Raw genomic sequence first — 43,284 nt, 5'->3', positions numbered from 1 at the left:
CGAAGCCTGCGATCGCTGTATTGCTGCTCGCACGGCGTGCGTGGTCGTGGCGCTCCCATGACGTATCTGTCCCATAAGGCGTCCTTCCACTCGCGTGAAAATAATACCCCATCAAATCCCGGGACTAAACACGAAATCGAAGCCGTCATCCCGGCCAAAAGCAACCGCCGCACTCCCGTCCCTCACGATAGAACCAAATACTGCTGGCGCAATCTCGTCGAGCGCCTGTTCAATAAACTCAAGAACTGGCGACGCATCGCCACCCGATATGACAAAACCAAGGAATCATATCCTGGCTTCGTCAGTCTCGTGTCAGCACTCCAGTGGATACCATTTGTCCACGAAACCTAATTTGAGGACAGCCTGACGGGCCAGTTCGGAAGTTAACGTATCTGAACTATGCCCGGTCCAGACCTCCCGGACGCCATTGTAGAAATTATCAGTGCCATTCAGGGCAAGAAGCGTGCCTCCTGCCTTGGTTATCATCGTCGGCTCGGGCGCGGCATATAATCCTCCGGCACCGAAAAACTCCAGCGCCCCACCGATGACTTCAATGACGCCAATGCCGCGCGTCATCAGTCTGCCTGTAAATGTCTCATGCTCGGTAATTGTTTTATCCTGCATGACGGCGGCAAACTGTACCGGCGACATGACGATATCCACCGGTCCGGTTGTGTAATCTTCGGACATATCCCGCCCCTTTAATCCCGGCTCAGGATGAGAACTGCTCCGCGATGATCCGTTCCGACAGCGTCTGCCCCGGATCGAACAGCAGCGTGGCCGTCAGATCCCGGTTCTCCCGGACCGTCACGGACACGACATTGCGGACCTCAATGGCATCCGCCACGGCGGCAACAGGGCGCTTATCCGCCTCATGCACCGTAAAACGCACCTCGGATGTGTGGGGCAGGAGCGCGCCATGCCAGCGGCGCGGACGGAACGGGCTGATGGGCGTGAGGGGGAACAGATTGCCCGACAGCGGAACGATCGGTCCCTGGACCGAGAGATTATAGGCCGTGGAGCCGGCAGGCGTGGCAAGGATCACGCCGTCACTGATCAGTTCGGGAAGCCGCACCCGTCCGTCCACATCGATACGGATCTTGGCTGCCTGGTGCGTCTGGCGGAAGAGATAGACATCGTTCAGCGCATCCGCCTCCCAGATCACCCCGTCCGCATCGGTAGCCTTCATGTGCAGCGGATGCAGCGCAGCACTCTGCGCCCGGCTGATCCGGGCCGGAAGATCGTCCTCATCCGGCGCATTCATCATAAAGCCCACGGAGCCGCAGTTCATGCCATAGACAGGCACGTTCAGATGCATCACGGTGCGCAGCGTCTGCAGCATGAAGCCGTCTCCGCCCAGACAGACGATCACATCCGCCTCCTCAGGCCGGATATTGCCGTACCGCCGCGTCAGACGGGCAAATTCCTTCTGCGCCTTGTCCTTACGCATCGCCAGAAAGGCAATTCTGCCGGGAGCCGGACGAACGACGGGTGAGTCTTCCTGGGGCGGCGTGGTCATGATCCGATCCATCTTCGGTAGCATCTGATCCCCGGCTTTAACAGAACTCCGGGGCCCGTATGAAGGGGGCAGGAGGCGAAAACCCTTTCTTAAGGGTTGACTCATATCCGGGCGGCAGCTATGGCCCCGCCTTCCTACGGAACGCGGGAGGCTGCGCGATTCTGCCTGTGTGCAGAGTCGGAAGGCCGATATCACCGCGGTCCGGGCACAATATGAGGAGTCCCGGATATGGCCAAAAAAATCGTTGGCTACATCAAGCTGCAGATTCCGGCAGGTAAGGCGAACCCGTCTCCGCCGGTCGGTCCCGCTCTCGGTCAGCGCGGCCTGAACATCATGGAATTCTGCAAGGCGTTCAACGCCAAGACCCAGTCCCTTGAGCCTGGCATGCCGATTCCGGTGGTGATCACCGCCTATGCGGACCGCACGTTCAGCTTCATCACCAAGACCCCGCCGAACACCTACTTCCTGCTCAAGGCAGCGAAGATTTCCAAGGGCAGCCAGACGGTCGGCAAGTCCGCCGCGGTCGGCAAGGTGACGAAAGCCCAGCTGCGCGAGATCGCCGAGCAGAAGCATCAGGATATGAACGCCAACGATCTGGACGCTGCCGTCCGCATGCTCGAAGGCTCCGCCCGCTCAATGGGCCTGCAGGTTGTGGAGGGCTGAGATCATGGCAAAAGACAAACGTCTGACGGCGGCCCGCGCATCTGTTGACGGCACGAAGCTGTACGGACTGGACGAGGCCGTGGCGCTGGTGAAGACCAACGCAAAGGCAAAATTTGACGAGACAGTTGAGGTCTCCCTCAACCTCGGCATCGATCCGCGCCATGCTGATCAGATGGTCCGCGGCCTGATCTCCCTGCCGAACGGCACGGGCAAGACCCTGCGCGTCGGCGTGTTCGCCCGCGGCCCCAAGGCCGAGGAAGCGAAGGCAGCCGGAGCCGAGGTTGTTGGCGCTGAAGACCTGATGGAAAAGGTGCAGGCCGGAGAGATCGAGTTCGACCGCTGCATCGCGACCCCGGACATGATGGCTCTGGTCGGTCGTCTCGGTAAGGTGCTCGGCCCGCGCGGCCTGATGCCGAACCCGAAGCTCGGCACCGTCACCATGGACGTCAAGGGTGCCGTCACGGCTGCAAAATCCGGTCAGGTTGAGTATCGCGCCGAGAAGGCCGGTATCATCCACGCCGGAGTCGGTAAGGCGTCTTTCGAGGCTGGCAAGCTGTCCGAGAACATCCGTGCGCTGATCGACGCCGTGCAGAAAGCACGTCCGACCGGCGCAAAGGGCACCTACCTTAAGAAGGTGGCTCTGTCCTCCACGATGGGCCCCGGCGTCAGCGTGGATGTTTCCGATTTCGCGGTCTGATCCGCGAAAGACGATTCTGAAGAACGTTGCCGTTCCGTCCGCGGAGCGGCATCCAGGAGATTGCCCCTCGGGGTGATGTTCCGATCCTGTCCGAGACCGGACGTGGCGAAAGCCTTAAGGCTCCTCCGGGAGCGCGCCCGGGAGATATGGATGCCGGTGAGCGGTCCGCTGCTCTGTCCGGCCTTTCCGTGGAAGAGGACAGGCGAACCGGATTTTCCGTCTCTGCGGAGGCGGGAGGTTCAAGGGAAACCCGATCCGGCGGCTCTGGCCGCCTGATCATGACGGAGACGGGATTTGGACCGTACGGAGAAGCGCGAATTTGTCGCCTCGCTCGCTGCCGTGTTCGCCGGGACGTCCATGGTGGTTGTCACCCGCAATGACGGGCTGACGGTCGCTGATGTGACGGACCTGCGCCGGAAGGTGCGCGCTGCGGGTGCGACCTATAAAGTCGCGAAGAACCGGCTGGCCACTCTCGCCCTCGACGGGACCCAGTTCGAAGGCATCAAGCCACTGCTGAAGGGACCGACCGCGCTTGCGTGGGCGGCCGACCCTGTGGCTGTGGCGAAGGTGATCGTCGAGTTCGCCAAGACCAACGAGAAGCTTGTTCTGCTCGGTGGCGCTCTGGGCACACAGACGCTGAATGCGGATGGTGTCAAGGCGCTGGCCGAGCTTCCGTCCCTGGATACGCTCCGGGCGCAGCTGGTGGGGCTCATCTCGACCCCCGCCACGCGCATCGCAGGCGTTCTCCAGGCGCCGGCAGGACAGCTCGCTCGGGTCACGGGCGCCTGGGCCAGGAAAGGCGAGGCGGCAGCCTGAAAAACTCCCCCGGCATGTGCCGGAGGGGTTCGAAACTTTGTCATGCGACCGCTGCGGCGGGTTGCGCATGGGTAACCGGTATCTATATTAGGAAGACCAGTCATGGCCGATCTGAACAAACTCGTTGACGAGCTGTCCGCTCTTACCGTTCTCGAAGCTGCCGAGCTGTCCAAGCTGCTCGAGGAGAAGTGGGGCGTTTCCGCCGCTGCTCCGGTGGCTGTTGCCGCTGCGGCTCCGGGTGGCGCTGCTGCCGCTCCGGCTGAAGAGCAGACGGAATTCACTGTCATCCTGGCCGGCGCCGGCGACAAGAAGATCAACGTCATTAAGGAAATCCGCGGCATCACGGGCCTGGGCCTGAAAGAAGCCAAGGATCTCGTTGAAGGCGCTCCGAAGACCGTCAAGGAAGGCGTCAACAAGGAAGAAGCCGAGAAGATCAAGAAGGTTCTCGAAGAGAACGGAGCAACCGTCGAGATTAAATAATCTCGCGGATCCGGTGATGTCCGGGGGTTTCCCTGGCGTCATCAGGACTTCTGATCTGGTTCGGGCGGAGGCCGTTTCGGTCTCCGCCTGCCTGTCTGTTGTGCAGGATGCCCGAGTTGTGGCAAAGCCAGGTGCGGTATCTGATAAATACACCGCCGGACTGTCCGGCCATCTGAATCGACGGACAGATGGCCTGATAGTCCGATGGCAGGGACGGAGCAGAATACGATGAATGCGATTTCTAAATCCTTTACCGGGCGCAAGCGTATCCGCAAGAGCTTCGGGCGTATCCCCGAAATCGCTCCGATGCCGAATCTGATCGACGTCCAGCGCGCCTCATATGAGGCGTTCCTGCAGGCGAACGTGTCTCCCGATGCCCGTGCGCAGGCCGGTCTGCAGGAAGTCTTCCGCTCGGTGTTCCCGATCAATGACTTCGCGGGCCGTGGCCGCCTCGAATTCGTCAATTACGAATTCGAAGAGCCGAAATACGACGTTGACGAGTGCATCCAGCGCGGCCTGACCTATGCCGCGCCGCTGAAGGTCATTCTCCGTCTGATCGTCTGGGATGTGGACGAGGATACAGGTTCCCGCTCCATCCGCGACATCAAGGAGCAGCCGGTCTATATGGGCGACATCCCGCTCATGACTGATAACGGCACGTTCATCATCAACGGCACCGAGCGCGTGATCGTCAGCCAGATGCATCGCAGCCCCGGCGTGTTCTTCGATCACGACAAGGGCAAGACGCATTCATCCGGCAAGTATCTCTTCACCGCACGTGTCATCCCCTATCGCGGCTCCTGGCTCGATTTCGAGTTCGACGCGAAAGATCTGATCTATGTCCGCATCGACCGCAAGCGGAAGCTGCCGGTCACGACGCTGCTCTACGCACTCGAGGGGCAGCATTCGGAGCAGGCCCGCACGGCGAAGGCCGAGGCCGGCGGCGATGTCGATTCCATGGAAATCCGCGGCATGGATGCCGACGAGATCCTTGGCTATTTCTACGGCACCGTGACCTTCTCCCGGACCGTCAAGGGCTGGGCGCGCCCGTTCGATGCCGAGTCGTTCCGTGGCCAGAAGCTGCTCGCTCCGCTGGTGGACGCGGAATCCGGAGAGATCGTGGCTGAGGCCGACGCCAAACTCACGGCTCGCACGGTCAAAAAGATTGCCGAGACGACAAAGGTCGTGCTCGCCACCGATGCGGATCTGCTCGGACGCTTCGTCGCCCATGATCTGGTGAACACCACGACGGGTGAGATCTATGCCGAGGCCGGCGAGGAGCTGACGGAAGCCCGTCTGCGCGCCCTTGAGGACGCCGGTCTGACGGATCTGCCGACCCTTGCCGTCGATTCCGTGAATGGTCCCTGGATCCGCAACACGCTGACCGTCGACAAGAACGGTTCACGTGACGAGGCGCTGATCGATATCTATCGCGTCATGCGCCCGGGCGAGCCGCCGACCGCAGAGACGGCCGAGGCGATGTTCCGCGGCCTGTTCTTCGATCCCGATCGCTACGACCTGTCCTCGGTCGGCCGCGTGAAGATGAACATGCGCCTTGGTCTGGACTGCCCGGATACAACCCGCGTCCTGCGCAAGGAAGACATCCTGCGGACCATCAAGGTCATGTGCGACCTGAAGGACGGTCGCGGTCAGATCGACGATATCGACAATCTCGGCAACCGCCGCGTGCGCTCCGTCGGCGAGCTGATGGAAAACCAGTATCGCGTCGGTCTCCTGCGTATGGAGCGGGCAATCCGCGAGCGCATGGGCTCCGTCGATATCGATACGGTCATGCCGCATGACCTCATCAACGCCAAACCCGCAGCCGCAGCCGTGCGCGAGTTCTTCGGCTCGTCACAGCTCAGCCAGTTCATGGACCAGACCAACCCGCTGTCGGAAGTGACGCATAAGCGCCGCCTCTCTGCACTGGGTCCGGGCGGTCTGACGCGTGAGCGCGCAGGCTTCGAGGTCCGTGACGTGCATCCGACGCATTACGGCCGTATCTGTCCGATCGAGACGCCGGAAGGCCCGAATATCGGTCTGATCAACTCGCTCGCGACCTACGCCAAAGTGAACAAATACGGCTTCATCGAGACGCCGTACCGCCTCGTGAAGGACGGTGTGCTGCAGGACGGCTGGAAATACCTCTCCGCAATGGAAGAGGACCGCCTCGTGGTGGCGCAGGCCGATGCCGAGCAGAACGAGAAGGGCGAGCTGACCGGGGAACTGGTCTCGGTTCGCAGAAGCGGAGACTTCCGTCAGGTTCCGCCGACCGAGGTCACGGCCTGTGACGTCTCCCCCAAGCAGCTCGTTTCCGTGGCGGCGGCGCTGATCCCGTTCCTTGAGAACGATGACGCGAACCGCGCGCTGATGGGCTCGAACATGCAGCGTCAGGCCGTACCTCTGGTGCGCTCCGACGCGCCGCTGGTCGGCACTGGCATGGAAGCGGCTGTCGCCCACGACTCCGGCGCGACGATCGTCGCCCGTCGCGAGGGTGTGGTCGATCAGATCGACGGCGCGCGTATCGTGGTGCGGGCAACGGACACGTCCGGCTCCACCCAGGGCGTCGATATCTATCGTCTGCGGAAATACTCCCGCTCCAACCAGTCCACCTGCATCAACCAGCGTCCGCTGGTTCGCGTGGGTGACAGGGTCGCGGCAGGTGACATTATCGCGGACGGTCCGTCCACGGAGCTGGGCGAACTGGCTCTGGGCCGTAACGTGCTCGTCGCGTTCATGCCCTGGAACGGCTACAACTTCGAGGACTCGATCCTTATCTCCGAGCGCATCGCCCGTGACGACGTCTTCACCTCGATCCATATCGAGGAATTCGAGGTCATGGCCCGCGATACGAAGCTGGGTCAGGAAGAGATCACCCGCGATATCCCGAATGTCGGAGAGGAAGCTCTCCGCAACCTCGACGAGGCGGGTATCGTCTATGTCGGCGCGGAAGTGAATCCGGGAGACATTCTGGTCGGTAAGGTGACGCCGAAGGGCGAAAGCCCGATGACGCCGGAAGAAAAGCTCCTCCGCGCCATCTTCGGAGAGAAAGCCTCCGATGTCCGCGATACCTCGCTGCGTCTGCCGCCCGGCACAACCGGGACGATTGTTGACGTTCGGGTCTTCTCCCGTCGCGGCGTCGACAAGGACGAGCGTGCGATGGCGATCGAGCGCGCGGAGATCGAGCGTCTGGCGAAAGACCGCGATGACGAGCGCGGTATCCAGGAGCGCTCGTTCTATAACCGTCTGCGCGAGCATCTGCTGAACCAGACGGCCGGAACCGGCTTTAAGGCCATCCGTTCCGGCACGGTCCTGACGGATGAGGTTCTGTCCGAGCACCCGCGCGGTGCATGGCGGAACATCACGGTCGAGTCCGATGCGGTCATGGCCGAGCTTGAGACGCTGCGCCGCGAGTTCGATGCCTCCGTGGCAAAGATCCAGGCCCGTTTCGACAACAAGGTCGAGAAGCTCCAGCGCGGTGACGAACTGCCGCCGGGCGTGATGAAGATGGTCAAGGTGTTCGTCGCGGTGAAGCGTAAGCTGCAGCCGGGCGACAAGATGGCCGGACGTCACGGAAACAAGGGTGTCGTCTCCCGCGTCGTTCCGGTCGAGGACATGCCGTTCCTTGAGGACGGCACCTCCGTCGATCTGGTGCTGAACCCGCTGGGCGTGCCGTCGCGCATGAACGTAGGACAGATTCTGGAGACGCATCTGGGCTGGGCCTGCGCCAAGATCGGTGCGGGGATCGGAGATCTGGTCGATGAATACCAGCGCACCGGCGAGAAGAAGCAGGAGCTGCTGGCCGAGCTGAAGGATGTCTATGGTGAGAAGGTCTATGAGACCTCCATCGCGGACATGAGCACGGGTGAGCTGACGGAGCTGGCGAACAACCTGCGCCGTGGCGTGCCGATCGCGACACCGGTTTTCGACGGTGCATCGATCCCCGATATCGAGGCGATGCTCGAGAAGGCAGGTGTCGATAAATCGGGCCAGTCCCAGCTGATCGACGGACGCACGGGCGAGCCGTTCGAGCGGAAGACGACGGTCGGCTACATCTACATGCTGAAGCTGCATCACCTTGTCGATGACAAGATCCATGCCCGTTCGATCGGTCCGTACTCCCTCGTCACGCAGCAGCCGCTGGGTGGTAAGGCGCAGTTCGGTGGTCAGCGCTTCGGAGAGATGGAGGTCTGGGCACTTGAGGCCTACGGTGCGGCCTACACGCTGCAGGAAATGCTGACGGTCAAGTCCGACGACGTGTCCGGACGTACCAAGGTCTATGAGGCCATCGTGCGCGAGCAGGATGACTTCGAGGCCGGTATTCCGGAGAGCTTCAACGTTCTCGTCAAGGAGCTCAAGTCGCTCGGCCTGAACGTCGATCTGGAAAACAGCGGCGAGTGATCAGCCGCGGGGCTCTGTCAGGCCCCGCTTTTTACCCGGTTCTCCCGAACCGGCAGGGACGTGGTTTTAACAGACCGGTATGCGCGGATGCGGGCGGTGTCCGCAGCGTTCCGGTCGTGGAGGTTTCCGGCGCATGAATGAACTCATGAAGATCCTTGGCCAGACAGGTCAGGCCGCGACCTTCGATCAGATCCGTATTCAGCTCGCGTCCAGTGAGCAGATGCGGTCCTGGTCGTTTGGTGAGATCAAAAAGCCCGAGACGATCAACTACCGGACATTCAAGCCGGAGCGCGATGGTCTGTTCTGCGCACGCATTTTCGGTCCGATCAAGGATTACGAATGCCTGTGCGGCAAATACAAGCGGATGAAATTCCGCGGAATCATCTGCGAGAAATGCGGCGTGGAAGTCACGCTGGCAAAGGTGCGCCGTGAGCGGATGGGTCACATCCAGCTTGCTAGCCCTGTCGCGCACATCTGGTTCCTGAAGTCCCTGCCGAGCCGTATCGGCCTGATGGTCGACCTGCCGCTGAAGGATCTGGAAAAGGTCCTGTATTTCGAGAGCTATATCGTTCTCGAGCCGGGCACCTCTCCGCTCAAGCAGTACAGCCTGCTGTCGGAAGACCAGTATCTCGACGTGCTGGACGAGCATGCCGAGGACGGAATCGAAGTCGGAATCGGTGCCGAAGCGATCAAGAAGATCCTTGAGCGCATCGAATGCGACGAAGAGAAGGTCAGGCTCCGTCAGGAGCTCAAGGAGACAACCTCCGAGGCCAAGCGCAAGAAGCTCGTCAAGCGCCTGAAGCTGATCGAGGCCTTTGCCGAAAGCGGCTGCCGCCCGGAATGGATGATCCTGGACCTGGTTCCGGTCATCCCGCCCGAGCTGCGTCCGCTCGTGCCGCTCGACGGCGGCCGGTTCGCGACCTCGGACCTCAACGATCTCTACCGCCGCGTCATCAACCGTAACAACCGTCTGAAACGGCTGATGGAGCTGCGTGCGCCGGACATCATCGTCCGCAACGAAAAGCGCATGCTGCAGGAAGCGGTCGATGCGCTGTTCGATAACGGCCGCCGCGGCCGTGCGATCACGGGCGCCAACAAGCGCCCTCTGAAGTCGCTGTCCGACATGCTCAAGGGCAAGCAGGGACGCTTCCGTCAGAACCTGCTCGGCAAGCGCGTGGACTATTCCGGACGTTCGGTCATCGTGGTCGGCCCCGAGCTGAAACTGCATCAGTGCGGCCTGCCGAAGAAGATGGCGCTGGAGCTGTTCAAGCCGTTCATCTATTCGAAGCTCGAGAAATACGGTCACGCCACCACCATCAAGGCCGCCAAGCGGATGGTGGAGAAAGAGCGTCCGGAAGTCTGGGATATCCTCGAAGAGGTCATCCGCGAACATCCGGTCATGCTCAACCGTGCACCGACCCTGCACCGTCTCGGTATCCAGGCCTTCGAGCCGATCCTCGTGGAAGGCAAGGCGATCCAGCTTCATCCGCTGGTCTGCACCGCCTTTAACGCAGATTTCGACGGAGACCAGATGGCCGTGCACGTGCCGCTCTCTCTGGAGGCGCAGCTCGAGGCCCGCGTGCTGATGATGTCGACCAACAACATCCTCAGCCCGGCAAACGGCAAGCCGATCATCGTGCCGTCCCAGGACATCGTTCTGGGTCTCTATTATCTCAGCCTGGAGACGCCGGAATTCACGGCAACTCCCGACACGGCAGAGATCGAGGAAGGCACCGGCCGCATCCTTCGCGCGGCACCGACTGCGTTCGCAGGCGCGGGCGAGATCGAATATGCCCTCTCCGCCGGCGCGCTGAAGCTGCACGACAAGATCCGCGCACGCTACGAAAGTGTCGAGCCGGACGGCAGCACCGTCACCCGGACCTACATCACCACTCCGGGCCGGATGCTCATCGCCCAGCTTCTGCCGAAGCACGGCTCCATCCCGTTCTCCCTGGTCAACCGTCAGCTGACCAAGAAGAACGTCTCGGACGTGATCGACGCGGTGTATCGTCACTGCGGTCAGAAAGAGGCCGTGATCTTCTGTGACCGCATGATGGGCCTCGGCTTCCGTCACGCGGCAAAGGCCGGCATCTCCTTCGGCAAGGATGACATGATCATCCCGAAAGAGAAGAAGGAGCTGGTCGATCGCACGTCCGCAGAGGTCAAGGAGTTCGAGCAGCAGTATCAGGAAGGTCTGATCACCGCGGGCGAACGCTACAACAAGGTGGTTGACGCCTGGTCGCGCTGCACGGACGAGGTCCAGGCCGCGATGACCAAGGAGATCTCCAGAGCCGAGATCGGCAAGCCGATCAACTCGGTCTGGATGATGAGCCACTCCGGGGCCCGAGGATCGCCGGCCCAGATGAAGCAGCTTGCAGGAATGCGCGGCCTGATGGCCAAGCCGTCCGGCGAGATCATCGAGCAGCCGATCATCGCCAACTTCAAGGAAGGCCTGTCGGTTCTCGACTACTTCACCTCGACCCACGGTGCCCGTAAGGGCCTCGCGGATACGGCTCTGAAGACGGCAAACTCGGGATACCTGACCCGCCGCCTCGTGGACGTGGCGCAGGACAGCATCATCATCGAGGAAGACTGCGGCACCGAACGCGGTCTGACGATCCGCGCCGTGATGGATGGCGGAGAGGTGATCGCATCCCTGTCCGAACGTATCCTCGGCCGTACCGCGGCTGCGGACATCGCCAGCCCGGCAACGGGTGAGGTGCTGGTCCGCCGCAACGAGCTGATCGAGGAAGCCGTCGCTGAGCAGATCGAGAAAGCCGGTGTCGAAAGCGTCCTGATCCGCTCCGTGCTGACCTGCGACAGCCGCGTCGGTGTCTGCGGACACTGCTACGGCCGTGACCTCGCACGCGGCACGCCGGTCAACATCGGAGAGGCCGTGGGCGTTATCGCGGCCCAGTCCATCGGAGAGCCCGGCACGCAGCTGACCATGCGCACCTTCCATATCGGCGGTGCGGCGCAGCGTGGTGCCGAGCAGTCGATGGTCGAGGCTTCGCGTGACGGCAAGGTGATGATCCGCAACCGCAACGTGGTTCAGAACAGCCAGAACGTGCCGGTCGTGATGTCGCGTAACTGCGAAATCGTGCTGCTGGACGAAAACGACGTCGAACGCGCGAAATACCGCGTGCCTTACGGCGCCCGTCTGCTGGTGGATGACGGTCAGTCCGTCGCCCGTAACCAGAAGATGGCCGAGTGGGATCCGTACACCCTGCCGATCATCACGGAGAAGGCAGGAACCGTGGAGTATCTCGACCTGATCGACTCCATCACGCTGGTCGAGCGTATGGACGAGGTGACGGGCCTGACCTCCAAGGTCGTCGTGGACTACAAGCAGGCGTCCAAAGGCGTGGATCTGCGCCCGAGGCTGCAGCTCAAGGACGCGAAGGGCGAGGTCATCAAGCTCGAGAACGGTAATGACGCCCGCTACTTCCTCTCCCCGGACAGCCTGCTGTCCGTCGAGAACGGAGCGCAGGTCCATGCCGGTGACGTGCTGGCCCGTATCCCGCGCGAAGGCTCCAAGACCCGCGACATTACCGGTGGTCTGCCGCGTGTGGCCGAGCTGTTCGAGGCCCGGCGTCCGAAGGATCACGCGATCATCGCGGAGAACGACGGTCGTGTGGAATTCGGCAAGGATTACAAGTCAAAGCGCCGCATCATCGTCAAGAATGACGAGACGGGCGAAGAGACCGAATATCTCGTGCCGAAGGGCAAGCATGTCTCCGTGCAGGAAGGCGACTTCGTCGAGCGCGGAGATCCGCTGGTCGACGGTCCGCGCGTGCCGCATGACATTCTCAAGGTCATGGGTGTCGAGGCTCTGTCCGACTACCTCGTCAACGAGATCCAGGACGTCTATCGCCTCCAGGGCGTGAAGATCAACGACAAGCACATCGAGGTGATCGTTCGCCAGATGCTGCAGAAGGTCGAGATCCTGGAGCCTGGCGACACGACATACCTGATCGGGGAGACGGTGGACCGGATCGAGTTCGAGACGGAAAACACGAAGCGCCTGAATGCAGGAGAGCGTCCGGCCTCGGCCATGCCGGTGCTGCAGGGTATCACCAAAGCCTCCCTGCAGACTCAGTCCTTCATCTCGGCGGCCTCCTTCCAGGAGACCACACGCGTCCTGACCGAGGCGGCAACAGCCGGCAAGGTCGATTCGCTGAACGGTCTGAAGGAAAACGTGATCGTCGGACGTCTGATCCCGGCGGGCACAGGCAGCGTGATGAACCGCCTGCGGACCATCGCCGCACGCCAGGATCGTCAGCGTCTGCAGGGGCCTCAGGCTGCGGAATAAACGCCGCAGACAGGTTGTAAGGATAAAAGGCCGGGGTCACTCCCGGCCTTTTGTTTTTTCCTGAGGGATTCCGGTCCGAATCTGCCTTTTTTCTCTGGTCAGCCGCGGAAATTCGCGCTATGACCCGCGCAATTCGATGTTCCGGGTGCGGGATGCGGTCCGTCTTGAGACTGCATGGCTGTTCAGCGGAAGCCGGATTTGCGAAGAGAATCGCAGTACGCTGCTTGACTTGCCGCTTTCCGCTCCGTAGGTTCCGCGCCCTCGGTTAACCCTTTCCGCCTGCATGCAGGAAAACGGAATAAAGGTTGCCATTGCAGCAGGCAGACATGCGGTACCGCCCTCCTCGTGACGGGCAGAGGCCGGATGTAAAGATAGGCCCGTCCCGGCGCTGTGTCGGGGAGGGTGTTTTGTTTGAACGAAAGTCGGCAGCCGGAAAAGGGCTGGCCGGCCGAACTGTGTAAGGATCGGGAAGGGCGCATGCCGACCATCAACCAGTTGATCGCCAAGGGTCGCGAACCCGCGGCCAAGCGCAACAAGGTGCCGGCCCTGCAGGGCTGCCCGCAGAAGCGTGGCGTCTGCACGCGTGTCTATACGACGACGCCGAAGAAGCCGAACTCCGCTCTGCGTAAGGTCGCCAAGGTGCGCCTCACGAATGGCTACGAAGTTGTGAGCTACATCCCCGGTGAGGGCCACAATCTTCAGGAGCACAGTGTCGTCCTGATCCGCGGTGGCCGAGTCAAGGATCTTCCGGGTGTGCGTTATCACATCCTGCGCGGCGTGCTCGATACGCAGGGTATCGCAAAGCGTCGTCAGCGTCGTTCGCTGTATGGCGCGAAGCGTCCGAAGTAAGGGGAATACCGAGGTATGAGTCGCCGTCACCGCGCTGTAAAGCGCGAGATCCTTCCTGATCCGAAATTCGGAGACGTCGTCATCACGCGCTTCATGAATGCGCTGATGTATGACGGTAAGAAATCCACCGCCGAAGGCATCGTCTACGGCGCTCTGGACTCGCTGGTCCGTCGAGGTGGCGCTGCCGCCGATCCGGTCGCGATGTTCCATGCGGCGCTGGACAACGTGAAGCCGGCTGTCGAGGTCCGCTCCCGCCGCGTCGGCGGTGCGACCTACCAGGTGCCGGTCGAGGTTCGTACGGATCGTCGTCAGGCTCTGGCGATCCGCTGGCTGATCGATGCCTCCCGCAAGCGCGGCGAGAACACGATGCGGGACCGCCTGTCCAACGAACTGCTGGACGCGGTGAACAATCGTGGCGCTGCCGTGAAGAAGCGCGAAGACACGCATCGCATGGCGGAAGCGAACAAGGCGTTCAGCCACTACCGCTGGTAAGGATGTCCTCCGGGTGCTGGTCAACAGCTTCCGGAGATGGTAACGCGCCCGACGCCCACAGCGTGGCGCACAGATTCTGGGTAACCGACTCCGGCGTCAGCCGGTAACGGAGAGAAACGATGGCAAAGGCTAAGTTTGAGCGGAATAAGCCGCACTGCAACATCGGCACGATCGGTCACGTCGATCACGGCAAGACCTCGCTGACTGCAGCAATCACCAAGACCCTTGCAAAGAAGGGCGGCGCTGAGTTCAAGGCGTATGATCAGATTGACGCGGCTCCTGAAGAGCGCGCCCGCGGCATTACGATCTCCACGGCTCACGTTGAGTACGAGACCGACAAGCGTCACTACGCTCACGTCGACTGCCCGGGTCACGCTGACTACGTGAAGAACATGATCACCGGTGCTGCCCAGATGGACGGCGCGATCCTGGTCGTGTCTGCTGCAGACGGCCCGATGCCGCAGACCCGTGAGCACATCCTGCTCGCCCGTCAGGTCGGCGTGCCGGCTCTGGTCGTGTTCCTGAACAAGGTTGATCAGGTTGACGATCCGGAACTGCTTGAGCTGGTCGAGATGGAAGTGCGTGAGCTTCTCTCCTCCTATCAGTTCCCGGGTGATGATATCCCCATCGTGAAGGGCTCCGCTCTCGTGACGCTGGAAGACGGCGACGCAGAGGTTGGTGAGAATCGCGTTCTCGAGCTGATGGATGCGGTTGATGCCTACATCCCGCAGCCGGAGCGTCCGATCGACCGTCCGTTCCTGATGCCGATCGAAGATGTGTTCTCGATTTCCGGCCGTGGCACCGTCGTGACGGGCCGTGTCGAGCGTGGCGCTGTCAACGTCGGTGACGAAGTTGAGATCGTCGGTCTGCGTGACACCGTGAAGACGACCGTGACAGGCGTTGAGATGTTCCGCAAGCTGCTCGACCGCGGAGAGGCAGGCGACAACATCGGTGCGCTTCTGCGTGGCACGAAGCGTGAGGACGTCGAGCGTGGCCAGGTTCTGGCCAAGCCGGGCTCCATCACGCCGCATAAGAAGTTCAAGGCTGAAGCCTACATCCTTACGAAGGAAGAGGGTGGGCGTCACACGCCGTTCTTCACGAACTACCGTCCGCAGTTCTACTTCCGCACGACGGACGTCACCGGTGTCGTTCACCTGCCGGAAGGCACGGAAATGGTCATGCCGGGCGACAACATCGCTATGGATGTCGAGCTGATCGCTCCGATCGCCATGGACGAAGGTCTGCGCTTTGCTATCCGCGAGGGTGGCCGCACGGTCGGCGCCGGCGTGGTTTCGAAGATCACTGAGTAATCTCAGGGACCAGACGGGCCCAGATCGGGTGAGGCCCCGGCCGGTTTTCCGGCCGGGGCCTTTTCCCAGGTGGCGGGCTTCCCGGACCAGATAACGGATTGAACAGAGACGATGGACAACCAGAACATCCGCATTCGCCTTAAGGCTTACGACCACCGGGTGCTGGATAACAGCACGAAGGAAATCGTGAACACGGCGAAGCGTACGGGTGCGCAGGTTCGGGGTCCTATCCCGCTGCCGACGCATATCGAACGGTTCACTGTAAACCGCTCACCCCACGTGGATAAGAAAAGCCGCGAGCAGTTCGAGATTCGGACTCACCGCAGGCTGCTCGACATTGTCGAGCCGACACCGCAGACCGTGGACGCCCTCATGAAACTCGACCTCGCCGCCGGCGTGGATGTCGAGATTAAACTCTAAGGTCCAGACGATGCGTACCGGATTGATCGCAAGAAAGCTGGGTATGACCCGGCTGTTCAGGGAAGACGGGACACATGTTCCCGTCACAGTGCTTCACCTCGATGACCTTGAGGTCGTCGATACCCGTACCGAGGAACGTGATGGCTACACAGCCGTCCAGCTCGGCCTGGGTAAAGCCAAGGTGAAGAATGTCTCGAAGCCTCTGCGTGGCCACTATGCCCGCGTGAAGGTCGAGCCGAAGCAGGCCGTGCGCGAATTCCGCGTCGCTGCCGATGCGCTTCTGGAGCCCGGCACCCGTCTGCTCGCCTCCCACTTCGTGGTAGGCCAGAAGGTTGACGTGACCGGAACCAGCAAGGGCAAGGGGTTCGCAGGCGCCATGAAGCGCTGGAACTTCGCTGGTCTCGAAGCCTCTCACGGCGTGTCCATCTCTCACCGTTCTCACGGTTCGACCGGTAACCGCCAGGATCCGGGCAAGACCTTCAAGAACAAGAAGATGGCAGGTCACTTGGGTGACGAGCGTATCACCACGCTGAACCTTGAGGTTGCTGCGGTCGATCCGGAAAAGAATCTGCTGATGATCCGCGGGTCCATTCCGGGTGCGAAAAACGGATTGGTTCTGGTCCGTGACGCAATTAAGAAGGCCCGTCATGCTGAGGCTCCGTATCCGGCAGCCGTCGCGACGGCGGAGGGCTGAGGGTTATGGAACTCGATATCAGAACACTCGATAACGGAAGCGCGGGCACCGCAACCCTTCCGGACGAGATCTTCGCAGCCGAGCCGCGCGCCGATATCATGGCCCGCGTGGTTCACTGGCAGCTCGCAAAGCGCCGTGCCGGCACCCACAAGGTGAAGGGTATGGGCGAGGTCTCGGGTACGACGAAAAAGCCGTATCGCCAGAAAGGCACCGGTTCAGCCCGTCAGGGCTCGCTCCGCGCACCGCAGTATCGCACCGGTGGCGCCGTTCATGGTCCGGTCGTGCGTGATCACGGATACGACCTGCCCAAGAAGGTGCGTCGTCTCGGTCTGATCTCCGCGCTGTCGCAGAAAGCGAAAGAAGGCAAGCTCATTGTTCTGGAGTCCGCCGAAGGCGTGACGAAGACGGCCGAGCTCGCAGTGAAGCTGAAGGCGCTGGGCTGGAATTCGGCCCTGATCGTCGACGGAACGGTGAATGAGGGCTTCCTGCGGGCGGTTCGCAATCTACCGAAGATCGATGTTCTTCCGACGGTCGGCGCCAATGTCTATGACATTCTCAACCACGATGTGCTCGTGATCACGCGCGCCGCGGTTGAGGGCCTGAAGGAGCGCCTGGCATGACCAACATTCTGGCAATCCGCCGGAAGGCGGAGACCATGTCGCGTGAGGCGATGTTCGACATCATCCGCGCGCCGCACATCACCGAGAAGTCCACTTCTCTTTCCGAGAGGAACCAGGTGGTGTTCAAGGTTGCTCTGACGGCCACAAAGCCGCAGATCAAGGTTGCAGTCGAGAAGCTGTTCAACGTGAAGGTTCTCGGAGTGAACACCCTTGTCCAGAAGGGCAAGGCGAAGCGCTTCAAGGGTCGTCCGGGTCAGCGCTCTGACGTTAAGAAGGCGTTCGTGCAGCTTGCTGAAGGTCAGTCGATCGATCTGACCGAAAAGCTGGCGTGACGCGGGGCAGAGACACATGGCACTGAAGCACTTTAATCCCGTCACGCCGAGCCTTCGCGGCACGGTTCTGATTGACCGCTCGGACCTCTGGAAAGGCAAGCCCGTCAAGGCCCTGACCGAAGGTAAGAACAAAACCGGCGGTCGTAACAACCACGGACGCACGACGTCGCGTTTCCGTGGCGGCGGACACAAGCAGTCCTACCGCTACGTGGATTTCAAGCGTCGCAAGTTCGATGTTCCGGGCACGGTCGAGCGTCTGGAATACGATCCGAACCGTACGGCGTTCATCGCGCTGATCAAATACGAGGACGGTGAACTGGCCTACATCCTGGCTCCGCAGCGTCTGAAGGCTGGTGACACGGTCATCGCCGGAAGCCGCGTGGACATCAAGCCGGGCAATGCAATGCCGCTGGCTGCCATCCCCGTCGGAACGATCGTGCACAATATCGAGTTGAAGCAGGGCGCAGGCGGCAAGATCGCCCGTTCTGCAGGCACATACGCACAGCTGGTCGGTAAGGATGCCGGTTACGCGCAGATCCGTCTGCAGTCCGGAGAGCTGCGTGTCGTTCGCGGTGAGTGCATGGCGACAGTCGGCGCCGTGTCCAACCCGGACAACATGAACCAGCACATCGGCAAGGCAGGCCGCGCACGCTGGCTGGGTCGTCGTCCGCATAACCGCGGCGTTGTCATGAACCCGGTTGACCATCCGCACGGTGGTGGTGAAGGCCGCACCTCGGGTGGCCGTCATCCGGTCACACCGTGGGGCAAGCCGACGAAGGGTTACAAGACCCGGACCAACAAGCGTACGGACAGTCTGATCATCCGTCGCCGGAAAACCGGTAAGTAAAGGGGCAGTAAGAGATGGCACGTTCCGTCTGGAAAGGCCCGTTTGTCGACGGGTATCTTCTGAAAAAAGCCGATGTTTCGCGCGCTTCGGGCCGTAACGAGGTGATCAAGATCTGGTCACGTCGTTCCACGATCCTGCCGCAGTTCGTCGGGCTGACTTTTGGTGTCTATAATGGTCACAAGTTCCTGCCGGTGCAGGTGACGGAGAACATGGTAGGCCACAAGTTCGGCGAGTTCTCACCCACGCGCACGTTCCACGGGCACGGCGCGGACAAGAAGTCGAAGCGAGGCTGAGAATGAGCAAGCCGAAGCACCCCCGCACGCTGGGCGAGACTGAGGCTCAGGCAATCACGCGGAACATCCGCGTGAGCCCGCGCAAGCTGAATCTCGTGGCCGGCCTGATCCGCAACAAGCCCGCTTCCCAGGCTGTCGCGACGCTGACGTTCTCCAAGCGCCGCATCGCACAGCAGGTGAAGAAGACGCTTGAGAGCGCGATCGCGAACGCTGAGAACAATCACCAGCTCGATGTCGATCAGCTGGTGGTCAAGACAGCAGAAGTAGGCAAGTCCATCGTCATGCGGCGCTTCCATGCCCGTGGCCGTGGCCGGTCTGCCCGCATCGAGAAATTCTTCAGTCACCTGAAGATCGTTGTCGCGGAGCGCGTCGAAGCGCCGGCGGCTGAGCCCACTGAGCAGAAGGCGGCCTGACGATGGGACATAAAGTCAATCCGGTCGGGCTGCGGCTCGGCATCAACCGCACCTGGGACAGCCGCTGGTACGCAGCCGGCGACTACTCCCGGCTGCTGCATGATGATCTGAAGTTGCGCGCTTTCCTGCGCCGCAAGCTCGCCGGTGCGGGTGTGTCCCGCGTCGTGATCGAGCGTCCGGCCAAAAAGCCCCGCATCACGATCTACGCCGCCCGTCCGGGCGTCGTAATCGGCAAGAAAGGCCAGGATATCGACGCACTGCGTCGTGAACTGACCCGTATGGCCGGTGTCGAGGTTGCGCTGAACATCGTCGAGATCCGTAAGCCGGAGATCGATGCGACTCTCGTGGCCGAGAACATCGCACAGCAGCTGGAGCGCCGCGTTGCATTCCGTCGCGCCATGAAGCGTGCGGTTCAGTCCGCAATGCGTCTGGGCGCCCAGGGCATCCGGATCAACTGCTCCGGTCGTCTGGGCGGTGCGGAAATCGCGCGAATCGAGTGGTATCGTGAGGGACGTGTTCCTCTGCATACGCTGCGCGCAGACATTGACTATGGTGTGGCCACCGCGAAGACGACCTATGGCACCTGCGGCGTGAAGGTCTGGATCTTCAAAGGTGAAATTCTTGCTCACGACCCGCTGGCACAGGACCGCCGGGCTGCTGAGCAGGCACCGCAGCGCTGAGGGATAAAAGACCATGTTGTCTCCGAAGCGGACTAAGTTCCGTAAGGCCCATAAGGGCCGCATTCATGGACTGGCGAAGGGCGGCACCGCGCTGAACTTCGGCACGTTCGGTCTGAAGGCTCTCGAGCCCGAGCGGATCACGGCGCGTCAGATCGAAGCGTCCCGTCGTGCGATCACCCGTGCGATGAAGCGTGCTGGTCGCGTGTGGATTCGTATTTTTCCGGACCTCCCGGTCTCGACAAAGCCCGCAGAAGTGCGTATGGGCTCGGGCAAGGGATCTCCGGAATACTGGGTGGCCCGTGTTAAGCCGGGTCGTATCCTGTTCGAGATCGAAGGCGTCCCGCCCGAAGTCGCGCGTGAAGCGCTGGCTCTCGGTGCGGCGAAACTGCCGATCAAGACCAAGTTCATCACCCGTATCGGTGAGGCATAAGAGATGAGCAAGGCACTGAAGCCGGCTGATCTGCGTGCGAAATCGTCGGATGAGCTGCAGTCGCTTCTGCTCGATCTGAAGCGCGAGCAGTTCAATCTGCGGTTCCAGCAGGCAACCGGACAGAATGAAGGGCTGGCGCGCATGCGAGTTGTGCGTCGTGACATCGCCCGGATCAAGACAATCGCGGCTCTGTCCGCGGTGAAGGCGTAAGGGAGTTCGCGATGCCGAAACGCATCCTCAGCGGGCGCGTGACGAGCGACAAGATGGACAAGACAATCACTGTCCTTGTTGATCGTCGCGTTATGCATCCGCTCTACAAGAAGTTTATCCGTCGCTCCAAGAAATATGCGGCGCATGATGAGCTGAACGAGTGCAAGGTCGGAGACACGGTGCGTATTGAAGAATGCGCTCCGATCTCCCGGCGGAAGACGTGGACTGTGATTTCGCGCAACGGTGAGACCGTTGGCGGGGCCGCGGCCGCAGTATCCGCATAATCAGGGGCTGAGAAATGATCCATCCCGAGACCAACCTTGAGGTCGCCGATAATTCCGGTGCCCGTCAGGTGCAGTGCATTAAGGTGCTGGGCGGTTCCAAGCGGAAATCCGCCTCGGTCGGCGACGTGATCGTGGTGTCCGTCAAGGAAGCGATTCCCCGTGGTAAGGTGAAGAAGGGTGATGTCCATCAGGCCGTCATCGTTCGGACATCCTACCCGGTGCGTCGCGCCGACGGCAGCGCGATCCGGTTCGACCGGAACGCGGCCGTGCTGATCAACAAGCAGCAGGAGCCGATCGGCACACGTATTTTTGGCCCGGTGGTCCGTGAACTGCGTGCGCGCAAGTTTATGAAGATCATCTCGCTGGCGCCGGAGGTGCTGTAATGGCCGCGCGCATTAAAAAAGGTGATACGGTCATCGTAACGACCGGATCTTCCCGTGGCGTTCAGGGCGAGGTTCTGTCGGTCAGCCCGGCAGAGAATCGTGCCGTCGTTCGCGGCGTTGCCATTGCGAAGCGCCATAAGAAGGCCGCCCGCATGGGTGAGGAGGGCGGAATCATCGCGCGTGAGGCGCCGGTTCACCTGTCCAACCTCAAGCTGGTCGATCCGAAAAGCGGCAAGCCGACGAAGGTCGGATTCCGCGCGCTGGAAGACGGCCGCAAGGTTCGCGTCGCGAAGGCGACCGGCGAAGTGATCGAAGGCTGAGGGGGTCGGGATGTCCGAAACACAGCACGCCCGTCCTGCTCCGCGTATGCAGCAGCGCTATCAGAGTGAACTGAAGGCGAAGCTGCGCGAGCAGTTCGGTTACAAGAACGAGATGCAGATTCCGCGTCTTGAGAAGATCGTTCTGAACATGGGTGTCGGTGAGGCTGCCGGCGATCAGAAGAAGCTCGACGCCGCAGTGGCCGAGATGACCCTGATCGCAGGTCAGAAGGCCGTCAAGACAGTCGCGAAAAAGGCTATTGCGGGCTTTAAAATCCGTGAAGGTCTGCCGATCGGCTGTAAGGTTACGCTGCGCCGCGTTCAGATGTATGAATTCCTTGATCGTCTGGTCACGATCGCGATGCCCCGCATCCGCGATTTCCGTGGTCTTCCGGCGAATAAAGGCTTTGACGGTCGCGGCAACTTTGCCATGGGTCTGAAAGAACAGATCGTGTTCCCGGAAATCGACTACGACAAGGTCGAGGATGTCCGTGGCATGGATATCATTTTCGTCACGACGGCGAAAACCGATGCCGAGGCAAAGGCGCTTCTCAAGGCTTTCGATCTGCCGTTCGCCGCCTGAGGTGGAGCGGTTTCGCAATATCCTGGACTTTCCGGTCTGGATATTATAAAGGCACCCCGGCCCCGTCGGGGTGTCACAGAGTTTTATTGGAAAACCGCCGGAATGGTCCGGCAGGTTCCGGAGGGTAGAATCAGGCATGGCCAAGATTTCCGCCGTCAACCGCAATGCCAACCGCGCTCGTATGGCCGCGCGCGATAAGGCTAAGCGGATTGCGCTTAAAAATATCATCATGGATCGTTCGCTCCCGGTCGAGGATCGCTTTGAGGCTTCCATGAAGCTGGCAGAGCTGCCCCGTAACGGGTCCCGTGTCCGTGTCCGTCTGCGCTGTAAGCTGACCGGCCGTTCGCGCGGTAACTATCGTAAATTCGAACTTTGCCGTATCGCGCTGCGTGACCTGGCCTCAAGCGGTCAGATCCCCGGTATGGTCAAGGCGAGCTGGTAAGGGCGGACGATGTCACTTTCAGATCCCCTGGGTGATATGCTCACCCGTATCCGCAACGCTCAGCGTGCGCGTCATGCAGCCTGCGTGGCGCCTGCATCGAGACTGCGGGCCAATGTTCTTGAGGCGCTCCGCCGTGAAGGCTACATCCGTGGATTTTCCACGGAAGAAGTCCGTAAGGGTGTCAGCCAGCTTCGCATCGAACTGAAATACGCTGAAGGCGATCCGGTGATCAAGGAAATCCACCGCGTGTCCCGTCCGGGTCGTCGCGTGTATTCCAAGATCAAGGAACTGCCGCGCGTCTATGCCGGTCTTGGTGTATCCATCCTGTCCACGCCCCGTGGCGTGCTTTCAGACGCGGAGGCCCGCGCTGCCAATGTCGGCGGCGAAGTCCTCTGCCGCGTCTTCTGAGGAGGGGCTGATGTCACGAGTTGGCAAATACCCTGTGGAAATTCCCTCAGGAGTCACGGTCAGCATTGCTGATGGCGTTCTGAGTGCGAAAGGTAAACTGGGTGAACTCAGGCTGCCGCTGACCTCTCTGGTAGAGACGGTCGTGGCTGACGGTAAGGTTACGGTAACGCCGGTCGGCGCCGCCGCGCAGGCCCGCATGATGTGGGGCACGACGCGTGCACTGGTTGCTTCCATGATCAAGGGCGTCTCGGAAGGATATTCCAAGACACTCGAAATCACCGGAACGGGTTATCGTGCGGCGGTCCAGGGCAAGAATCTCGTCCTGAACCTCGGCTTCTCACATGATGTGGTCTATCCGATCCCTGAGGGTATCAAGATCACGACGCCGCGTCCGACTGCTGTCGTTGTCGAGGGTATCGACAAGCAGCGCGTCGGCCAGGTGGCCGTGGATATCCGCAGCTATCGTAAGCCGGAGCCCTATAAGGGCAAGGGTGTGCGGTATGAGACCGAGACGATCCGCCGCAAGGAAGGTAAGAAGAAGTAATGAGCACTCAGCAGGATCTGCGGGAGCGTCGCCGCAAGCGTCTGCGCTTCCAGCTCCGCCGCAAGGCCGGCGGGCGTCCGCGCCTGTCGGTGTTCCGTTCAGGCAAGAATATCTATGCTCAGGTGATCGACGATGTAGCCGGTCGTACGCTGGCGAGCGCGTCCTCTCTGGACAAGGATCTGCGTGCGCAGGCCTCCAACGGAGCAAACCGCGATGCGGCCGGCGCCGTCGGCAAGCTTGTCGCCGAACGTGCGAAAGCGGCGGGTGTGACCGAGGTCGTCTTCGATCGCGGTTCCTATCTTTATCATGGGCGCGTCAAGGCGCTGGCGGAGGCTGCCCGCGAGGGCGGTCTCTCCTTCTGAGGAAAGGCGCGCGCTATGGCACGTGAACCCAGAGAAGGCGGCAGAGGCCGCGAGCGCGACCGGGACCGCGAGGGCGATGATCTGGTCGATAAGCTGGTAACGATCAATCGCGTCGCCAAGGTTGTGAAGGGCGGACGTCGTTTCGCTTTCGCGGCCCTGGTGGTTGTCGGTGATCAGAAAGGCCGCGTCGGCTACGGATCGGGCAAGGCCCGTGAGGTGCCCGAGGCGATCCGTAAGGCAACCGAACGCGCAAAACGCGGTATGATCCGCGTTCCGATGAAGGAAGGCCGTACGCTTCATCACGATGTTGCCGGGCATTTCGGTGCCGGTAAGGTCGTGCTGCGCTCGGCTGACGCAGGAACGGGAATCATCGCAGGTGGTCCGATGCGTGCGGTCTTCGAGAGCCTCGGCATCAACGACGTTGTCGCCAAGTCGCTCGGAACCCGTAACCCGCACAACATGGTGAAGGCAACTTTCGCTGCGCTCGAGAGATGCGCCAGCCCGCGTGCGGTGGCAAGCCGTCGTGGCAAGAAGGTTTCCGACATTCTTGGTAAGCGCGAGCAGGCTGCGGAGGCTGCGGATGTCTGACCAGAAAACCATTCGCGTCACGCAGATCGCATCCGGAAACGGTCGCAAGCCCGGTCAGCAGGAAACGCTGATCGGTCTCGGCCTGAACAGGATCGGACGCGTCCGTGATCTCCAGGATACGCCGTCTGTCCGTGGCATGCTGCGGAAAGTGGCCCACCTCGTGAAGGTGGAGGACTGAGATGAACCTGAATGAACTGCGCGATAACGACGGTGCGCGTTATCGTAAGAAGCGTCTTGGCCGAGGCATAGGCTCCGGTAAAGGCAAGACGTCGGGTAAGGGTGTGAAGGGTCAGAAGGCACGTGAAGGCGTGTCCCTGAACGGCTTCGAAGGTGGTCAGCTTCCGCTGTATCGCCGTATGCCCAAGCGCGGCTTCAAAAACATCTTCCGCAAGGTTTACGCTCCCGTAAACCTCGATGCGGTCGAGAAGGCAATAGCTGACGGAAAGCTGGATGCGGCTTCCGTGAACGAGGAAAACCTGCACAAGGCCGGTCTGATAGGCTCCGGACGTTATGCCGGTGTCCGTCTTCTGGCTCGCGGTGAGATTTCCCGTGCGATCATGGTTGAGGTCTCCGGTGCCTCCGCAGCTGCAGTCGCAGCTGTCGAGAAAGCCGGCGGCTCGATCAAGACGACGGTGGCGAAGGCGGAAGAAGCCCCCGCTGCCTGAAGCGAATGAGCAGGGCGCGATGCAGCTGTGCATCGCGCCCTGCTCCGTATTTACGGGTTTTGCAGCTTCGAGAGAATCTGCCATAACAGCGTCCCGCTTTGCGGCGGCGCTGTTTGTGTAAAGGGAACGGGTCTATGGCTTCCGCTGCCGAACAACTGGCTTCCAGTATGAATTTCGGAGCCTTCGCAAAAGCGACGGAACTGAAGAAACGTATCTGGTTCACGCTGGGGGCACTGATCATCTACCGGCTTGGAACCTACATCCCGGTTCCGGGCGTGGATGCAAAGGCGATGGGCCTCCTGATGGCTCAGCATCGCGGTGGTATTCTGGGCATGTTCGATATGTTCTCAGGCGGTGCGCTCGGACGTATGACCGTCTTCGCCCTGAACATCATGCCGTATATCTCGGCCTCCATCATCGTACAGCTGATGTCGACGGCAATCCCCTCTCTCGAGTCGCTCAAGAAAGAAGGCGAGCAGGGCCGTAAGCGGCTCAATCAGTACACACGCTATCTGACGGTCGCGATCGCTCTCTTTCAGGCTTACGGAATCGCCGTCGGTCTGCAGCATATGGGCACGGGCACCACATCCGCAGTGATCGATCCAGGGATGTTCTTCGTCGTCTCCTGCGTGATCACTCTGGTCGGCGGAACGATGTTCCTGATGTGGCTCGGGGAGCAGATCACCTCCCGCGGAGTCGGTAACGGAATCTCGCTCATCATCTTCGCAGGTATCGTAGCGAACCTGCCGCATGCACTCGCCTCGCTGCTCCAGCTTGGCTACACGGGTGCGCTGTCCCCGGTCTTCGTCGTGGGCTTCCTGCTTCTCGCTGCGGTGACGATCGTCTTCATCGTCTTCATGGAACAGGCACAGCGCCGCGTGGTGATCCAGTATCCCAAGCGTCAGATGGGTCAGCGCATGTTCGGCGGAGAAGCCACGCATATGCCGCTCAAGGTGAATACGGCCGGTGTGATCCCGCCGATCTTCGCATCGTCGGTGCTGCTGATCCCGGTCACGATCGCAGGCTTCATGAACGGCAAGAACATGCCGGGATGGCTCTCCTCACTCGGAGAATCCCTGGGGCAGGGACATCCGCTCTACATGCTGTTCTATGCGGCAATGATCCTGTTCTTCTCCTACTTCTACGCAGCAGTGACGTTTAATCCGGAAGAAACAGCCGATAACCTCAGAAAACAGGGCGGCTTTATCCCGGGCGTGCGTCCCGGTGCCGCAACGGCAACCTATTTCGACCGGATCCTCACACGTCTGACAACAATCGGTGCGCTGTATCTCGTGGCGGTCTGCCTGCTTCCGCAGATTCTCATCAGCCACTACAACGTGCCGTTCTATTTCGGCGGGACAAGTCTGATCATTATCGTCTCAGTAACGATCGATACGGTCACACAGATTCAGTCCCATCTGGTCGCGCATCAGTATCAGGGCCTTATCGGCCGCAACCGGACGCGTGGCAGCACGGGTAATCGGAGAATGGTGCGTCGATGAATATTATTTTCCTTGGCCCCCCGGGGGCCGGAAAAGGCACGCAGGCAAAGCGCCTGGAGCAGCAGTACGGGATCGTGCAGATCTCAACCGGTGATATGCTCCGCGCTGAGGTCGCTGCGGGAACGCAGATCGGGCTGGAAGCAAAAGGCCTCATGGAAGCCGGGAAGCTCATCCCGGACTCCGTCATCGTGGCCATGCTCGAATCCCGCATCGCGAAGCCGGATTGCGCGAAGGGATTCATCCTCGACGGATTCCCCCGCACGGTCGCTCAGGCCGAAGCTCTGGATGCCATGCTCACGAGGACAGACAGTCGCATAGACACTGTTCTCGTTCTGGAAGTGGATGAGGAGGTTCTGGCTGACAGGATCTCAGGCCGCTTCTCATGCAAAAGCTGCGGCGCAAGCTACCACGACAGCTTCCGCCCGACACAGAAGGACGGCGTCTGCGATATCTGCGGAGGACACGACTTCATCCGCAGGCCGGATGATAACCGTGAGACCGTGATGAAACGTCTTGATGCCTATAATGCCGAGACGAAGCCCCTGCTGCCCTACTACGAAAGCAAAGGCCTTATCTCCGTCATTGATGGCATGGCACCGATTGAGGAAGTCAGTTCTCAGATCGATGCCGTTATGGATGGAATAACGAAACTCACGAAGAAGTGATAGTTTCAGATTGACTCTCGCGGGGGCGTGGTTTATTGCGCGCCCTCTGAATGACGCGCCGCGCAGAGCGGCTGCAGTAAATATCACGCCCTCTGGCAGGGCGTATGAGGAGTGAGTGGCGTGGCGCGTATTGCCGGCGTGAACATCCCGACCAATAAGCGGGTCGTTATTGGTCTTCAGTATATCTACGGAATCGGTGCCACCAAGGCGCACGAGATCTGCACGAAGCTGTCCATCCCTGAAGCCCGTCGCGTGAACGAGCTCAGCGACGACGAAGTGATGAAGATCCGTGAGGCGATCGATAACGACTACCGGGTTGAAGGTGATCTGCGCCGCGAGACGGCCATGAACATCAAGCGCCTGATGGACCTCGGCTGCTACCGCGGCCTGCGTCATCGTCGCGGCCTGCCGGTGCGTGGCCAGCGGACGCATACCAACGCACGCACACGTAAAGGTAAGGCCGTCGCGATCGCCGGTAAGAAAAAGGCGACCCGTTAAGGCAGGCTGTTCCGGAGATCATCCGGAACTGATGCAGTCAATCAATTCCGGACGGCCCCCGGTCGTCCCCGGGCGGTCATGCGCCGTCCCGGAGTTCAGTTAAGACAGGACGAAAAGCATGGCGAAGGCCGCCACACCGCGTATCCGTAAGAAAGAGCGCAAGAACATCATCTCCGGCGTGGCGCACGTGCTGTCCACGTTCAACAACACCATGATCACCATCTCGGACGCCCAGGGCAACGCGATCGCATGGTCCTCTGCCGGCGCGCAGGGCTTCAAGGGCTCACGTAAGTCCACGCCGTATGCCGCCCAGGTCGCAGCCGAGGACGCAGGACGCAAGGCCCGCGAGCACGGTATGGAAACGCTTGAGATCGAAGTCTCCGGCCCCGGTTCGGGGCGCGAGAGCGCCCTGCGCGCCCTGCAGGCCGTCGGCTTCTCCATCAGCTCCATCCGTGATCTGACGCCGGTGCCGCACAACGGATGCCGCCCGCGCAAGCGTCGTCGCGTCTGATCTGATCGGATCTGCGGGGCATATCAGTGCCCCGCCTTTCTTTCTGCCGCTGCTTCGGTTCAGCCGGAGTTCCGCCGCCGTACCCCGGTGGTTCCTGTTTTTGAAAGGCCGCCCCCTTGGTTCTCCAGAAAAACTGGCAGTCCCTGATCAAGCCGGAGAAGCTGGAAGTGGAGTCCGGCGCGTCCCGTTCGCATGTCGCAACGGTTGTTGCCGAGCCGCTCGAGCGCGGTTTCGGCATGACGCTCGGTAACGCCCTTCGCCGCGTCCTGCTGTCCTCGCTTCAGGGTGCCGCGATCACAGCCATCCAGATCGACGGCGTCCTGCACGAGTTCTCATCGGTTCCCGGCGTGCGTGAGGACGTCACGGACATCGTGCTGAACATCAAGCAGCTTGCCCTCGCCATGCACGGCGAAGGTCCGAAGCGGATGGTGCTGACAGCCACAGGCCCCGGCGAAGTCAGAGCCGGGCAGATCGAGACCGGACACGGTGTCGAGATCATGAACCCCGATCTCGTGATCTGCACGCTCGATGACGGCGTGAAGCTCGGCATGGAACTGACCGTCAACACGGGCAAGGGCTACGTCCCGGCCGCCGCCAACCGTCCGGAAGACGCACCGATCGGCCTGATCCCGGTCGACGCGATCTACTCCCCGGTCAAGCGCGTGTCCTACAAGGTCGAGCCGACCCGCGTCGGACAGGTCACGGACTATGACAAGCTTCTGCTGACGGTCGAGACGAACGGCACGGTCACGCCGGAAGACGCGGTCGCGCTTGCGGCCCGCATCCTGCAGGACCAGCTCCAGCTCTTCATCAACTTTGACGAGCCGCGTCCGGTCCAGCAGGAAGAGCCGGAAGACGATCTGCCATTCAACCGTAACCTTCTGCGTAAGGTGGACGAGCTGGAACTCTCCGTGCGTTCCGCAAACTGCCTGAAGAACGACAACATCATCTATATCGGCGATCTGGTACAGAAGACCGAGCAGGAGATGCTGCGTACGCCGAATTTCGGGCGCAAGTCCCTCAACGAGATCAAGGAGGTTCTCACCTCCATGGGTCTCTCCCTTGGTATGAACATTCCGGCCTGGCCGCCGGAGAACATCGAGGATCTCGCGAAGCGGCTCGACGAGTCCTTCTGATCCGATAAGTCAGGAAACAGTATCATGCGTCACGGTGTTGCCGGCCGGAAGCTCGGCGTAACCTCCACTCATCGCGCTGCCATGTTCCGCAACATGGCCGTCGCCCTGATCAAGCACGAGCAGATCACCACGACCCTGCCCAAGGCGAAGGAACTTCGCCCGGTGGTCGAGAAACTGATCACACTCGGCAAGCGCGGCGATCTTCACGCCCGCCGCCAGGCCTATGCACAGCTGCGTGACGACACGATCGTCTCCAAGCTGTTCTCGGCCGTGGCTGAGCGCTACAAAAGCCGCACCGGCGGATATACCCGCGTGCTCAAGGCGGGAATGCGCTACGGCGACGCAGCAGACATGGCCGTCATCGAGCTCGTTGACCGGGACGTATCTGCAAAAGGCCAGGACAGCGGTCCAAAGCCGGCTGCAGCCAAAGAGAACAGCCTCGCAGCCTGAACAGGCTTGTGATGCGACAAAAAAGCGGCCTCCGGGCCGCTTTTTTTATGGCATTCCAACATCCCCGAAGCAGTCCGCCAGCCCGGAATTCAGAGCTGGATCGGCGTGACAACCCGGATCACCAGAAGGCAGAGAAAATCATGGCAGACATCGCACCGGAAGAAGGTATCGGCCGACTGCAGGACGGCGCCGGATGGGACAGCGATCATCCGGTCATCGCAATCCTGCGCGATATCGCAGCCGACAGACCCATCCTTCCGATCCTTGTGGCTCTGGCCGGAGGGATTGCAGGACTCAGACTCATCACGCGTAAAAAGAGATAAAATCCGTTCATGACAGAATGGCAACTTCCGGCGTGCTGCGGTGTTGGATGCGACAGACGTTTTTGAGGGATCAGGAGACGTATCATGCTGAAACTTGCTCTGTTTTTTCTCGTCATATCCATCGTTGCCGGCATCTTCGGCTTCGGCGGAATCTCCAGTGCCGCAGCGGGAATGGCAAAAATCCTGTTCTTCATTGCCATCGTCGTGTTTGTGGTCCTGCTCGTGCTCGCCCTTGTTGCCGGCGGAGCCGTAGCAGGGAAATGATGCACCAGGGGCGGGACAGAATCGTAAGTCCCGCCCCTTTTCGCCTGTCACCCGTAAGACAAGATATGTTTCGTCACACCGGCGGTCGCCGATTTGCCATGAATCAGTGTATTATGGACGCGTGACACATACTGACCCTGAACGGAAAGGACAGGTTATGACGTATCAATGGCTGCATCGCCGTGCTCTCCCGGGCGCAGCTCTGGCGGCTGCGATGCTGATGGCTGCCGCACCGGCACACGCACATCACGGCGGATGGGGCCCCGGCCCCGGGCCCCGCTGGGGCGGCGGAGGATATTACCACCATCGGGGGCGCACGGGCGCCGTCGTCGGTGGCCTCCTCGGCGGCCTCGCTCTGGGCGTCGTCGCAGGTTCGGCCATGTCCGGCCCGCGCGTCATGGCTCCGCCGGTGTATGCCGCGCCGCCGCCGCCGCCGCCGCCGCCGGTCTTCGTCCGGCCCGTGCCGCCGCCACCCGTGATGATGTATGTCGCGCCAAGCTATGGCTATGGTTATGGCCCGCCACCTCCGGCCTATTACGGATACGGCTGGTAAGGCCGTATCCGCCGGATTTTCACAGGGCCTTCGCTGCCGCCTCAACCGCGGCAGCATGCTCCGCCGGTTTCACCTTGCGCCAGACCTGCTTTATGAGCCCGTCCGCGCCGACAAGGAATGAACTGCGCTCCATCCCGAAATACGTCTTGCCATACATGGATTTTTCCACCCAGACGCCATACTGATCCGCCAGAGCATGCTCCGGATCGCTGGCCAGCGGAAACTCCAGACCGAACTTGTCCGCAAATTTGTCAATGGCCGGAACACCATCCGGACTGACACCGATCACCGTCAGATCAAGCGACTTCAGAGCAGGCAGAGCCTCCTGAATCCCGCAGGCCTGCGTCGTGCAGCCCGGCGTATCAGCCTTGGGATAGAAATAGAGCAGATAAGGCGCCCCCTTCAGTTCAGCGGAAGAAACCGTCCGCCCGCGACTCGCCTTCATGGTAAAATCCGGAGCCCTGTCACCAGGCCGGATGTCGGGATGCTGTGCTGTATCCGTCACAGGATATCTCCTCTCTAAAAAACCATCGACAGACCGTAGCACGGAAATTACCCGGATTTCCCGCCCACAGGCCCGATCAGCCGCACAAACCGCGCGCGCACATCCTCCGCCAGAAGCGCAAGCCGGTGCTCCAGATCCTCCGAAGACGCAGCGCCTGCGTCCCGCAGCAGAATATCCCAGGTCAGAGGCGGCAGAGCCTCGCCCAGATTCTCCGGCGGCGTCTGACCGCACAGAATCCGCAGCAGACTCTGCAGCCCGCGCCAGACCTCATCCGCCGCCACCAGTGCCTCGGCATCCTCCTGAGACAGAAAACCCGCCCGCGCCAGACGAACCAGAGCCCCCGCCGTCCCCGTCGCACGCACCTCAGGTACCGCAGCCACAAGCTGCAGCGTCTGGGCAATGAACTCCACCTCCATCAGACCACCATCCCGGCGCTTGATGTCCCACGGTCCCGAGGGCGGAAGATCACGCGCGAGGCGGGAACGCATCGCCGCCGCATCCGCCAGAACACGCGCCGGAAGAACAGCCTCGCCCGTGGCAGGATCATGCCCCGGACCATCAAGAATCGCAGACAGGTCACGCGTCAGAACCGCACGGAACCGCGCCGGACCGGACACCACACGCGCCCGCGTCAGAGCCATCCGCTCCCAGGTCCAGGCCGAACCGGAGTGATAGCGCAGAAAGGCAGAACGCGAGACCGCAACAGGTCCCGCAGCCCCCGAAGGACGCAGACGCATATCCACCGGATAAAGCGGCCCCTCCGCATCCGGCGCCGTCAGAGCCCCCACCAGAGAATGCGCCAGACGCCCGTAATACTGTCCCGGAGCCAGCGCCCGCCCGCCGTCACTCAGAACCGGCTCGCCGTCAGCCCCCTCCGGCTGATCGAAAATCATCATCAGATCCAGATCGGACCCGGCCATCATCTCGCGCGATCCGGCCTTACCCAGAACCACAACCGCCATCCCCCCGCCGGGAAGACGGCCATGCCGCCGCCGGTGCTCCCGCGTGACCATCCGGAACAGAACGGTAATCACCGCATCCGCCAGAGCCGTCCGCTCCCGCGCCGCAGTGTCCTCATCCATCCGCTGCTCCAGCCGCGCCACGGACAGCCGGAATTCCTCCGCCCGGACCATCGGCCGCAGACGATGCAGCAGAGTCTCCGTGTCCTGAGCCTCCAGAGCCAGCCGCCGGACCCGCTCGGCCAGAGACCGCAGACGCCCGGCGGGCGGCACCGTGTCGTCCTCCATCGTCTCCTGAAGCAGCCCCTCCAGAGCAGAGGGAGACTCAGCCAGATGCGCCGCCAGCAGCGGAGACGCCTCGAAAATATCCGCAATCCGGCCGATCAGAAGCGGATTACGCTGCAGAAGCGACAGAACCTGCACTCCCGCCCGCTGACGCGTCAGCAGCGTGTCAAACCGCATCAGACAGGACAGCGGATCACGCCGCCGCGCAAAGGTGGAAATCAGCTCAGGGATCAGCGTCGTCAGAAGATCACGCGCCCGCTCGGACCGCAGCGCAAGATGCGCGGACCCCGCCCAGCCGCGCAGAATCTCCGCCGCCTGAACCGCATCCTTCTCCGGAAATCCCGCCGCCGTCAGCCGCACGTCCAGATCCGGCGCCGTCACATCCGCCGCCTCATCCCCGCCGGCCTCCTCGGGCAGCGTGAAATGACGCTCGAAAATCCGCCGCACGGCCCGCATATGCGGTAAAAGCTCCAGCGCGAAATCCGCCCCGGCCTTCTCCGCCGACACACCGGGAATCTGCGCGCCCGCCCGGTCATACTCCCGGCCATAACCCAGAAAGATCCCCAGAGCGTTCAGACCCTCATCCGTCTCCGGCAGAAGATGCGTCTGCTGATCCGTCCGCATCTGAATCCGATGCTCAACCTCGCGCAGCAGACGATAGCTCCGGGCCAGCTCCTCCGCCTCATCCGCCGGAATATGCCCCGACCGCACCAGAACCCGCAGCGCGCCAAGCGTGGTCCGGTCCCGCAGCGCCGGATGCCGCCCGGCCCATATCAGCTGCATCGCCTGGGCAATGAACTCGATCTCGCGAATCCCGCCACCGCCAAGCTTCACATTCTGCCCGCGCAGCCAGTGCAGCGCCCGGGCCGGGTCCGTCAGATCACGATCGGCAATCCGCGCGACATCCCGCCCGCCCGTGCCGCGATGATGATCAATCCTGCGCTTCATGCCGTGAATGTCATCGATCAGCGCGAAATCGAGATTCTTGCGCCAGATGAACGGATGAATCGCGCGAAGGAAACGACGGCCCAGCGGAATGTCCCCCGCCACGGGCCGCGCCTTGGTCATCGCCGCCCGCTCCCAGGTCTGCCCGAACGCCTCATAATAGCTGATCGCCGCATGAACCGAGACCGCCAGAGGCGTCGCGGACGGGTCCGGCCGCAGCCGCAGATCCGTGCGGAACACATAGCCATCCGCATCCCGGGCTTCCATCAGCCGCACCAGGTCGCTAGTCATGCGGGTGAACACTGTCCTTATTTCGTCAGAATGCCGGTGTACGTCCGGATCAAACAGGACCACCAGATCAATATCCGAGGAGAAGTTCAGTTCCCGTGCCCCGAGTTTCCCCATGGCAAGAACGACATAGCCGCTGCGCCGCGCCGGATGCCCCGGATCAGACAGCGTCAGCCTGCGCGTCACATGCGCAGTATGCAGAAGATGCCTGACACTCACATCAAGCGCGGTCTCCGCCAGAGCCGACAGCGTCTGGGTCACGAACTCCAGATCACGGAAATGCCCGGCCTCGGCCAGAGCACAGGCCAGAGCCACGTGCTGCTTGGCCACGCGCAGCCGGTGCATCACGACATCCCGCGGACTGTCCGGCGGAACCGCCGCAAGCGCTTCCAGCGTCTGCCGGGTCGCCTGCTCGGGATCACCCGCCACAAGGGTCGCGAAAAAACCGGGATTGCCACGGATCAGGTCAGACAGATAAGGACTGTTGCCACCGGCACAGGCAATCATGCGGCGCACGGCAGGAAGAACCGGCAGCTCCGGAGGGAGATCATGCGCGGCCCACAGCGCCTCAACATCCTCCGCCAGCATCGCCGCCATCCGGGGATCAGCCGCCTCGGGCCAGTCTGCCTCGGGCCAGACATGCTGCCGCGCTCCCCGGCCGCGCAGCCCCCGGGACGGCGGAGGAACGGCCTCAGTTACGCCTTCAGGCACGCCCCCGGAATCGAAACGGGTCTGTGGAAGGGACATGCGCTTCTCCGGCAACGGTCTTTTGCAGGGATGCGGGCATGAACGTGACCGGTCAAGACCTCCCCGGACAGGAAACACGGAAAAAACCCCGCCGCGTCCTCCGGATCACAGGCTTTCTGTGCGCCATGACGGTCGGCGTCCCGGTCCTCGCCGCAGGCAGCGTGCTTTTTGCCGTCTGGCTCGGCCCCGTCAGCCTGATGCCGGTGCTCAGACCGTTCCTCCCCCTGGTCATCGTGAAGAATCCCGATGGCGGACCTGCCCGCGGCCGGCTCGATATCGGCGGCGCGGAACTGCGCTGGGCCGGGCTGAGCGACGGATTCCACGCCCCCGTCAGACTGACCCTGCACGACATACGCCTGCTGGCCGCAGACGGAACAGTCACCAGCCACTTGGACCAGGGCAGCATCACCCTCAGCTCCGTGCCACTGCTCTCCGGAAAGATCGAACCCCGATACCTCTCCCTCTCCGGCGGCGATATCGCCCTGATCAGACAGACGGACGGCACGATCGCCCCCGATCTCGGAGACGACCGGGAGGAACACGGCAAGGACAGCGGCCCCGATATCAGCCTCGAAGCCCTGCGGCACCTCGATATCAGCCGGACCCGGGTCGTCCTGCATGACAGGCGCAAACGCGCGGATTTCGCCGCAGATCAGATCACCGTCAGCCTCTCCTCCGTCACGTCAGGACATATACGCGGCCTGACCGGCCACGCGGAGACCGACCTGTCAGCCCGCGCTGCAGATCGCAGGGGGGGTGGAAAAAATACACAGAAAAACAAGACGTCTTTCACAACCCGCCTCACCGCCAGCGGCGCGCTCGCCCCCGACGGACTTCCCGCATGGGTCATGACACTCGGCCCGGTCTCCCCCGCCGGACTTGCAGACATCTTCCCGCAGACGGCAGACTATGCAGTGCCGCTCACACTGACAGGAAAACTGGATTTTACAGCGGGTAATAATCTTTTAAACCCGGGTGAAAATCCCGCCTGGGCCCTTCCATACCGGGCAGACCTCCGGCTCACCGCAGGCGAAGGGCATGTCCGTGCCGCGGGCTCGGACTTCCACCCGCAAAGCGCTCAGGCCCGCCTGATCCTCACACGTCTCGATGCGGAAGGCGGCAACGGTGCGTATCCCGTCAGTGCAGAACTGCAGACTCTCACACTCAACCTCCTGCCTCCGGATGCCGGACAGAACACGTCGCAGACAGAATTCATAAATGACGGAAAATCAGGCCTGACCGTACAGGCCGATGCACGCGCGGACTGCACCGATCTTCTGAAATCCGATGCTTGCTCGGGGCAGTTTCACGCCTCGATCCCGAATGTCGATTTCTCCGCGCTGGCACAGTGGTGGCCGGAAAAAGTCGCAAAAGGCGCCCGTAAATGGGTCACGCAGAACATCACCTCCGGAACCGGCAGCAATATGAACGCCACTGTCGGATTCGGTCTGCATCCTGACGGCAGCGGTATGGATATACTCAGCCTTTCCGGCAGAATGGATGCGAAAAAACTTGAAATAAACTGGCTCCGTCCGATCTCGCCCATGCACGACGTGGATGCGCATCTGGAATTCCCGGACCTGAAATCCATGCATATCCTCGTCGATCACGGCTATCAGCTGACCGGCCCGGATCATAAGGGACGCGTGGATAACGGCCCCGGGGAAATCACCATCTCCGGTCTGGACAAAAAAGATCAGGTTGCAAAAGTCTCCCTCACACTCACGGGAGATATGAAGGATCATCTGCAGCTTCTGGCAGAGCCGCGCCTGCATATCCTGTCGCGTCATCCGTTTCCCTTCAGTAATCCGTCAGGAAAAGGCCTCGTAAAACTCACGCTCACCATCCCTCTGGAGAAGAATGTCACGACGGATGACATGACGCTCGACGGAAATGCGCATTTCACAAAAGCACATCTCGGAAACGTGGTGATGGGGAAATCCGTCCGGGATGCCACTATCGGCCTGCACGCGACGATGCAGGGTCTGGACCTGACCGGAAAAGGCTTCCTCGATAAATATCCTCTCTCCGTAAAGGGAAAGATGGATTTTCGCATGGGCGGTCCGCCCCATGTGGTCGAGGACGTGCAGGCACGCATAACCCTTACGCCCGATCTCGTTCCCGAAGCCGCCGCGCAGAGATTCACCGGAAAAGCCCTGCTCAGCGCGCATTATACCGGAATGAGCAATGATTTCTCAGCCGCAGATCTGACTCTGGACCTGAAAGACGCGGATGTCCGCATCCCGCTGTGGCACAAGCCGGTGGAAACGGAAGCCAGAGCCGGAGCCAGAATCGAGCTTCAAAAAGGAAAACTGGTTTCCGTTCCGAGAGTTTATGCAACGGGGCCGGGAATATCCGTGGAAGGAAAAGCCCGCGTCACACCCGGGCAGGCCTCCGAACTCGACATCCCCGATTTCCGCGTGGGCCGCTCATCAGGACACGCCCTTTTGGTGGTGCCGCAGTCGGACACAGGCCCGGTCAGCGTCGCGGTGTACGCGCAGGTGCTCGACCTCTCTCCCCTGTTCGAGAAAAGTGACGATAAGGAAACGAAAAACGAGGCATCCTCAAAGATAACCGTCCCCCAGGCCGCAAGCGGCCGCGTGCACGGAGATCCCTCCCGGCCGTGGCATATCGAGGTCAATGCGGCAACGCTGTATTATGGCGCAGAACGAAAACTCGGAGGCGTACACGCCTTCCTCCGGCATGACGGCCGCAGGATCCGCTCGATGGATCTCAGTCTCGTCAGCCCCGTCGCCAGCGTCGCACGGATTCTGCCTGACGGTGACAAAAGACGTCTGCATGTCATGGTTTCCGACATCGGCCATCTCGCACAGGCAACCGGAGCCATGGAGAACATCGCCGGAGGCCGCCTCGTCCTCGCCGGAGAGTTCGACGATACAAAACCCGCCGCTCCGTTCTCAGGCCGCCTGACGATCACCCCCTTCGTCCTCAGAAAAGGGCCCTCCGCACTGATCATGGCGCGCAACCTGTCCATCTATGGCTGGCTGAATGCCGCACAGGACCGGGATTTCAGAATCAGCAGATTCGACCTGCCCGTCTCATATAACGACGGCATACTGAAAATCATCGACGGCCGCGCAGGCAACGGCGCTCTGGGGGCGACAATCGAAGGGCCCGTGAATCTGGACAAAAACACACTTGATCTCGACGGCACGGTCGTGCCGGTATTTGCAGTCAACCAGCTGCCCGGAATGCTGCCGGGGATCGGCAGTCTCTTCGCTCCGGAGAAAGGCGGGGGTCTGCTGGCCATGAAGTTCCATGTGCGCGGCGCGCTGGGTAGCCCTGACTTTTCCGTCAGCCCGATGACGATTTTCCTGCCGGGCGTACTGCGTGAGGTTTTCTGATCTGTGATATGAAAGGCGGAGCGCCCGGTGCGGTCCCGCTGTCCGGCGGACCGGAAGCCGGGTTTTCAGGAGCGAAGAGATGAACAGCGAAGAACGTGATCTGATCTCTAAATTCGTTGCAAGGGTCGGCGGAGCGCCCCAGGGTGGATTTGGCAGCGTGCCCTCCACCACGCAGACCCTGCCGCCGGTCGATCCGGAGGCCGATCAGTTTATTGCTGAGAATTTCCGGAAATATCCGGAAGCACGCTATCGGATCACGCAGATGGCCGTGGTGCAGGAAGCTGGCCTGGTGGCGGCACAGAACCAGATCCGCCAGCTCCAGTATCAGCTGCAGCAGGCCCAGCAGACCATCAGCCAGCTTCAGCAGCAGCGCTCCGCAGGCAGCAGCGGCGGCTTCCTGGGCGGTCTTTTCGGCGGAGGCGGTCGTGCACAGCCGCAGCAGCAGGCCGCCCCCCCGCCGGGCTGGGGCGGGCAGCAGGGCTATGCCCCGCCGCCGCAGATGCAGCCGATGCCCTATGGTATGCAGCCCGGCATGTTCCGCCAGGGTGGATCGGGCTTTCTCGGCTCCGCCCTGACGACGGCAGCCGGTGTGGCCGGCGGCATGATGGCTGCCAATGCGCTGGAAGGGCTGTTCAGCGGTCATCACGGCGGAGCAGGCGGCGATGGCGGCTGGGGCGCGGCTCCGTCGGAAACCGTCATCAACAACAATTACGGCTCGGCCGCACCGGATCCGTTCGCAGGCAGTGGCACCACGGCGGACCAGAATTTCAATGCCGATACGTTCGGCAATGTGGATAATTCAGGATTCGATAACGGTGGTTTTGACTCCGGTGGCTTTGATGGCGGCGGAGACTGGGGCGGCGGAGACGACCAGAGCTTCTGATCCGGGCCGGAACACCCGCTCTCCCGGTATGTGGAGAGCGGGTGTCTGATCTGTCATATTTGTGATATTGCGAAGCGTTCTCATTTGTGGTTTAAGAGACTCATACCACCTGCGGATGAGGCTCTGCATGTTTATCTGTTCCTGTAATGCACTGACTGACAAAGACGTCCATCAGGCTATTGCAGACGGCGCAACCCGGATGCAGCAGATATATGAGGCCAGAAAATGCCAGGCCCGCTGCGGCAACTGCGTACCGGGCGTCCTGTGCCTTCTGAAAAAAGCACTCCAGGAAAAGAAGGCCGCAGCAGCAACGGCCCCCGTGCCCGTTCCGACCGGTCTGCTGGTCCGGACTGATCCGGCGGTGCATGTCGCCGCCTGAGGAAAGACCGGCTCCGCGGGGGCGAGGCGTCATAAAACTATAACACGGCTTCCTGATCGCACTGCTCTAGAGAGAGCGCAGTGTTTGTCTTCAGGAAATTTTAATCTCATGTCCAATACCACGGCAGATGCGGAGCTCCCCCGGCGGCCGGATATGAACGGGGGCAGTCACCCCGCATACAGGCTGTTTTTCCTCGGTATCATCCTCGCGGCTCTGGCCTTCGTCGGATACAGCGTGATCGGAGACGTTCACGCCGCAGGCGGACAGAATGTCGCCATCGGTGCGTTCGTTCTGCTTGGAATCGCGCTTCTGATCGCGCTCGGCTTCGAATTCGTCAACGGCTTTCACGATACCGCCAATGCCGTGGCAACGGTGATCTACACTAACAGCCTGCCACCGCTTGTGGCCGTTATCTGGTCCGGTATGTGGAACCTGTTCGGGGTTCTGGCTTCATCCGGTGCCGTGGCCTACAGCATCGTCTCACTGCTGCCGGTGGAACTGATCCTGCAGATCGGCGGCGGTGCCGGTCATGCGATGATCTTTGCACTCCTGCTTGCAGCCATTATCTGGAACCTCGCAACCTGGGCAATGGGAATTCCGAATTCCTCCTCCCATGCGCTGATCGGCTCGATTCTCGGGGTCGGACTGGCAAACCAGCTGCTCTCATCGCATGGTGTGGCAACACAGGGTGTGGACTGGGCCCAGGTGACGAAGGTGTTCAGAGCCCTGCTGTTCAGCCCGATCTGCGGCTTCGTCCTCTCCGCCGTGCTGCTGCTCCTGATGAAAACACTCATACGCAACAGGGCGCTTTACGAAGCCCCGCAGGGAGATAAGCCGCCGCCGCTGTGGATCCGCGGGCTTCTGGTCACGACCTGCACCGGTGTTTCGTTTTTTCACGGAAGTAATGACGGGCAGAAAGGAATGGGCCTGATCATGCTGATCCTGATCGGAGCTGCTCCCACAGCCTACGCCCTCAACCGCGCGATGCCCGACAGCATGACACCAGGCTTTGTACAGTCTGCGAATATCGCATCAGACACTTTCCGGACACATGCAGGTTCCACGCCGCTCCCGAGCGTGGAAAAGGCGCGGCATATCGTCAGTGACGCATTGCGTGACCGCAGGGTCGAAGGGGATGCAGTATACGGTGCCCTTTCCGTTCTCTCCCGTGATGTCAGCAGCATGGTTGAGAATTACGGCTCCATTCACGCCGTGCCTTCCGCAACCGTGGCAAACGTTCGCACGGATATGTATCTGACCTCCGACGCCATCCGCACGATGGTCAGACCATCAGAAACCTTTTCTGTAAATGAGTTCAAGGGACTGAAGGTTTTCATGGAGGACCTGAACAGGGGAACGCGATTCATCCCCATCTGGGTCAAGGTGGCGGTCGCCATTGCTCTGGGGCTGGGCACGATGGTCGGCTGGAAACGCATTGTCATTACGGTGGGTGAGAAGATCGGCAAGACACATCTGACCTATGCCCAGGGTGCGGCCGCAGAGATCGTGGCAATGGGCACAATCGGTCTGGCAGAGGGCTATGGTATGCCGGTTTCCACAACCCATATTCTCTCCGGAGGCGTGGCAGGAACGATGGCCGCCAACGGATCAGGCCTGCAGTGGTCCACGTTGCGGATGATGGCTCTGGCCTGGGTGATCACGCTGCCGGCCGCGATGATCATCAGCGGCGCACTCTATATCCTGCTCCGGCAGGTCTTCTGAAACAGGCAGACAGGATCAGAGTCCTGTCATGGCAACAACCTGTTCAGGCGATATATACCAGGGGGAGATACCGGCCGGAGCTTCCGGTGAGGACGGACCTGTCACGATATCATAATGCAGGTCCAGCATGGCCGCGAGGCGACGATAGCACCAGTTCATCAGCCGGTCGGGCATCAGTTCAATAACCCGGGTGCCCGGTTTTGCAAAAATCAGTCCGGTCAGCCCCGCGCCATGAGGGGCGACAATCATATCCGCATTTGCGAAAAGACCGGCCTGAACATCCAGTGGCACCCCGCTCAGTGTAGTGGCAACAAATCCTTTCTGCTTCAGCTGAAATACGAGTTCAGCCTCGTTGCGTAACGGACGGGAAGGACTGTCGCTGCGCGAAATATAAAGACGCCGGGGATAGGTATGCTGAGGAAGCCGGGAGTCATGCGGAGCAAGGCTGCTGAGGAGAGTCAGAGCCTGCGGAAGGAAGTATCCTGTTTCCGCAACATTCCAGGGAAGAATCAGCCGGTCGGGTCTGAAGGATGCGGCGGAGCTAACGGAAAGAATTTCCGGCAGCGGATGATCCCATGCGCCCCATACAGCGGTGATGGCCCGTTCCATAAGCGTGGAAAAAGCCGCAGGGATATCTGCAGGGATCAGTATACCTCTGATCGATCGGATATCCTTTTCCTTCAGCAGGGCAAGCCGCCCCGCATTCATCAGCGCGAAATGAAACAGGTTGTTGCATCCGCCGAGAAGCAGGGACAGCCAGCAGCCGGGAAGCGGCCTTCCGGCAGGAAGGCTGACACGGAATCCCTCGACCGTGATCTGATCATCCGGATGCCGGTGATCAAGCGTGTCGGTCAGAATCTGACCGCCGGACAGCATCACGACACCGCAGCGTGTGGCGATCGTCGCATCGGTGAAAGTGAAGAGATGCGCCAGTGCACCATTCGGATCAGGCGGTGGCATATCCTGTATCCCGGCAGCCTGCAGAGCGGAGCGGGAGACAGGACTCAGAGAGACTTGCGGAGGCATCACGATCGGAAATGTCCGATGTTCGGTAATGGCTTTTACAGGCAGTTCGCTGATCCGGGTGGCCGGACCGGTGCGGCGGGAATTCATGGATGTATGAAACTTCCGGTTGTTATGATGGCATGAAGGTAGCACGAGGAGAGAATGTCGTCACAGTCCGTCTCTGTTCTCATATCCCGCGTTCGGGACAGCTACAGTTCCGCACATGCACCCTGTCCGGGATCTGCCCGGACAGGCCGTTTTGTGTCCGGCGCGCGGGAGTGCGTGCCTGTTCTGAGAGGAAGACTGACTGAATGAACCGCTCGACGCTGCCAGATGATCTGGTGCCGGTTGCTGCGCGGACGGTAAGGCTGCGTAACTCGCATTCCGTCAGCGTGCCGCTGTTTCCGCCCTGTCTGCATCCGAAGGCAAGTGCGGATATCCTTGATTATTCCGTGGACTGGAGTCTCAGATTTCGCGGAACCGGGGACCGGATCACGACGGTGACGGCGAAGGTGCCTTCCGCGACCGGCACATCGACGGATCTCACCGTTATGTGGAGCGGTGTATACTGTGATCTGACATCGGTATTCATGCTGGCCAGCGGCCCGCCGCTGACGGCTCAGAACGTGCTTGTGGAGATTGCGACGGAGCAGGGGCGTAAGGACTCCGTGCTGCTGAGCATTCGCGTTACCGACGCGACACCGGGAACGCCGCCACCCTCCGGGACGGTGACGCTTCCGTCTGACACCACGTCCAATGGCGGAGTTGCCATGACAGCCATGGATACTCTGACAGCGCCTCTGTCCAGCAACGGGGGAGTGATCATGACCTCGGATGATCTGGCACTTCCGTCCGGAACGGTCAGTAACGGCGGTGTCGTGATGGAAACCGCTGCATCCTGACTGTCCCTGAGTCGGGTGACGGTGTAGAACGGGCGGGTCTTTTTCTGAGCAGGTGTCGGCGCATGGGTGCGTTCCGTAATAATTCCGTTCTGACGTCCGGACGCATTATCCGCGTGATGTTTATCCTGATCGGGCTTGCCTGCATCGGATTCGCGCTCGAATTCGTCGTCCGGCTGCCTGATACGATGCCAGGACCGGCAATGGGGGCTCTGGGGATGCTGATACTCGGGGCGATCCTTGTTCTGGGTGGACTCTGGATTGGCCTTTAGCAGCCTGTCGGGTTGGGCATTTTGCGGATCATAGGGCTGAGGCTGACCTGTCTTATGCTGCGTGAAGCCGTGCC

The 43,284-nt window shown here is 61.2% G+C and carries 50 protein-coding genes and 1 pseudogene; 46 read left to right on the top strand and 5 right to left on the bottom strand.

From position 1 onward, the window contains the following. A pseudogene (locus LOC54_RS02225) lies at nt 1-351 on the top strand (hypothetical protein); the annotation flags it as partial. Here LOC54_RS02225 and LOC54_RS02220 read toward each other — a convergent pair. Together LOC54_RS02220 and LOC54_RS02215 are read right to left on the bottom strand one after the other, a co-directional pair. Continuing rightward, nucleotides 313-690, bottom strand: a complete 378-nt coding sequence (locus LOC54_RS02220) for a hypothetical protein (protein WP_279312187.1) — start codon at nt 688-690, stop codon at nt 313-315. The pseudogene LOC54_RS02225 and the gene LOC54_RS02220 sit on opposite strands and share 39 nt — an antisense overlap. 22 nt (nt 691-712) lie before the next feature. After that, entirely contained in the window at nt 713-1,519 is an 807-nt protein-coding gene (locus tag LOC54_RS02215; RefSeq protein ID WP_279312186.1) for an NAD kinase, read from the bottom strand. Nucleotides 1,520-1,747: 228 nt separating this feature from the next. Between LOC54_RS02215 and rplK the strand changes: the two genes are divergently transcribed. The 39 genes from rplK to LOC54_RS02020 all read left to right on the top strand — a co-directional run bounded on the left by rplK (nt 1,748) and on the right by LOC54_RS02020 (nt 30,956). Beyond that, on the top strand, nt 1,748-2,182 hold the full coding sequence (gene rplK, locus LOC54_RS02210; RefSeq protein WP_279312185.1) for a 50S ribosomal protein L11: 435 nt from the start codon (nt 1,748-1,750) through the stop codon (nt 2,180-2,182). 4 nt (nt 2,183-2,186) lie between these two features. Beyond that, nucleotides 2,187-2,879, top strand: a complete 693-nt coding sequence (rplA, locus tag LOC54_RS02205) for a 50S ribosomal protein L1 (protein WP_279312184.1) — start codon at nt 2,187-2,189, stop codon at nt 2,877-2,879. Between the two features lie 294 nt (nt 2,880-3,173). Next, a complete protein-coding gene (gene rplJ / locus LOC54_RS02200) occupies nt 3,174-3,695 on the top strand; it encodes a 50S ribosomal protein L10 (RefSeq protein WP_279312183.1) in 522 nt (173 codons plus the stop codon). A gap of 102 nt (nt 3,696-3,797) precedes the next feature. Beyond that, nucleotides 3,798-4,175, top strand: coding sequence for a 50S ribosomal protein L7/L12 (rplL, locus tag LOC54_RS02195; protein WP_279312182.1), 378 nt, complete (start codon nt 3,798-3,800; stop codon nt 4,173-4,175). A gap of 228 nt (nt 4,176-4,403) precedes the next feature. After that, complete coding sequence (gene rpoB / locus LOC54_RS02190) at nt 4,404-8,576, top strand: DNA-directed RNA polymerase subunit beta (protein WP_279312181.1); 4,173 nt, start codon at nt 4,404-4,406, stop codon at nt 8,574-8,576. Nucleotides 8,577-8,709: 133 nt separating this feature from the next. Further along, nucleotides 8,710-12,888 carry a DNA-directed RNA polymerase subunit beta' gene (rpoC, locus tag LOC54_RS02185; protein WP_279312180.1) on the top strand — a complete coding sequence of 1,393 codons (4,179 nt, stop codon included), beginning with the start codon at nt 8,710-8,712 and terminating at the stop codon, nt 12,886-12,888. 477 nt (nt 12,889-13,365) lie between these two features. Next, nucleotides 13,366-13,737 (top strand): 30S ribosomal protein S12, encoded by a 372-nt coding sequence (gene rpsL, locus LOC54_RS02180; RefSeq protein ID WP_003621118.1) that lies wholly within the window; start codon nt 13,366-13,368, stop codon nt 13,735-13,737. A 15-nt stretch (nt 13,738-13,752) separates the two neighbouring features. After that, a complete protein-coding gene (gene rpsG / locus LOC54_RS02175) occupies nt 13,753-14,229 on the top strand; it encodes a 30S ribosomal protein S7 (RefSeq protein WP_279312179.1) in 477 nt (158 codons plus the stop codon). A 119-nt stretch (nt 14,230-14,348) separates the two neighbouring features. Then, the gene (tuf, locus tag LOC54_RS02170) at nt 14,349-15,539 is read left to right on the top strand and encodes an elongation factor Tu (RefSeq protein WP_279312178.1); all 1,191 of its coding nucleotides are present in this window, start codon (nt 14,349-14,351) and stop codon (nt 15,537-15,539) included. Between the two features lie 111 nt (nt 15,540-15,650). Then, nucleotides 15,651-15,959 carry a 30S ribosomal protein S10 gene (rpsJ, locus tag LOC54_RS02165; RefSeq protein WP_077806598.1) on the top strand — a complete coding sequence of 103 codons (309 nt, stop codon included), beginning with the start codon at nt 15,651-15,653 and terminating at the stop codon, nt 15,957-15,959. Nucleotides 15,960-15,969: 10 nt separating this feature from the next. Continuing rightward, nucleotides 15,970-16,653: a 50S ribosomal protein L3 gene (gene rplC, locus LOC54_RS02160; protein WP_279312177.1), complete on the top strand. Its 684-nt coding sequence runs from the start codon at nt 15,970-15,972 to the stop codon at nt 16,651-16,653. 5 nt (nt 16,654-16,658) lie between these two features. Next, on the top strand, nt 16,659-17,273 hold the full coding sequence (gene rplD / locus LOC54_RS02155; protein ID WP_279312176.1) for a 50S ribosomal protein L4: 615 nt from the start codon (nt 16,659-16,661) through the stop codon (nt 17,271-17,273). Between the two features lie 35 nt (nt 17,274-17,308). Further along, the gene (locus tag LOC54_RS02150; protein WP_279312190.1) at nt 17,309-17,605 is read left to right on the top strand and encodes a 50S ribosomal protein L23; all 297 of its coding nucleotides are present in this window, start codon (nt 17,309-17,311) and stop codon (nt 17,603-17,605) included. Nucleotides 17,606-17,621: 16 nt separating this feature from the next. Further along, a complete protein-coding gene (gene rplB, locus LOC54_RS02145; protein WP_279312175.1) occupies nt 17,622-18,452 on the top strand; it encodes a 50S ribosomal protein L2 in 831 nt (276 codons plus the stop codon). A gap of 14 nt (nt 18,453-18,466) precedes the next feature. Next, nucleotides 18,467-18,745 carry a 30S ribosomal protein S19 gene (gene rpsS, locus LOC54_RS02140; protein WP_279312174.1) on the top strand — a complete coding sequence of 93 codons (279 nt, stop codon included), beginning with the start codon at nt 18,467-18,469 and terminating at the stop codon, nt 18,743-18,745. Between the two features lie 2 nt (nt 18,746-18,747). Then, the gene (rplV, locus tag LOC54_RS02135) at nt 18,748-19,158 is read left to right on the top strand and encodes a 50S ribosomal protein L22 (RefSeq protein ID WP_279312173.1); all 411 of its coding nucleotides are present in this window, start codon (nt 18,748-18,750) and stop codon (nt 19,156-19,158) included. A gap of 2 nt (nt 19,159-19,160) precedes the next feature. Further along, the gene (gene rpsC, locus LOC54_RS02130) at nt 19,161-19,838 is read left to right on the top strand and encodes a 30S ribosomal protein S3 (RefSeq protein WP_279312172.1); all 678 of its coding nucleotides are present in this window, start codon (nt 19,161-19,163) and stop codon (nt 19,836-19,838) included. A gap of 13 nt (nt 19,839-19,851) precedes the next feature. Then, entirely contained in the window at nt 19,852-20,268 is a 417-nt protein-coding gene (rplP, locus tag LOC54_RS02125; protein WP_279312171.1) for a 50S ribosomal protein L16, read from the top strand. Between the two features lie 3 nt (nt 20,269-20,271). Then, nucleotides 20,272-20,478 (top strand): 50S ribosomal protein L29, encoded by a 207-nt coding sequence (gene rpmC / locus LOC54_RS02120; RefSeq protein ID WP_279312170.1) that lies wholly within the window; start codon nt 20,272-20,274, stop codon nt 20,476-20,478. 11 nt (nt 20,479-20,489) lie between these two features. Next, complete coding sequence (gene rpsQ / locus LOC54_RS02115; protein WP_279312169.1) at nt 20,490-20,762, top strand: 30S ribosomal protein S17; 273 nt, start codon at nt 20,490-20,492, stop codon at nt 20,760-20,762. A gap of 14 nt (nt 20,763-20,776) precedes the next feature. Next, entirely contained in the window at nt 20,777-21,145 is a 369-nt protein-coding gene (gene rplN, locus LOC54_RS02110) for a 50S ribosomal protein L14 (RefSeq protein WP_010666045.1), read from the top strand. Further along, the gene (gene rplX / locus LOC54_RS02105; RefSeq protein ID WP_279312168.1) at nt 21,145-21,465 is read left to right on the top strand and encodes a 50S ribosomal protein L24; all 321 of its coding nucleotides are present in this window, start codon (nt 21,145-21,147) and stop codon (nt 21,463-21,465) included. The genes rplN and rplX overlap by 1 nt, the downstream gene beginning before the upstream one ends. Before the next feature lie 10 nt (nt 21,466-21,475). Beyond that, nucleotides 21,476-22,045: a 50S ribosomal protein L5 gene (gene rplE / locus LOC54_RS02100; protein WP_279312167.1), complete on the top strand. Its 570-nt coding sequence runs from the start codon at nt 21,476-21,478 to the stop codon at nt 22,043-22,045. Nucleotides 22,046-22,181: 136 nt separating this feature from the next. After that, the gene (gene rpsN / locus LOC54_RS02095) at nt 22,182-22,487 is read left to right on the top strand and encodes a 30S ribosomal protein S14 (RefSeq protein ID WP_279312166.1); all 306 of its coding nucleotides are present in this window, start codon (nt 22,182-22,184) and stop codon (nt 22,485-22,487) included. 9 nt (nt 22,488-22,496) lie between these two features. Further along, on the top strand, nt 22,497-22,895 hold the full coding sequence (gene rpsH / locus LOC54_RS02090; protein WP_279312165.1) for a 30S ribosomal protein S8: 399 nt from the start codon (nt 22,497-22,499) through the stop codon (nt 22,893-22,895). Between the two features lie 10 nt (nt 22,896-22,905). Next, complete coding sequence (gene rplF / locus LOC54_RS02085) at nt 22,906-23,439, top strand: 50S ribosomal protein L6 (RefSeq protein WP_279312164.1); 534 nt, start codon at nt 22,906-22,908, stop codon at nt 23,437-23,439. Beyond that, entirely contained in the window at nt 23,439-23,801 is a 363-nt protein-coding gene (gene rplR / locus LOC54_RS02080) for a 50S ribosomal protein L18 (protein WP_279312163.1), read from the top strand. The genes rplF and rplR overlap by 1 nt, the downstream gene beginning before the upstream one ends. A 15-nt stretch (nt 23,802-23,816) precedes the next feature. Next, complete coding sequence (gene rpsE / locus LOC54_RS02075; RefSeq protein WP_279312162.1) at nt 23,817-24,389, top strand: 30S ribosomal protein S5; 573 nt, start codon at nt 23,817-23,819, stop codon at nt 24,387-24,389. Continuing rightward, the gene (gene rpmD, locus LOC54_RS02070; protein ID WP_279312161.1) at nt 24,382-24,567 is read left to right on the top strand and encodes a 50S ribosomal protein L30; all 186 of its coding nucleotides are present in this window, start codon (nt 24,382-24,384) and stop codon (nt 24,565-24,567) included. Before rpsE ends, rpmD begins: the two co-directional genes overlap by 8 nt. Nucleotide 24,568: 1 nt before the next feature. Beyond that, a complete protein-coding gene (rplO, locus tag LOC54_RS02065) occupies nt 24,569-25,054 on the top strand; it encodes a 50S ribosomal protein L15 (RefSeq protein ID WP_279312160.1) in 486 nt (161 codons plus the stop codon). A 134-nt stretch (nt 25,055-25,188) separates the two neighbouring features. Further along, the gene (gene secY / locus LOC54_RS02060; RefSeq protein ID WP_279312159.1) at nt 25,189-26,556 is read left to right on the top strand and encodes a preprotein translocase subunit SecY; all 1,368 of its coding nucleotides are present in this window, start codon (nt 25,189-25,191) and stop codon (nt 26,554-26,556) included. Continuing rightward, complete coding sequence (locus LOC54_RS02055; protein ID WP_279312158.1) at nt 26,553-27,221, top strand: adenylate kinase; 669 nt, start codon at nt 26,553-26,555, stop codon at nt 27,219-27,221. The genes secY and LOC54_RS02055 overlap by 4 nt, the downstream gene beginning before the upstream one ends. A 120-nt stretch (nt 27,222-27,341) precedes the next feature. After that, nucleotides 27,342-27,719, top strand: coding sequence for a 30S ribosomal protein S13 (rpsM, locus tag LOC54_RS02050; RefSeq protein WP_279312189.1), 378 nt, complete (start codon nt 27,342-27,344; stop codon nt 27,717-27,719). Nucleotides 27,720-27,837: 118 nt separating this feature from the next. Continuing rightward, on the top strand, nt 27,838-28,230 hold the full coding sequence (gene rpsK, locus LOC54_RS02045; RefSeq protein WP_279312157.1) for a 30S ribosomal protein S11: 393 nt from the start codon (nt 27,838-27,840) through the stop codon (nt 28,228-28,230). A 116-nt stretch (nt 28,231-28,346) separates the two neighbouring features. Further along, on the top strand, nt 28,347-29,366 hold the full coding sequence (locus LOC54_RS02040; protein ID WP_279312156.1) for a DNA-directed RNA polymerase subunit alpha: 1,020 nt from the start codon (nt 28,347-28,349) through the stop codon (nt 29,364-29,366). 24 nt (nt 29,367-29,390) lie between these two features. Then, nucleotides 29,391-29,816, top strand: coding sequence for a 50S ribosomal protein L17 (gene rplQ / locus LOC54_RS02035; protein ID WP_279312155.1), 426 nt, complete (start codon nt 29,391-29,393; stop codon nt 29,814-29,816). A 140-nt stretch (nt 29,817-29,956) separates the two neighbouring features. Further along, nucleotides 29,957-30,139: a hypothetical protein gene (locus LOC54_RS02030; protein WP_279312154.1), complete on the top strand. Its 183-nt coding sequence runs from the start codon at nt 29,957-29,959 to the stop codon at nt 30,137-30,139. 84 nt (nt 30,140-30,223) lie between these two features. Continuing rightward, nucleotides 30,224-30,403 (top strand): DUF1328 domain-containing protein, encoded by a 180-nt coding sequence (locus LOC54_RS02025; RefSeq protein WP_279312153.1) that lies wholly within the window; start codon nt 30,224-30,226, stop codon nt 30,401-30,403. Nucleotides 30,404-30,560: 157 nt separating this feature from the next. After that, a complete protein-coding gene (locus tag LOC54_RS02020) occupies nt 30,561-30,956 on the top strand; it encodes a hypothetical protein (RefSeq protein WP_408740276.1) in 396 nt (131 codons plus the stop codon). A gap of 19 nt (nt 30,957-30,975) precedes the next feature. On the opposite strand, the gene bcp is transcribed toward LOC54_RS02020, so the two are convergent. Next, the gene (gene bcp / locus LOC54_RS02015) at nt 30,976-31,461 is read right to left on the bottom strand and encodes a thioredoxin-dependent thiol peroxidase (RefSeq protein ID WP_279312152.1); all 486 of its coding nucleotides are present in this window, start codon (nt 31,459-31,461) and stop codon (nt 30,976-30,978) included. A gap of 47 nt (nt 31,462-31,508) precedes the next feature. Next, nucleotides 31,509-34,685 (bottom strand): bifunctional [glutamine synthetase] adenylyltransferase/[glutamine synthetase]-adenylyl-L-tyrosine phosphorylase, encoded by a 3,177-nt coding sequence (locus LOC54_RS02010; protein WP_279312151.1) that lies wholly within the window; start codon nt 34,683-34,685, stop codon nt 31,509-31,511. 38 nt (nt 34,686-34,723) lie between these two features. On the opposite strand from LOC54_RS02010, the gene LOC54_RS02005 reads away from it, so the two are divergent. The 4 genes from LOC54_RS02005 to LOC54_RS01990 all read left to right on the top strand — a co-directional run bounded on the left by LOC54_RS02005 (nt 34,724) and on the right by LOC54_RS01990 (nt 41,034). Continuing rightward, on the top strand, nt 34,724-38,050 hold the full coding sequence (locus LOC54_RS02005; protein WP_279312150.1) for an AsmA-like C-terminal region-containing protein: 3,327 nt from the start codon (nt 34,724-34,726) through the stop codon (nt 38,048-38,050). A gap of 79 nt (nt 38,051-38,129) precedes the next feature. Next, entirely contained in the window at nt 38,130-38,933 is an 804-nt protein-coding gene (locus LOC54_RS02000; protein WP_279312149.1) for a DUF2076 domain-containing protein, read from the top strand. A gap of 127 nt (nt 38,934-39,060) precedes the next feature. Then, a complete protein-coding gene (locus LOC54_RS01995; protein ID WP_279312148.1) occupies nt 39,061-39,312 on the top strand; it encodes a bacterioferritin-associated ferredoxin in 252 nt (83 codons plus the stop codon). A 108-nt stretch (nt 39,313-39,420) separates the two neighbouring features. Continuing rightward, on the top strand, nt 39,421-41,034 hold the full coding sequence (locus LOC54_RS01990; RefSeq protein WP_279312147.1) for an inorganic phosphate transporter: 1,614 nt from the start codon (nt 39,421-39,423) through the stop codon (nt 41,032-41,034). Nucleotides 41,035-41,049: 15 nt separating this feature from the next. Here LOC54_RS01990 and LOC54_RS01985 read toward each other — a convergent pair whose 3' ends face one another. Further along, complete coding sequence (locus LOC54_RS01985; protein ID WP_279312146.1) at nt 41,050-42,147, bottom strand: glycosyltransferase family 61 protein; 1,098 nt, start codon at nt 42,145-42,147, stop codon at nt 41,050-41,052. A gap of 203 nt (nt 42,148-42,350) precedes the next feature. Between LOC54_RS01985 and LOC54_RS01980 the strand changes: the two genes are divergently transcribed. Both LOC54_RS01980 and LOC54_RS01975 read left to right on the top strand, forming a co-directional pair. Next, nucleotides 42,351-42,941 carry a hypothetical protein gene (locus tag LOC54_RS01980; protein ID WP_279312145.1) on the top strand — a complete coding sequence of 197 codons (591 nt, stop codon included), beginning with the start codon at nt 42,351-42,353 and terminating at the stop codon, nt 42,939-42,941. A 62-nt stretch (nt 42,942-43,003) separates the two neighbouring features. Continuing rightward, nucleotides 43,004-43,210: a hypothetical protein gene (locus LOC54_RS01975; RefSeq protein WP_279312144.1), complete on the top strand. Its 207-nt coding sequence runs from the start codon at nt 43,004-43,006 to the stop codon at nt 43,208-43,210. The last annotated feature ends 74 nt before the right edge of the window (nt 43,211-43,284 follow it).

This window comes from Acetobacter sp. AN02 (assembly GCF_029759835.1).
Taxonomy (GTDB): Bacteria; Pseudomonadota; Alphaproteobacteria; order Acetobacterales; family Acetobacteraceae; genus Acetobacter.
The sequence above is the reverse complement of the archived record's forward strand: the minus strand, read 5'-3'. Positions and strand labels throughout refer to the sequence as shown.

Excerpts from the sequence above, each read along its gene's own strand:
- LOC54_RS02220 (WP_279312187.1), bottom strand. The coding sequence starts at position 690 with ATGTCCGAAGATTACACAACCGGACCGGTGGATATCGTCATGTCGCCG.
- LOC54_RS02215 (WP_279312186.1), bottom strand. The coding sequence starts at position 1,519 with ATGACCACGCCGCCCCAGGAAGACTCACCCGTCGTTCGTCCGGCTCCC.
- rplK (WP_279312185.1), top strand. The coding sequence starts at position 1,748 with ATGGCCAAAAAAATCGTTGGCTACATCAAGCTGCAGATTCCGGCAGGT.
- rplA (WP_279312184.1), top strand. The coding sequence starts at position 2,187 with ATGGCAAAAGACAAACGTCTGACGGCGGCCCGCGCATCTGTTGACGGC.
- rplL (WP_279312182.1), top strand. The coding sequence starts at position 3,798 with ATGGCCGATCTGAACAAACTCGTTGACGAGCTGTCCGCTCTTACCGTT.
- rpoB (WP_279312181.1), top strand. The coding sequence starts at position 4,404 with ATGAATGCGATTTCTAAATCCTTTACCGGGCGCAAGCGTATCCGCAAG.
- rpoC (WP_279312180.1), top strand. The coding sequence starts at position 8,710 with ATGAATGAACTCATGAAGATCCTTGGCCAGACAGGTCAGGCCGCGACC.
- rpsL (WP_003621118.1), top strand. The coding sequence starts at position 13,366 with ATGCCGACCATCAACCAGTTGATCGCCAAGGGTCGCGAACCCGCGGCC.
- rpsG (WP_279312179.1), top strand. The coding sequence starts at position 13,753 with ATGAGTCGCCGTCACCGCGCTGTAAAGCGCGAGATCCTTCCTGATCCG.
- tuf (WP_279312178.1), top strand. The coding sequence starts at position 14,349 with ATGGCAAAGGCTAAGTTTGAGCGGAATAAGCCGCACTGCAACATCGGC.
- rpsJ (WP_077806598.1), top strand. The coding sequence starts at position 15,651 with ATGGACAACCAGAACATCCGCATTCGCCTTAAGGCTTACGACCACCGG.
- rplC (WP_279312177.1), top strand. The coding sequence starts at position 15,970 with ATGCGTACCGGATTGATCGCAAGAAAGCTGGGTATGACCCGGCTGTTC.
- rplD (WP_279312176.1), top strand. The coding sequence starts at position 16,659 with ATGGAACTCGATATCAGAACACTCGATAACGGAAGCGCGGGCACCGCA.
- LOC54_RS02150 (WP_279312190.1), top strand. The coding sequence starts at position 17,309 with ATGTCGCGTGAGGCGATGTTCGACATCATCCGCGCGCCGCACATCACC.
- rplB (WP_279312175.1), top strand. The coding sequence starts at position 17,622 with ATGGCACTGAAGCACTTTAATCCCGTCACGCCGAGCCTTCGCGGCACG.
- rpsS (WP_279312174.1), top strand. The coding sequence starts at position 18,467 with ATGGCACGTTCCGTCTGGAAAGGCCCGTTTGTCGACGGGTATCTTCTG.
- rplV (WP_279312173.1), top strand. The coding sequence starts at position 18,748 with ATGAGCAAGCCGAAGCACCCCCGCACGCTGGGCGAGACTGAGGCTCAG.
- rpsC (WP_279312172.1), top strand. The coding sequence starts at position 19,161 with ATGGGACATAAAGTCAATCCGGTCGGGCTGCGGCTCGGCATCAACCGC.
- rplP (WP_279312171.1), top strand. The coding sequence starts at position 19,852 with ATGTTGTCTCCGAAGCGGACTAAGTTCCGTAAGGCCCATAAGGGCCGC.
- rpmC (WP_279312170.1), top strand. The coding sequence starts at position 20,272 with ATGAGCAAGGCACTGAAGCCGGCTGATCTGCGTGCGAAATCGTCGGAT.
- rpsQ (WP_279312169.1), top strand. The coding sequence starts at position 20,490 with ATGCCGAAACGCATCCTCAGCGGGCGCGTGACGAGCGACAAGATGGAC.
- rplN (WP_010666045.1), top strand. The coding sequence starts at position 20,777 with ATGATCCATCCCGAGACCAACCTTGAGGTCGCCGATAATTCCGGTGCC.
- rplX (WP_279312168.1), top strand. The coding sequence starts at position 21,145 with ATGGCCGCGCGCATTAAAAAAGGTGATACGGTCATCGTAACGACCGGA.
- rplE (WP_279312167.1), top strand. The coding sequence starts at position 21,476 with ATGTCCGAAACACAGCACGCCCGTCCTGCTCCGCGTATGCAGCAGCGC.
- rpsN (WP_279312166.1), top strand. The coding sequence starts at position 22,182 with ATGGCCAAGATTTCCGCCGTCAACCGCAATGCCAACCGCGCTCGTATG.
- rpsH (WP_279312165.1), top strand. The coding sequence starts at position 22,497 with ATGTCACTTTCAGATCCCCTGGGTGATATGCTCACCCGTATCCGCAAC.
- rplF (WP_279312164.1), top strand. The coding sequence starts at position 22,906 with ATGTCACGAGTTGGCAAATACCCTGTGGAAATTCCCTCAGGAGTCACG.
- rplR (WP_279312163.1), top strand. The coding sequence starts at position 23,439 with ATGAGCACTCAGCAGGATCTGCGGGAGCGTCGCCGCAAGCGTCTGCGC.
- rpsE (WP_279312162.1), top strand. The coding sequence starts at position 23,817 with ATGGCACGTGAACCCAGAGAAGGCGGCAGAGGCCGCGAGCGCGACCGG.
- rpmD (WP_279312161.1), top strand. The coding sequence starts at position 24,382 with ATGTCTGACCAGAAAACCATTCGCGTCACGCAGATCGCATCCGGAAAC.
- rplO (WP_279312160.1), top strand. The coding sequence starts at position 24,569 with ATGAACCTGAATGAACTGCGCGATAACGACGGTGCGCGTTATCGTAAG.
- secY (WP_279312159.1), top strand. The coding sequence starts at position 25,189 with ATGGCTTCCGCTGCCGAACAACTGGCTTCCAGTATGAATTTCGGAGCC.
- LOC54_RS02055 (WP_279312158.1), top strand. The coding sequence starts at position 26,553 with ATGAATATTATTTTCCTTGGCCCCCCGGGGGCCGGAAAAGGCACGCAG.
- rpsK (WP_279312157.1), top strand. The coding sequence starts at position 27,838 with ATGGCGAAGGCCGCCACACCGCGTATCCGTAAGAAAGAGCGCAAGAAC.
- rplQ (WP_279312155.1), top strand. The coding sequence starts at position 29,391 with ATGCGTCACGGTGTTGCCGGCCGGAAGCTCGGCGTAACCTCCACTCAT.
- LOC54_RS02030 (WP_279312154.1), top strand. The coding sequence starts at position 29,957 with ATGGCAGACATCGCACCGGAAGAAGGTATCGGCCGACTGCAGGACGGC.
- LOC54_RS02025 (WP_279312153.1), top strand. The coding sequence starts at position 30,224 with ATGCTGAAACTTGCTCTGTTTTTTCTCGTCATATCCATCGTTGCCGGC.
- LOC54_RS02020 (WP_408740276.1), top strand. The coding sequence starts at position 30,561 with ATGACGTATCAATGGCTGCATCGCCGTGCTCTCCCGGGCGCAGCTCTG.
- LOC54_RS02010 (WP_279312151.1), bottom strand. The coding sequence starts at position 34,685 with ATGTCCCTTCCACAGACCCGTTTCGATTCCGGGGGCGTGCCTGAAGGC.
- LOC54_RS02005 (WP_279312150.1), top strand. The coding sequence starts at position 34,724 with ATGAACGTGACCGGTCAAGACCTCCCCGGACAGGAAACACGGAAAAAA.
- LOC54_RS02000 (WP_279312149.1), top strand. The coding sequence starts at position 38,130 with ATGAACAGCGAAGAACGTGATCTGATCTCTAAATTCGTTGCAAGGGTC.
- LOC54_RS01995 (WP_279312148.1), top strand. The coding sequence starts at position 39,061 with ATGTTTATCTGTTCCTGTAATGCACTGACTGACAAAGACGTCCATCAG.
- LOC54_RS01990 (WP_279312147.1), top strand. The coding sequence starts at position 39,421 with ATGTCCAATACCACGGCAGATGCGGAGCTCCCCCGGCGGCCGGATATG.
- LOC54_RS01985 (WP_279312146.1), bottom strand. The coding sequence starts at position 42,147 with ATGAATTCCCGCCGCACCGGTCCGGCCACCCGGATCAGCGAACTGCCT.
- LOC54_RS01980 (WP_279312145.1), top strand. The coding sequence starts at position 42,351 with ATGAACCGCTCGACGCTGCCAGATGATCTGGTGCCGGTTGCTGCGCGG.
- LOC54_RS01975 (WP_279312144.1), top strand. The coding sequence starts at position 43,004 with ATGGGTGCGTTCCGTAATAATTCCGTTCTGACGTCCGGACGCATTATC.